The organism is Curtobacterium sp. SL109 (assembly GCF_026672405.1).
GTDB lineage: Bacteria > Actinomycetota > Actinomycetes > Actinomycetales > Microbacteriaceae > Curtobacterium.
In genome coordinates this window covers 2,786,995-2,843,412 of record NZ_JAPPRB010000002.1, presented here as the reverse complement: position 1 = coordinate 2,843,412, position 56,418 = coordinate 2,786,995, and the positions used below count along the sequence as shown (strand labels likewise).

At 72.0% G+C, this 56,418-nt stretch carries 53 protein-coding genes (1 of these 53 only partly in view); 23 read left to right on the top strand and 30 right to left on the bottom strand.

Going from position 1 to position 56,418, the window contains the following annotated elements; all coding sequences use genetic code 11:
* Positions 1 to 184 precede the first annotated feature (184 nt).
* The 5 genes from OVA28_RS14955 to aroA all read right to left on the bottom strand — a co-directional run bounded on the left by OVA28_RS14955 (position 185) and on the right by aroA (position 8,011).
* Positions 185 to 2,893 (bottom strand): helix-turn-helix transcriptional regulator, encoded by a 2,709-nt coding sequence (locus OVA28_RS14955; protein ID WP_268097509.1) that lies wholly within the window; start codon positions 2,891 to 2,893, stop codon positions 185 to 187.
* Between the two features lie 463 nt (positions 2,894 to 3,356).
* Positions 3,357 to 4,139 (bottom strand): inositol monophosphatase family protein, encoded by a 783-nt coding sequence (locus tag OVA28_RS14950; RefSeq protein WP_268097508.1) that lies wholly within the window; start codon positions 4,137 to 4,139, stop codon positions 3,357 to 3,359.
* An 18-nt stretch (positions 4,140 to 4,157) separates the two neighbouring features.
* Positions 4,158 to 5,264, bottom strand: a complete 1,107-nt coding sequence (locus OVA28_RS14945; protein ID WP_268097507.1) for a hypothetical protein — start codon at positions 5,262 to 5,264, stop codon at positions 4,158 to 4,160.
* Between the two features lie 306 nt (positions 5,265 to 5,570).
* Positions 5,571 to 6,626, bottom strand: coding sequence for a ribosome small subunit-dependent GTPase A (gene rsgA / locus OVA28_RS14940; protein ID WP_194660315.1), 1,056 nt, complete (start codon positions 6,624 to 6,626; stop codon positions 5,571 to 5,573).
* Positions 6,623 to 8,011 carry a 3-phosphoshikimate 1-carboxyvinyltransferase gene (gene aroA, locus OVA28_RS14935; protein WP_268097506.1) on the bottom strand — a complete coding sequence of 463 codons (1,389 nt, stop codon included), beginning with the start codon at positions 8,009 to 8,011 and terminating at the stop codon, positions 6,623 to 6,625. The genes rsgA and aroA overlap by 4 nt, the downstream gene beginning before the upstream one ends.
* A 111-nt stretch (positions 8,012 to 8,122) precedes the next feature.
* On the opposite strand from aroA, the gene OVA28_RS14930 reads away from it, so the two are divergent.
* Complete coding sequence (locus OVA28_RS14930; protein ID WP_442780828.1) at positions 8,123 to 8,878, top strand: sigma-70 family RNA polymerase sigma factor; 756 nt, start codon at positions 8,123 to 8,125, stop codon at positions 8,876 to 8,878.
* Positions 8,875 to 9,117: an alpha-ketoglutarate decarboxylase gene (locus OVA28_RS14925; protein ID WP_194660318.1), complete on the top strand. Its 243-nt coding sequence runs from the start codon at positions 8,875 to 8,877 to the stop codon at positions 9,115 to 9,117. The genes OVA28_RS14930 and OVA28_RS14925 overlap by 4 nt, the downstream gene beginning before the upstream one ends.
* A 16-nt stretch (positions 9,118 to 9,133) precedes the next feature.
* Here the strand turns inward: OVA28_RS14925 and OVA28_RS14920 are convergent, their stop codons facing one another.
* Together OVA28_RS14920 and OVA28_RS14915 are read right to left on the bottom strand one after the other, a co-directional pair.
* Positions 9,134 to 10,552 (bottom strand): LamG-like jellyroll fold domain-containing protein, encoded by a 1,419-nt coding sequence (locus OVA28_RS14920; RefSeq protein WP_268097504.1) that lies wholly within the window; start codon positions 10,550 to 10,552, stop codon positions 9,134 to 9,136.
* Positions 10,553 to 10,612: 60 nt separating this feature from the next.
* On the bottom strand, positions 10,613 to 11,197 hold the full coding sequence (locus OVA28_RS14915; protein ID WP_268097503.1) for a hypothetical protein: 585 nt from the start codon (positions 11,195 to 11,197) through the stop codon (positions 10,613 to 10,615).
* Between the two features lie 115 nt (positions 11,198 to 11,312).
* On the opposite strand from OVA28_RS14915, the gene OVA28_RS14910 reads away from it, so the two are divergent.
* Positions 11,313 to 11,753, top strand: coding sequence for a GNAT family N-acetyltransferase (locus OVA28_RS14910; protein ID WP_194660321.1), 441 nt, complete (start codon positions 11,313 to 11,315; stop codon positions 11,751 to 11,753).
* Between the two features lie 93 nt (positions 11,754 to 11,846).
* On the opposite strand, the gene OVA28_RS14905 is transcribed toward OVA28_RS14910, so the two are convergent.
* Positions 11,847 to 15,572, bottom strand: a complete 3,726-nt coding sequence (locus tag OVA28_RS14905; RefSeq protein WP_268097502.1) for a multifunctional oxoglutarate decarboxylase/oxoglutarate dehydrogenase thiamine pyrophosphate-binding subunit/dihydrolipoyllysine-residue succinyltransferase subunit — start codon at positions 15,570 to 15,572, stop codon at positions 11,847 to 11,849.
* Positions 15,573 to 15,716: 144 nt separating this feature from the next.
* Between OVA28_RS14905 and OVA28_RS14900 the strand changes: the two genes are divergently transcribed.
* The gene (locus OVA28_RS14900; RefSeq protein WP_268097501.1) at positions 15,717 to 17,156 is read left to right on the top strand and encodes a GuaB1 family IMP dehydrogenase-related protein; all 1,440 of its coding nucleotides are present in this window, start codon (positions 15,717 to 15,719) and stop codon (positions 17,154 to 17,156) included.
* Between the two features lie 169 nt (positions 17,157 to 17,325).
* Here OVA28_RS14900 and OVA28_RS14895 read toward each other — a convergent pair whose 3' ends face one another.
* The 4 genes from OVA28_RS14895 to OVA28_RS14880 form a co-directional block, all read right to left on the bottom strand.
* Positions 17,326 to 18,366, bottom strand: coding sequence for a hemolysin family protein (locus tag OVA28_RS14895; protein ID WP_268097500.1), 1,041 nt, complete (start codon positions 18,364 to 18,366; stop codon positions 17,326 to 17,328).
* Positions 18,363 to 19,739, bottom strand: a complete 1,377-nt coding sequence (locus OVA28_RS14890; protein ID WP_268097499.1) for a hemolysin family protein — start codon at positions 19,737 to 19,739, stop codon at positions 18,363 to 18,365. Before OVA28_RS14890 ends, OVA28_RS14895 begins: the two co-directional genes overlap by 4 nt.
* Before the next feature lie 169 nt (positions 19,740 to 19,908).
* Positions 19,909 to 20,991, bottom strand: coding sequence for an NADH:flavin oxidoreductase/NADH oxidase (locus OVA28_RS14885; RefSeq protein ID WP_268097498.1), 1,083 nt, complete (start codon positions 20,989 to 20,991; stop codon positions 19,909 to 19,911).
* Entirely contained in the window at positions 20,988 to 21,626 is a 639-nt protein-coding gene (locus tag OVA28_RS14880) for an HAD family hydrolase (RefSeq protein WP_268097497.1), read from the bottom strand. The genes OVA28_RS14885 and OVA28_RS14880 overlap by 4 nt, the downstream gene beginning before the upstream one ends.
* A 24-nt stretch (positions 21,627 to 21,650) precedes the next feature.
* Between OVA28_RS14880 and OVA28_RS14875 the strand changes: the two genes are divergently transcribed.
* The 6 genes from OVA28_RS14875 (at position 21,651) to OVA28_RS14850 (ending at position 25,576) form a co-directional block, all read left to right on the top strand.
* On the top strand, positions 21,651 to 22,496 hold the full coding sequence (locus OVA28_RS14875) for an ADP-dependent NAD(P)H-hydrate dehydratase (RefSeq protein ID WP_268097496.1): 846 nt from the start codon (positions 21,651 to 21,653) through the stop codon (positions 22,494 to 22,496).
* A gap of 224 nt (positions 22,497 to 22,720) precedes the next feature.
* The gene (locus OVA28_RS14870) at positions 22,721 to 23,587 is read left to right on the top strand and encodes an SDR family oxidoreductase (RefSeq protein WP_268097495.1); all 867 of its coding nucleotides are present in this window, start codon (positions 22,721 to 22,723) and stop codon (positions 23,585 to 23,587) included.
* 169 nt (positions 23,588 to 23,756) lie between these two features.
* On the top strand, positions 23,757 to 23,984 hold the full coding sequence (locus OVA28_RS14865) for a hypothetical protein (protein ID WP_268097494.1): 228 nt from the start codon (positions 23,757 to 23,759) through the stop codon (positions 23,982 to 23,984).
* A gap of 43 nt (positions 23,985 to 24,027) precedes the next feature.
* Positions 24,028 to 25,041, top strand: a complete 1,014-nt coding sequence (locus OVA28_RS14860) for a TerC family protein (protein ID WP_268097493.1) — start codon at positions 24,028 to 24,030, stop codon at positions 25,039 to 25,041.
* A 77-nt stretch (positions 25,042 to 25,118) separates the two neighbouring features.
* A complete protein-coding gene (locus OVA28_RS14855) occupies positions 25,119 to 25,352 on the top strand; it encodes a hypothetical protein (protein WP_268097492.1) in 234 nt (77 codons plus the stop codon).
* A complete protein-coding gene (locus OVA28_RS14850) occupies positions 25,352 to 25,576 on the top strand; it encodes a hypothetical protein (RefSeq protein WP_268097491.1) in 225 nt (74 codons plus the stop codon). The genes OVA28_RS14855 and OVA28_RS14850 overlap by 1 nt, the downstream gene beginning before the upstream one ends.
* A gap of 99 nt (positions 25,577 to 25,675) precedes the next feature.
* On the opposite strand, the gene OVA28_RS14845 is transcribed toward OVA28_RS14850, so the two are convergent.
* Positions 25,676 to 26,653, bottom strand: coding sequence for an SDR family NAD(P)-dependent oxidoreductase (locus tag OVA28_RS14845; protein ID WP_268097490.1), 978 nt, complete (start codon positions 26,651 to 26,653; stop codon positions 25,676 to 25,678).
* 106 nt (positions 26,654 to 26,759) lie between these two features.
* On the bottom strand, positions 26,760 to 27,338 hold the full coding sequence (locus OVA28_RS14840; protein WP_268097489.1) for a TetR/AcrR family transcriptional regulator: 579 nt from the start codon (positions 27,336 to 27,338) through the stop codon (positions 26,760 to 26,762).
* A 66-nt stretch (positions 27,339 to 27,404) separates the two neighbouring features.
* Here OVA28_RS14840 and OVA28_RS14835 point away from each other — a divergent pair, with 66 nt between their 5' ends.
* Positions 27,405 to 28,163, top strand: a complete 759-nt coding sequence (locus OVA28_RS14835) for an SDR family NAD(P)-dependent oxidoreductase (RefSeq protein WP_268097488.1) — start codon at positions 27,405 to 27,407, stop codon at positions 28,161 to 28,163.
* 71 nt (positions 28,164 to 28,234) lie between these two features.
* Here OVA28_RS14835 and OVA28_RS14830 read toward each other — a convergent pair whose 3' ends face one another.
* Complete coding sequence (locus tag OVA28_RS14830; protein WP_268097487.1) at positions 28,235 to 28,954, bottom strand: YceI family protein; 720 nt, start codon at positions 28,952 to 28,954, stop codon at positions 28,235 to 28,237.
* Between the two features lie 62 nt (positions 28,955 to 29,016).
* Here OVA28_RS14830 and OVA28_RS14825 point away from each other — a divergent pair, with 62 nt between their 5' ends.
* The 4 genes from OVA28_RS14825 (at position 29,017) to OVA28_RS14810 (ending at position 32,456) form a co-directional block, all read left to right on the top strand.
* Positions 29,017 to 30,306, top strand: coding sequence for a hypothetical protein (locus OVA28_RS14825; protein ID WP_268097486.1), 1,290 nt, complete (start codon positions 29,017 to 29,019; stop codon positions 30,304 to 30,306).
* On the top strand, positions 30,303 to 30,617 hold the full coding sequence (locus OVA28_RS14820; RefSeq protein ID WP_268097485.1) for a thiamine-binding protein: 315 nt from the start codon (positions 30,303 to 30,305) through the stop codon (positions 30,615 to 30,617). Before OVA28_RS14825 ends, OVA28_RS14820 begins: the two co-directional genes overlap by 4 nt.
* A 109-nt stretch (positions 30,618 to 30,726) precedes the next feature.
* Positions 30,727 to 30,918, top strand: a complete 192-nt coding sequence (locus OVA28_RS14815) for a hypothetical protein (protein WP_268097484.1) — start codon at positions 30,727 to 30,729, stop codon at positions 30,916 to 30,918.
* A gap of 269 nt (positions 30,919 to 31,187) precedes the next feature.
* Positions 31,188 to 32,456: an MFS transporter gene (locus OVA28_RS14810; protein WP_268097483.1), complete on the top strand. Its 1,269-nt coding sequence runs from the start codon at positions 31,188 to 31,190 to the stop codon at positions 32,454 to 32,456.
* Between the two features lie 660 nt (positions 32,457 to 33,116).
* Here OVA28_RS14810 and OVA28_RS14805 read toward each other — a convergent pair.
* The 6 genes from OVA28_RS14805 to OVA28_RS14780 form a co-directional block, all read right to left on the bottom strand.
* Positions 33,117 to 33,788, bottom strand: coding sequence for a response regulator transcription factor (locus OVA28_RS14805; protein ID WP_071271083.1), 672 nt, complete (start codon positions 33,786 to 33,788; stop codon positions 33,117 to 33,119).
* Positions 33,789 to 33,874: 86 nt separating this feature from the next.
* Positions 33,875 to 35,197 carry a hypothetical protein gene (locus OVA28_RS14800; RefSeq protein WP_268097482.1) on the bottom strand — a complete coding sequence of 441 codons (1,323 nt, stop codon included), beginning with the start codon at positions 35,195 to 35,197 and terminating at the stop codon, positions 33,875 to 33,877.
* A complete protein-coding gene (locus OVA28_RS14795) occupies positions 35,194 to 36,351 on the bottom strand; it encodes a sensor histidine kinase (protein WP_194660339.1) in 1,158 nt (385 codons plus the stop codon). Before OVA28_RS14795 ends, OVA28_RS14800 begins: the two co-directional genes overlap by 4 nt.
* A gap of 316 nt (positions 36,352 to 36,667) precedes the next feature.
* Entirely contained in the window at positions 36,668 to 37,867 is a 1,200-nt protein-coding gene (metX, locus tag OVA28_RS14790) for a homoserine O-acetyltransferase MetX (RefSeq protein WP_268097481.1), read from the bottom strand.
* Positions 37,868 to 38,193: 326 nt separating this feature from the next.
* On the bottom strand, positions 38,194 to 39,525 hold the full coding sequence (locus OVA28_RS14785) for a bifunctional o-acetylhomoserine/o-acetylserine sulfhydrylase (protein WP_268097479.1): 1,332 nt from the start codon (positions 39,523 to 39,525) through the stop codon (positions 38,194 to 38,196).
* Positions 39,526 to 39,774: 249 nt separating this feature from the next.
* A complete protein-coding gene (locus OVA28_RS14780) occupies positions 39,775 to 40,866 on the bottom strand; it encodes an acyltransferase family protein (protein ID WP_268097477.1) in 1,092 nt (363 codons plus the stop codon).
* A gap of 105 nt (positions 40,867 to 40,971) precedes the next feature.
* On the opposite strand from OVA28_RS14780, the gene OVA28_RS14775 reads away from it, so the two are divergent.
* The 7 genes from OVA28_RS14775 to OVA28_RS14745 all read left to right on the top strand — a co-directional run bounded on the left by OVA28_RS14775 (position 40,972) and on the right by OVA28_RS14745 (position 46,007).
* Entirely contained in the window at positions 40,972 to 41,745 is a 774-nt protein-coding gene (locus OVA28_RS14775) for an SDR family oxidoreductase (RefSeq protein WP_268097476.1), read from the top strand.
* 61 nt (positions 41,746 to 41,806) lie between these two features.
* Entirely contained in the window at positions 41,807 to 42,337 is a 531-nt protein-coding gene (locus OVA28_RS14770; protein WP_268097475.1) for a phosphoribosyltransferase, read from the top strand.
* Positions 42,334 to 42,840, top strand: a complete 507-nt coding sequence (locus OVA28_RS14765; protein ID WP_268097474.1) for a Type 1 glutamine amidotransferase-like domain-containing protein — start codon at positions 42,334 to 42,336, stop codon at positions 42,838 to 42,840. The genes OVA28_RS14770 and OVA28_RS14765 overlap by 4 nt, the downstream gene beginning before the upstream one ends.
* 8 nt (positions 42,841 to 42,848) lie before the next feature.
* On the top strand, positions 42,849 to 43,046 hold the full coding sequence (locus OVA28_RS14760; protein ID WP_268097473.1) for a hypothetical protein: 198 nt from the start codon (positions 42,849 to 42,851) through the stop codon (positions 43,044 to 43,046).
* 6 nt (positions 43,047 to 43,052) lie between these two features.
* Entirely contained in the window at positions 43,053 to 43,739 is a 687-nt protein-coding gene (locus OVA28_RS14755; protein WP_268097472.1) for a uracil-DNA glycosylase, read from the top strand.
* Positions 43,740 to 43,797: 58 nt separating this feature from the next.
* Positions 43,798 to 44,409 carry a GNAT family N-acetyltransferase gene (locus tag OVA28_RS14750; RefSeq protein WP_194660347.1) on the top strand — a complete coding sequence of 204 codons (612 nt, stop codon included), beginning with the start codon at positions 43,798 to 43,800 and terminating at the stop codon, positions 44,407 to 44,409.
* Positions 44,410 to 44,468: 59 nt separating this feature from the next.
* A complete protein-coding gene (locus OVA28_RS14745) occupies positions 44,469 to 46,007 on the top strand; it encodes a GntP family permease (RefSeq protein WP_268097471.1) in 1,539 nt (512 codons plus the stop codon).
* Positions 46,008 to 46,073: 66 nt separating this feature from the next.
* Here the strand turns inward: OVA28_RS14745 and OVA28_RS14740 are convergent, their stop codons facing one another.
* The 4 genes from OVA28_RS14740 to OVA28_RS14725 form a co-directional block, all read right to left on the bottom strand.
* Positions 46,074 to 46,988: a L,D-transpeptidase gene (locus OVA28_RS14740; protein ID WP_268097470.1), complete on the bottom strand. Its 915-nt coding sequence runs from the start codon at positions 46,986 to 46,988 to the stop codon at positions 46,074 to 46,076.
* 110 nt (positions 46,989 to 47,098) lie between these two features.
* Entirely contained in the window at positions 47,099 to 48,742 is a 1,644-nt protein-coding gene (locus OVA28_RS14735; protein WP_268097469.1) for an ABC-F family ATP-binding cassette domain-containing protein, read from the bottom strand.
* 113 nt (positions 48,743 to 48,855) lie between these two features.
* Positions 48,856 to 49,041, bottom strand: a complete 186-nt coding sequence (locus tag OVA28_RS14730) for a zinc transporter permease (RefSeq protein WP_268097468.1) — start codon at positions 49,039 to 49,041, stop codon at positions 48,856 to 48,858.
* 83 nt (positions 49,042 to 49,124) lie between these two features.
* Entirely contained in the window at positions 49,125 to 49,775 is a 651-nt protein-coding gene (locus tag OVA28_RS14725; protein ID WP_268097467.1) for an IMPACT family protein, read from the bottom strand.
* A gap of 129 nt (positions 49,776 to 49,904) precedes the next feature.
* Between OVA28_RS14725 and OVA28_RS14720 the strand changes: the two genes are divergently transcribed.
* Positions 49,905 to 51,344, top strand: coding sequence for an amidase (locus OVA28_RS14720; RefSeq protein WP_268097466.1), 1,440 nt, complete (start codon positions 49,905 to 49,907; stop codon positions 51,342 to 51,344).
* A 724-nt stretch (positions 51,345 to 52,068) separates the two neighbouring features.
* Here OVA28_RS14720 and OVA28_RS14715 read toward each other — a convergent pair.
* The 5 genes in view from OVA28_RS14715 to OVA28_RS14695 are tightly spaced (at most 9 nt apart) and all read right to left on the bottom strand, a layout consistent with a single transcriptional unit that may run on beyond the window.
* A complete protein-coding gene (locus OVA28_RS14715; protein WP_268097465.1) occupies positions 52,069 to 52,878 on the bottom strand; it encodes an ABC transporter ATP-binding protein in 810 nt (269 codons plus the stop codon).
* Entirely contained in the window at positions 52,875 to 53,657 is a 783-nt protein-coding gene (locus OVA28_RS14710; RefSeq protein ID WP_268097464.1) for an ABC transporter ATP-binding protein, read from the bottom strand. Before OVA28_RS14710 ends, OVA28_RS14715 begins: the two co-directional genes overlap by 4 nt.
* Entirely contained in the window at positions 53,654 to 54,541 is an 888-nt protein-coding gene (locus tag OVA28_RS14705) for an ABC transporter permease (RefSeq protein WP_268097463.1), read from the bottom strand. The genes OVA28_RS14710 and OVA28_RS14705 overlap by 4 nt, the downstream gene beginning before the upstream one ends.
* Complete coding sequence (locus OVA28_RS14700; protein ID WP_268097462.1) at positions 54,541 to 55,491, bottom strand: ABC transporter permease; 951 nt, start codon at positions 55,489 to 55,491, stop codon at positions 54,541 to 54,543. Before OVA28_RS14700 ends, OVA28_RS14705 begins: the two co-directional genes overlap by 1 nt.
* A gap of 9 nt (positions 55,492 to 55,500) precedes the next feature.
* Positions 55,501 to 56,418, bottom strand: the 3' portion of a protein-coding gene (locus OVA28_RS14695) for an ABC transporter substrate-binding protein (RefSeq protein ID WP_268097461.1). It continues 630 nt past the right edge of the window; the window shows 918 of its 1,548 coding nt (coding positions 631-1,548); its start codon lies beyond the right edge, outside the window — the gene reads right to left on this strand; it ends in the stop codon at positions 55,501 to 55,503.

Here is a 56,418-nt window from a genome sequence, read left to right as displayed (position 1 = left end):
GAGTCACCGGACAACGTTCGACCACGACTGTTGCGGTTCCCCGCGCGCCAGGTGCGAGAGTGCGGGTCCGGATGCGGAGTCACGCAACCGGTGGACCGAACGGTGCGTCCGCGACCAGCGGACACACTGGAGGCCCGGTGCCAGCTGGCACCGGGCCTCCAGTGTGTGGACGGTCGGGATCAGGTCACGTGAGCAGCGCGACCAGGTGGGAGCGCGACCGCGCCCCGACCTTGCGGTAGATCTGCGTCAGACGCAGCTCGACCGTGCGCTGGGACATGTACAGCGACGAGGCGATCTCGCGGTTGCGGTACCCCTCGGTCACCTTCTGCACCACGGCACGCTCCTCCGCGGTCAGCGAGGTGAGCACCGCCGACGCGTCCGGCGCGCTCCGCGGCGTCCCGGGCGTGCCCGGGGTGGTCGCGGAGAGGAGCACACCGGAGCGCACCGCACCGGAGAACGGACCGGAGCCGACGACGCCACCGAGGGTGGGCATCGCGACCGTCGGGGCCGGCGTCACGAGCGGACGTCGGAGACCCGCGGCCTCGTACGCAGCCGCAGCCGCTGCACCCAGGCGGGCACGGTCGGCGGGGGTGCCGACCGCGGCGAGGGCCGCGAACGTGCGGGCACGCTCGAACTGCGAGTCAGCCGGCTGGAAGACCTCGAGGGCACGTCGCTTGGACGCGTCCTTGGTCCCCTCGTCGGCGATGAGCGCGACGCTCCGTGCCAGCACCAGGGCCCCCCAGCGGGACGGCCGGGCGTGGTGGTCGGCGGCGAGGCGCGCGGTGATGTTCCGCGCGTCGTCGATCCGGTCGAGCCGGGCGTAGGCCTCGACCAGGTCCCCGAGGTGCCGGAGCACCGCCGGGTTCCGCAGCGAGCGACCGATGGCGTCGGCGGCCTCGAGGGAGGACGCCGCCTCCTCGAGCCGGCCGTCGAGCAGCAGCACACGGCCGCGCAGGGCGTACAGCTTCGCCGTCGCACCCCACAGCCGGCTCGTCGTGCGCTGGCGCAGGCAGTGGTCGATGACGTCGAGCGCGTCGGCCGAGCGGCCCTCCGCGAAGTGCCGCCAGGCGATGGCGATCGCCCGGGACGGCTCGCGGAGTCGTTCGACGACCGCGGAGCCGGACTCCCACACGTCGATCGCGCGGAGCGCCTGCCGGAAGTTCCCGGAGCGCACCTCGTTCTCGGCGGACAGGTACCGCGCCGCCTCGAGCCACACCGGAGCGGTGTCGTTGGCACGGGCGAGCACGAGGGCGAACACGCGTCGGGCGCTGCGGTAGCGCTCGGCGAGGCTCAGTGCGTGCGAGAGGAGCAGCAGTGCCGGGTCGGACATCGCGAGCAGCTTCTGGGCCGCGAGGCCCTCGTGCAGCTCGGCGTCCGGCGGCAGGGTGCCGTCGACGGCGGCCACGAGCTGTCGCGCCGTGGCGAGGATCTCCGCGGTGTGCTGGGAGGCACGGTCCTCGAAGAGCTCGGCGCGGTGCAGCAGGTCACGGGCCTGGTCGAGCTCCCACGCCTCGGCGCGGAAGGACGCGACCATCGCCAGCAGGCCGGCGAGGGCGTCGGACTCCTCGGCGTCGTCCGAGCGGACGGGCACCATCAGCTCGTCCGCGTGGACCGCGTCGCCGCTGAGGTACTGCACCGAGTACTGCAGGCGGAGACGGCGGACCTCGTCGCGGAGTTCCGCGAACGGCTTGATCGCCGCGAGGTACCGCGCCGCGTAGCTGAGCAGCCGGTGTCCGAGGAGGACCTCGGCGACGGACAGCAGTGCGGCGTGCTCGACCTCCGAGCCCGTCCCGACGTGCAGGGCACGTTCGGTCAGGGCGACGGCGGCGTGCGAGTCGCTCTCGGCCGCGTACGACTTCGCGGCGGTCAGCAGTGCGACGGCGTCGGGCGTGTGCTCGACGAAGCTGCTGTGCCAGACGGCCGACCGGTCGTCGTGCGCCGCGGCGTCCGCTGCCAGCTCGGTGTGCGCCTCGCGGCGGTCCTTCGCGGGCATGCTCCAGTACAGCGCGGAGCGGACGAGCGGGTCACGGACGGCGATGGACTGCCCGCGGAGCGTGGCCAGGCCGGCGCCGACGAGGTCGTCGACGGCGTCCCGGTCCCAGCCGGCGAGCCGAGCCGTGGGCACGAGTGCCAACCGCGCCAGGACGTCCAGATCGCGTCCTGCAGCGGCTTCGAGCACGAGTGCCGCGGCTGCGGCGGTCGTCGGGGTGGGGCGGAGCGGGAGCACGAGCGGCTCGGTGCCGACGAGCTGTTCACGGCGGAGTGCGCCGATCTGCTCGCGGAGGGCGCCGGGGTTGCCGCCGGTCTCGTGGGCGAGGACGGCGAGGACGCCGTCGTTCGCTTCTTCCGGGGCCATCTCACGGGCCAGCACCAGTGCCTCGTCCTGCGCCAGCGGTTCGAGCCGCAGCGTGGGGAGGGACGTGAGCGGACCGTTCGACGGCACACGGCGGACGGTCGCCACGAGGCGCAGTGCCGTGCCGGCGAGCCGTCCCGCGAGGAACGCGATGAGCTCCTGGCTCTCGGCGTCCATGCGGTCCAGGTCGTCGATGAGCACGAGCGTCGGCGGGAGCGTCAGCGCGTGCACGGCATCCAGGAAGTCGTGTGCTGCGGCCAGGCCCTCGTCGACGTTCCGGACCAGGCGCGCGATGTGCGCAGAGGCTCGGGGGTCGTCGAGGGCGGTGAACAGGGAGGTCACTCCCGACATGGGCCAACGGGCTTCGCTTCCGTTGACGCCCAGTCGGACGACGGGGATGGAGACACGGTGCGAGACCGCGTCGAGGACGCTGCTGCGTCCGGAGCCAGGGTCGCCGACCACGACCATCGCAGACTCCCGGGGGAGGACTGCGAGGGCTGCGATCCGGTCGACCTCAGTACGTCGACCGGTGAGTTCCATCAGGACTCACCGGCCTCCGGTACCAGAGGCGGACCAGCGGTCAGAGCGCACGGAGGCGGACCGAGCCAGGACGGGGGTGGTGACCCCGACGGAGCTCAGACGTGTGGCGGCCATCAGGGTGGCGCCGGGCAGATCGTGGTTGGCATGCGGTCGAGTGAGGGTGCACTCGATCTCGCTCGGGAACGATGAATTCATCGTCTTCTCACCCTTCGGGTTGGGTATCTGACGAACACGACGGGCTGTTGTCTGCTCCGGGACTAGGGATCCCGAGGCGTCGAACTGCCTGCCGTCTGTCCACGAACCTATCTCAGTCATCCGACGTGACAGCCGATGCGCGCAGTCCGATGTGACGAACGATCACCCCAGTACGGGGGGTGCGGCCCCCCTCGTGGGGGGCACGTGGAGCGTTCCAGGGGTCAGAACGGGGGACAGGTCTGTCCCCCTGGCGGCGGACCAGTCCGGCTCAGCGGCGGATGATCTCGACCACGGCGTCGTGCACCAGGCCGTTCGTGGCGAGCGCGCTGCCGTGCCAGGGGCCGGGATCGCCGTCGAGCGAGGTGAACCGCCCGCCCGCCTCTTCGACGATGGGCACGAGCGCCGCCATGTCCCACGGCTTCAGGTCCGGTTCGCCGGCGACGTCGAGGATGCCCTCGGCGACCATCATGTACGACCACATGTCGCCGTAGGCCCGTGTCCGCCACACCGCGCGGGACAGGGTGACGAGGGACTCGAGGCGGTCGTCCTCGTCCCACTGCTGGATGCTGTTGTAGCTGAGGCTGGCGTCTGCGAGGTCTGCGACACCCGAGACGTGCAGGGGGCCGTCGAACGCGTGCGCGCCGAGCCCCTCCGCTGCCCACCAGCGCTTGCCGAGGGCCGGGGCGCTGACCACGCCGAGGACCGGTCGGCCGTCGACGGCGAGGGCGATGAGCGTGGCCCAGACTGGGACGCCGCGGAGGTAGTTCGCGGTGCCGTCGATCGGGTCGACCACCCACTGGCGGTGTCCCTCGCTGAGGGCGTCGTCACCGGTGTCCGCGGTGGTCTCCTCGCCGAGGAAGGCGTCGTCGGGGCGCTCGGCGGCGATCCGCTCGCGCAGCGCCCGTTCGACCGCCTGGTCGGCGTCGGTGACGTGGGTGCTGTCGGCCTTCTTCGACACGTGCAGGTCGGCGGCCCGGAAGCGCTCGAGGCTGATCGCGTCCGCGGTGTCCGCGAGGGAACGGGCGAAGTCGAGGTCGGCGCTGAGGTCCACGGGACGAGCGTAGTGGGGCTAGGCCGCGACCACCTCTTCCTCCTCGAGCCGGCTGACCTCGCGCTCGCGGGCGATGCGGCTGCGTCGGGCGACGAGACCGTGCACGACGACGCAGAGCAGCACGGCCGCGGCGAGCCAGAGCGCCAGCACCAGGCTGCTCCGACCGAGGGACGCACCGGGGAAGTACTGCAGGTCCTGCGCGGCCTGCAACCAGGCGGCGCCGCTCCAGAACGTGTTGAGTGCGGCGAAGAACCCGGGCTGGAACGCCGGCTGGAAGATCCCGCCGGAGGACGTGAAGTTGAGCATCACGAACAACATCGTCAGCACCGGGGTCGTCCACCGCCCGAGCAGCGGGTGCAGCCCGATCCCCAGGCCGATGATGACCGCGTCGTACATCCACGCGAACAGGAACACCTGCCACGTGTGGGTCGTGATGACGCCGTAGACCGGACCGGCGACGACGGTGCCGATGCCCGCGACCACCCCGGCGGTGGCGAGCCCGACCACCGCCGTCCACACCGCACCGAGCCGCGTGGCGAAGGCCGCGACCGCGATGGCCGAGGCGTACCCGCCGACGCTCAGCGCCACGAGCAGGAAGAACAGGCCCTGCCCGGTGGTGTCCTGGTCACCGGTCGGCACGACGTCGACCACGCGGAGGGGGAGGTGCTGGTCGTACGCGATCGGCAGGAACACCTTCTGCGCCGCCGTGGCGGTGGTTTCGGACGCGGCGGTGCTCACGTACAGGGTGGCGCCCGTCGTGGTCGCGGCGTACACGGCTGCGAGGTCGCGGTCGCGCACCTGGCGTTCCGCGTTCGCCGTGGTCGGAACGACGTGGGCCACGAGGGCGCCGTCCGACTGGTCGGTGACCGTCTGCGCGAACACCTGCGTGGTGGGGCCCTGACCGACGATGCCGACGGGGAGGTCTCGCGGTGACGGGGCGTGGAAGGCCCCCAGGTAGGCCAGGCCCATGCCCGCTGCGAGGAACAGCGGCACCAGGATGTGCGTCGCGAAGGTCAGCAGCGTCCGGCCGAGGCCGGCGGGGCGCAGCACCCCCGGCGCGCGGTGGGGAGGCCGCGGTGCGGCATGGAGGCTTTTCGCGTAGTTGTACTTTGCAACTTCAGACACGTGTGCCGATGCTACGCCCGCTGCGGCCCGTTGTCGACGTGGGTCGAGTGGTCACGACACCCCGAGGGTCCGGCGCCGAGTGGCCACGAGTCGTCGGCGCCGACGCTGTGACACGACGGTCCGTGGCCACTCGGCCGACGTGAGCGGGGTGTCGTGACCGGTAGAGGGGAAGCGAGGCGCGCGACCGGCCCGGTGAGATCACACTTCGTGTCGGCTCGGGTCCCGCCGACCCGACACGAAGTGCGATCTCACGGGAGCCCAGGCCGGAGTCGGCGGACGAAGAGCGGCCAGCGCACGCCCGGGGCGCTAGTCGGAACCAGGGTCGTGCGCGCCCATGCCCGTCAGCAGCGCACGGAAGGAGTCGAGCCGCTCGATGCCCGTCGGCCCGAGCTCCCCGGCGGCGACCCGGTCGACGATCTCCCAGTCGTGGGCCTGCGGCAGCGGGATGTCGTCCCGCGGAGGCAGCACCGGGATCGCGTGGGAGGCGAAGGCCCGGAAGACGTTCTCGGGCTGCACGTGCCCGAGGCCGAACGACCGCACTCCCGGCGTGTCGATGATCCAGCCGCCGTCGTGCACGCGCAGCGCGACCGAGGACGACGACGTGTGCCGCCCGCGCCCGGTGACGGAGTTCACGACGCCGATTGCCCGCGTGGACCCGGTCAGGGCGTTCACGAGCGTGGACTTGCCGACGCCGGAGTGCCCCACGGTCACGGTGACCTTGCCGTCGAGCAGCTCGTGCAGGTCCTCGAGCGGGAAGTCGTCGGCACGGCTCGTCACGATCCGCAGGTCCAGGCACGCGAAGTGCGCCAGGAACGCCGTCGGGTCGGCGAGGTCGGTCTTCGTGATGCACAGGATCGGGTCGAGGCCCGCGTCGAACGCCGCCACGAGGTACCGGTCGATGAGCCGGGTGCGGGGCTCGGGGTCCGCCGCCGCGACGACGATGAGCATCTGGTCGGCGTTCGCCACGATGACGCGCTCGACCTCGTCCGAGTCGTCGGCACTGCGGCGCAGCAGCGTCGTCCGCTCGGCGACCCGCACGATGCGCGCCAGGGAGCCCTCGTCGCCGGAGACGTCCCCGGTGAGCGACACGTGGTCACCGGTGACGACGGACTTGCGCCCGAGTTCGCGGGCCTTCGTCGCCGTGATGACGTGTTCGCCGTCCTCGTCGGTCACGAGCACACCGAACCGACCGCGGTCGACGTTCGTCACCCAGCCGCTCGGCGCGTCCTCGTACGCCGGCCGCGTCTTCGTTCTCGGCCGGTTGCCCTTCGGGTTCGGGCGCACCCGCACGCTCGACTCGTCGTACTGGCCGTACGGCTCGTCCTCGTCGCCGTCCGACCCGGCGTCGTCCCACCAGCTCATCGGGACACCTCCGACGATGACGATGACGACGCCGACGCCGACGCCACCAGTTCAGCCCACAGCTCCGGGAACTGCGGCAGCGTCTTCGCCGTCGTCCCGATGTCGTCCACCGCGATGCCCGGCGTCACCAGCCCGACGATCGCGCCGGCGGTCGCCATCCGGTGGTCCTCGTACGCGGCCCAGCCACCGCCGTGGAGCCGCGCCGGTTCGATCCGCAGGCCGTCGTCGAGTTCGTGCACGGAGCCTCCCGTCCGGTTCACGTCCGCAGCCAGCGCCGCCAGGCGGTCCGTCTCGTGCCCCCGCAGGTGGCCGATGCCGGTGATGGTCGTCGGTCCGGCGGCCAGCGCCGCCAGCGCGACGAGTGCCGGTGCCAGCTCGCCGCCGCGGCTCAGGTCCAGGTCGAGACCCGGGACGGAGGCTCCTCCGCGGATCCCGACGCCGCCACCGAACACCAGGTCGTCGCCGTCACGGTCCACGGTCGCGCCCCACAGGGGCAGGAGCGTCTCGAGGTCCGCGCCGACCTGCGTCGTCGCGGTGGGCCAGGTGCGGATGCGGACGGTGCCGCCCGCGACCAGTGCGGCCACGGCGAAGGGCGCGGCGTTCGACAGGTCGGGTTCGATGGTGACGTCGACCGCGGCGATCGGCCCCGGGTGCACGACCCACTCACCGACCGCCGGTTCGTCGACGCGGACCCCGCGGGCACGGAGCGCGGCGACGGTCATCTCGATGTGGGGGAGGCTCGGCAGGCGCTCGCCGTCGTGGCGGAGGTGCAGGCCCTCGTCGAAGCGGGGCGCCGAGAGCAGCAGGCCGGAGACGAACTGCGACGAGGCCGAGGCGTCGATCGACAGCGGACCGCCCCGCACCGACCCGGTGCCGGTGAACGCGAAGGGCAGCGAGCCGTCGCCGTCGTCGGTGACGTCCACGCCGAGCTGCACCAGGGCGTCGATGACGGGGCGCATCGGGCGGCGGCGGGCTGCCTCGTCACCGTCGAAGACGACCGGGCCGACGGCGAGGGCGGCGACCGGTGGCAGGAAGCGCATCACGGTGCCGGCGAGCCCGCAGTCGACGCGGACGTCCCCGGTCATCGGCGCCGGCGTGACCCGGAGGTCGGGGCCGTAGGGGTTCGTGCCCGGCAGTTCCTCGATCCCCACGCCGAGCGCGCGGAGCCCCTCGACCATCAGGGCGGAGTCCCGCGAGTGCAGCGGCAGGTGGATCGTGGACGGGCCGTCGGCCAGCGCCGCGAGGACGAGCTCACGGTTCGTCAGCGACTTCGACCCGGGCAGCGAGACGTCACCGTGCAGGGGTCCGCTCGCGACGGGCGCGACCCACGGGGCCCGACCCGCTCCGCTGGGGGTCTGGCTCTGGGAATGCGTCGTGTCTGCCATCGGTTCACAAGACTACTGAAACGATGTGGAGGACCCGTGGCGACAGCACTCGCACCCACGCGGACGCGCCTGCCCGACGTGTCGACGACGCTCGCCCTAGACTGGCGGGCGATGACGACCGACGAGCCGCAGGCGACACCGAACGACCTGGTCGAGGAGACCGAGGCCCAGCTCGACGCTGTGGAGGACGAAGCCGACGTCGTCGACGCGAAGACCGTGTCGAGCCCCGAACTGCGTCGCCTCTTCGAGGACCAGGCGCTCCCGTTCATGGACCAGCTGTACGGCGCTGCGATGCGCATGACCCGGAACCCGGCCGACGCGTCGGACCTGGTGCAGGAGACCTTCGTCAAGGCGTTCGCCGCGTTCCGCCAGTTCAAGCAGGGCACGAACCTGAAGGCCTGGCTGTACCGGATCCTGACGAACACGTTCATCAACACGTACCGCAAGAACCAGCGGAACCCGTACCAGGGCACCATCGACGAGCTCGAGGACTGGCAGCTCGGCGGCGCGGAGAGCGTCACCCAGTCGGTCTCCGCCCGGTCCGCCGAGGCCGACGCGATCGACCACCTGCCGTCCTCCGCGGTGAAGGACGCCCTGCAGGCCATCCCCGAGGACTTCCGGATGGCCGTCTACTTCGCTGACGTCGAGGGCTTCTCCTACCAGGAGATCGCCGACATCATGAAGACCCCCGTGGGGACGGTCATGAGCCGCCTCCACCGTGGACGCCGACTCCTCCGGGGGCTCCTGGCGGACCATGCCCGTGAGACCGGTGTCGTTCCGGATGCAGCGTCGACGGCGACGATGCGCGGACGAGGCCGAGGAACTGCTGCGGCGTCGAGCCGCACGAACCGAGAGGGTGAGCGATGAGCGGCTGCGACTGCTCCAAGGCCAAGGCGGAGCTCGAGGAGTTCCTGCACGACGAGCTGCGGCACGAGGACGCCGCGGACATCCGCGAGCACATGGACGACTGCGTGGACTGCCAGACCGAGCACCGTGTCGGCGTGGTCCTGATGGAGACCGTCAAGCGCGCTTGCCGGGAGACCGCGCCGGAGCAGCTCCGGTCCGAGATCCTGACGCGCATCCGCGAGGAGCAGTCGACGCACTGACGTCCAGCGGGTTCGCTCAGCGGCCGGCTGCGTACTCGGCGGCGACCGTTGCCGGGTCGAGCACCCGGTCGTGGACACGGACGGTGTCGACGTCGCCGAGGAACGCCCAGGCACCGCTCCCAGCCCACCCGCTGAGCGACTGGCGCCCGACGCGCCAGAACCCGTCGTACTGGCGCAGGCTCCTGGCGTCTGTGCGGCTGCCCTGACGCTCGCCGTCGAGGTACAGCACCATCGACCCCGGCGTGAAGGTCGCGACGGCGTGGTGCCACTGCCCGTCGTCCACCCGGGTCGGTGTGGCGACCATGAACTTGAACTGCGACCCCGACTCCTCGGTCCCGAAGCGCAGTCGTCCGTCGGTGTCGACGAACAGGTGTCGGTCCCGGTAGGTCGAGGACGGGTTCTGGTCGGACCCGAACCCGAACACCCGCCCCCCGGCGACGTCGGTGCGGAACCAGGCCGAGATCGTGAACACGTTCGGGGCGGCGATCGCCGTGTCCGTGACCACGTAGCCCTCGACGCCGTCGGCCGTGAGGTGGACGGACGGGTTCGCCGCGCAGTCACCGTCGATCCGCGACGCACCGGGGTTGGCGAAGGAGCCGCCCGCACCGTGACCGCTGACGTCGGCGACCCGCGTGCCGTTCTTCTCCGCGAAGTCCCACGCGAGGACCGCGTCGGCCGGGTCGTGGTGGAAGCACCCGAACTCGCTCGAGCCGAGCGCGGCCCGGGTCGACGTGACGCCCGAGAACGTCGCGCCGGAGAACGCCGTGCTGAGGCCGATCAGCACCACCAGGGTGCCCGCGACGAGGGGGACCGCCGCGAAACCGGTCGTGGCTCCCACGGCACCGGGACGCAGGTGGGGCGTGTGGAGGTCCCAGCGCGGGGCACCGCACCGCCGGCAGGGGTCACCCGCGAGGATCGGCCGGTCGAGCCGCGCGAGCAGCAGCAGGGCCGCCGTCGCCGACGCGGCTGCGAGCAGGTGCGTCCAGGCGCCCTCCTGCACCCAGACGCGCGGCAGTCCGACGCCCGGGAACCGCAGGACACCGATGCCGAGCACCGCGTCGGGTGCCACCGCCGTCCGGTCGACGGCCGGGTTGGCGTCGCCCCGGAGTCGGAGCGACCCGTCCGGTTCCACGCGGCGCAGTCGGTGCAGCCGGAGCCGGTCGTCGTGGTCGGGGTCCTCGACGAGCAGGACACGGCCCGGTGTGACGGCGTCCGGACCGGTGGGCATCGCCGCGACGACGTCACCCGTCCGGATCGCCGGGGCCATCGAGCCCGAGACCACCGTCGTCACGTGCCAGCCGAGGAAGGCGGGCAGCGTCGACCAGAGCGCGAGGAGGAGGGCCGACCACAGCACGGTCCTCGCCGCGATCGCGAGGAGCAGCCGCGGGACGTCACCGACGCACCGGCGGTGCCAGGTGGTGATGGTGGTCGGCATCGGCTACTCCTCGTGCTCGGTGTCGGTCGTGGACGGGTCGGTCGTGGACGTGCCGGCGGGTCAGGAGGCCGTCTGGGCTTCCCACACGAACGTCGTGCCGGCGTCGGAGGACTGCGCGGTGTTCGGGGTGTCCGCGTCGAGGTCGTAGACGAACCGGTACGTGGTGCTCGCGGTGCCGACGGCCGGTGCCCAGTCGTCGAGTCCCTCGCCGAAGGAGTCGAGCGCCATCAGCCCGGCGAGGGTGCCGTCGTGCACCGTGGACGTCGCGGTGAACGAGCCGCAGTCCCCGGGGGTGCCGAGCGACCCGCGCTCCACCGTCAGGTTCAGGTGCTGCGCGAGGGTGTCCTCGTCCGCCTGGGCGGCGGTGTAGAGCTTCACGGTCGTCGGGTTCGTGGTGTTCGCGGTCACCGTGATGCAGTTGGAGCCGGTGGAACCGGGGACGAGGTCCGCGACGTCGAACAGGGCCGAGTCCTGGTCGTCGTCGGTCAGGGTGACGGCGCCCGTCCGCCAGCTGTTGCCGGCGTTCTCGGTGTCGGCGGAGAACGCGGCGTACGACGCGGTGGCGATGAGCGCGCCGCTGGCGACGACGGCGAGGGGGAGCGCGATCCAGGCGGCGGTGCGGCCGTGGCGGGAGGTGATGTGCATGGCTGTCCTGTCGGTCGGGTCACTCGGTCGGTGACATACCAGCAGCGTATATGAATATCAGTTGCGATGGAACCTGTGGCGCAACACGATCAGCGGCCCGGGTAGGGTCACGGACATGAGCCTCTCCGTCGAGTCGATCGCCAGCTGGTCCGACCCGGACGTCGACGACGTCACCACCCTCGTCCGCCTCCTCGGGCACGACGCCGACCCCGTGGGCATGCGGGAGCGCCTCGAGCGGCTCACGCCCGAGGCCGGCCACCGGACGTGGATCGTCCGGGACGACGCCGGCCGGGCCGTCGCCGTCGCGGGAGCGCAGGTCACGTGGGCGTACGCCTCGGACGAGCCGACGGCGCAGCTGCTCCTGCTGGTGGTCGACCCGTCAGCCAGGAGGCTCGGCACCGGTTCGCTGCTCATCGGTACGTTCGAGACGTGGGCCGCCGAGCAGGGTGCTCGACGGCTGTCCGCCGTCAGCGCCGCCGCCACCGACAGCGCGCACCGGTTCTACCAGAAGCGCGGGTACCACGACTCCGGGGTGCGGTACACGCGCATCGTCTGACGCGGGCGCGCCCCGCGCCCGCGCTTCGCGCCCCGGAACGGACAACGCGCCCCGACAGATCGGGGCGCGTTGTCCGTTGCGGGGCGCGGTCGGCTAGCCGAGCGCCTTCGTGATGACGTCGGAGGCCTCTTGCGACGAACGCTTCGACGACCCCGTGGCCGGTGCGGCACTGGCCGGACGGGACGCGACCGACAGCGGGCGGCCGTCGAGGTGCGGCGAGAGGTTCATGCACACGAACGGCCAGGCACCCTGGTTCTCGGGCTCTTCCTGTGCCCACACGACCTCGGCGTCCGGGTAGCCCGCCAGCACCTCGAGCAGACGCTCGAAGGGGAGCGGCGCGAGCTGCTCGAGCCGGACGAGGGCGACGTCGGTGATGCCACGCTTCTCGGCTTCGGCACGGAGGTCGTGGTGCACCTTGCCCGAGTGCAGCACGACGCGGCGCACGGCACCACGGTCGGCGATCGTGGCGTCGTCGATGACCTCCTCGAAGGTGCCGCTCGTGAACGCGTCCACCGGGCTCGTCGCCTGACGGAGTCGGAGCATCGCCTTCGGGCTGAACACCACGAGCGGCTTCTGCGGGCGCTCCCACGCCTGACGACGCAGCAGGTGGAAGTACGACGCCGGGGTCGACGGGCGTGCCACCACCATGTTGTCCTGGGCGCACAGCTGCAGGTAGCGCTCGATGCGGGCCGACGAGTGGTCGGGTCCCTGGCCCTCGTAGCCGTGCGGCAGCAGGAGCACCAGACCGGAGCGCTGGCCCCACTTCTGCTCGGCCGAGGAGATGAACTCGTCGATGACCGTCTGGGCGCCGTTCGCGAAGTCACCGAACTGCGCTTCCCAGAGCACGAGGGCGTCCGGGCGTTCCACCGAGTAGCCGTACTCGAACGCCATCGCCGCGTACTCGCTGAGCAGCGTGTCGTAGATGTAGAAGCGGGCCTGGTCCTCGGTCAGGTTCGACAGCGGCAGCCACTCCTGGCCGTTGGCGCGGTCGTGGAACACCGCCTGCCGCTGCACGAAGGTGCCGCGTCGGGCGTCCTGACCGGCGAGCCGGACGGGCTTGCCCTCGGTCAGCAGCGAGCCGATCGCCATCAGCTCGGCCATCGCCCAGTCGACACCGCCCTTGCGGGTCATCTCGGTGCGCTTCGTGAGCAGGGCCTGCAGCTTCGGGTGGACCTGGAACCCGGCGGGCGGGTTGCCGTGCGCGTCGCCGATGAGCTCGACGAGCTCCTGGGAGATCGCGGTGTCGCGGGCTTCGTGCTCGGAGTCGTCGCGCTGCGCTGCCGGTCGTTCGAGTCCCTGCACGGCACCGTCGTCGTCGGCCTCGATCACGGGGATCGTGCCGGTCTGGGCTTCGTGCGTCTCCGCGAAGGCCCGCTCGAGGCGGTCCTGGAAGTCGCGGTGGGCCTCGTCGTACTCCTCTTGCGTGATGTCGCCGCGACCGACGAGGGCCTCGGTGAACAGCGTGCGGACCGAGCGCTTGGCCTCGATGAGGTTGTACATGAGCGGCTGCGTCATCGAGGGGTCGTCGCCCTCGTTGTGGCCGCGGCGGCGGTAGCAGACGAGGTCGATGACGACGTCGCGGTGGAACTCCTCGCGGTACGCGAACGCCAGGTCGGCGACGCGCGCGACGGACTCGGGGTCGTCGCCGTTCACGTGGAAGATCGGTGCCTGGATCGTCTTGGCGACGTCGGTGGAGTACACCGAGGTGCGCGCCTGGTCCGGCGGGGTGGTGAAGCCGACCTGGTTGTTGATCACCAGGTGCACGGTGCCGCCGGTGCGGTAGCCGCGGAGCTGGGACATCTGCAGGGTCTCGACGACCACGCCCTGGCCCGCCATCGCGGCGTCGCCGTGGACGAGCACGGGGAGCACGCCGTAGACCCCGGCGGGGCCGCGGTCCTGCTTGGCGCGGACGATGCCCTCGAGCACGCCGTCGACGGCCTCGAGGTGGGACGGGTTCGCGGCGATCGTGACGGGGATCGTGGTGCCGCCCGACGCGCGGAAGACGCCCTCGGTGCCGACGTGGTACTTCACGTCACCGGAGCCCTGGCCCTGCACGGAGCCCGGGAGCGTGGTGCCCTCGAACTCACGGAAGATCTGGCCGTAGGTCTTGCCGGCGATGTTCGTCAGGACGTTCAGGCGACCGCGGTGGGCCATGCCGATCGCGACCTCGTCGAGCCCGGCGACTGCCGCGTGCTGGATGAGGGTGTCGAGGAAGGCGATGGTGGACTCGCCGCCCTCGAGCGAGAAGCGTTTCTGGCCGACGTACTTGGTCTGCAGGAAGGTCTCGAAGGCCTCGGCCTCGTTGAGCTTGCCGAGGACGCGGAGCTGCTCCTCCTTCGAGGGCTTGCTGTACGGGACCTCGATGCGGGCCTGGATCCAGCGGCGCTGCTCCGGGTCCTGGATGTGCATGTACTCGATGCCGACCGTGCGGCAGTAGGCGTCCCGGAGCACGCCGAGCACGTCACGGAGCGGCGCGTTCGTGGTGCCGGCGAGCCCACCGGTGACGAACTCGCGGTCGAGGTCCCAGAACGTCAGCCCGTGGCTCTCGATCTCGAGGTCGGGGTGCGTGCGCTGCCGGTACTCGAGCGGGTCGATGTCGGCCATCAGGTGTCCGCGGACCCGGAAGCTGTTGATGAGCTCCTGCACGCGGGCCGTCTTGTTGACGCGGTGCGCCAGGTCGACGTTGATGTCGTTCGCCCACTGGATCGGCTTGTACGGGATCCGGAGCGCCGAGAAGATGCCCTCGTAGAAGCCGTGCTCGCCGATGAGCCGCTCGTGCACCCGCTTGAGGTACTCGCCCGACCCGGCACCCTGGATGACGCGGTGGTCGTAGGTGCTGGTCAGCGTGATGGTCTTGCCGATGCCGAGCTCGACGAGGGTCTTGGCGGCCGAGCCCTGGAACTGCGCCGGGTACTCGAGCGCGCCCGCGCCGATGATCGACCCCTGGCCCTTCGTCAGGCGGGGGACCGAGTGCACGGTGCCGATGCCGCCCGGGTTCGTCAGGGAGATCGTCGTGCCCTGGAAGTCCGCCGGCGTGAGCTTGTTGTCGCGGGCGCGCTTGACCAGGTCCTCGTACGCGGAGAGGAACTGGCCGAACGTCAGCGACTCGGCGCGCTTGATGCTCGGGACGAGGAGGGAGCGGGTGCCGTCCTTCTTCGGGACGTCGATCGCGATGCCGAGGCCCACGTGCGCGGGCTGCACCACGAAGGGCTTGCCGTCGCGGTCCTCGTAGAACACGTTCTGGCTCGGGGTGTCCTTGAGCGCCTGCACCATGGCCCAGCCGATGAGGTGCGTGAACGAGATCTTGCCGCCGCGGGCACGGCGGAGGTGGTTGTTGATGACGATGCGGTTGTCGATCATCAGCTTCGCCGGGATCGTCCGCACGCTGGTCGCGGTGGGGACGGTCAGCGAGGCGTCCATGTTCGACGCCAGGGTCTTCGCCATGCCCCGGAGCGGCGTGGCCACGTCCTCGTGGGTCTCGTCGTGCTCGTCGGTCTGGTCGTTCGCCTCGGCCGGGATCGGCTGCGGGGACGGCTGCTTCGACGTGGTGCGGGCCTGGATCTGCCCGCCCTTGCCCTCGGCAGGAGCCGGCGGTGCCGCTGCGGTCGCCGGCTGCGCTGCGGCAGCGCCGGCGGCGTCACCGGCGGGAGCGGCGGCGCTGCCCTTCCCGCTCTGGTGGTAGCTCTCGAGGACCGGCCACCACGACTTGTCGACCGAGTCCTTGTCGGCGAGGAACTGCTCGTAGAGCTCGTCCACGAGCCACTCGTTCGCGCCGAATTCGCCCGCGGTCTCGTCAGTTCCGGTCAGATGGCTCGACACAGCCGATCGCCCACTCTCCGTCGATTGATGCTCGTGTGTGTCGTGCGACGCAACCCTGCCCCGCACGACGTCCAGCGTAGCCGTTCCCGCTTGACCGTCCGGTGTCAGGTCGAGGCATGTCGTTGGCGCAGTACGGTGGTCGGCATGAGGTTCTACGAGACCCGGCCGACGCACGACCTGACCTACTCCGACGTCTTCCTCGTGCCCAGTCGATCGGGTGTCACGAGCCGGTTCGACGTCGACCTCGCGTCGAACGACGGCACCGGCACCACGATCCCGATCGTCAGCGCGAACATGAACTCGGTCACGGGTCCACGTCTCGCCGCCACCCTCGCCCGACGCGGCGGGCTCGGGGTCCTGCCGCAGGACATGCACCTGCAGGACCTCGACGCCGCGATCCGCTGGGTCAAGGACCAGCCCGTCGACTTCGACACCGCGATCGACATGGGCGCCGACACCACGGTCGCCGAGACCCTCGAACAGCTGCTGCCGGTCGCCGGCCGCGGGGTCGTGGTGCGGGACGGCTCGGGGGAGTACCTCGGCTGCGTCCCCGCCACCCGCCTCGGCACCGCGGGCCCCGACGCCACGCTCCGCGACCTGCTGCACGGCGCCTCGACGGCCGTCGACGCCGACGACGCCGGCTCCTCGCGCCACGTCTACGACGTCCTCACCGCCGCCGACGTCGACTTCGCCCCGGTCATGCGGCACGGGCACGTCGTCGGCACCACCAGCCCGACGAGCGCCATCCGCTCGGACATCTACCGTCCGGCCGTCGACGCCTCCGGCCGGCTCCGGGTCGCCGCCGCGATCGGCATCAACGGCGACGTCGCCGCGAAGGCGAAGGCCCTCGCGAGCGCCGGCGTCGACGTCCTGGTGCTGGACACCGCGCACGGCCACCAGGAGGGCATGCTCCGTGCGCTCCGTGCCGTGTCTGAACTCCGTCTGGGCATCCCGCTCGTGGCGGGCAACGTCGTCACCGCCGACGCCGTCGCGCACCTCGTCGCCGCGGGTGCCGACATCGTCAAGGTCGGCGTCGGCCCCGGCGCCATGTGCACCACGCGCATGATGACCGCGGTCGGCCGTCCGCAGTTCTCCGCTGTGCTCGAGACCGCCGCTGCCGCCAGGTCCCTCGGCGCCCACGTCTGGGCCGACGGTGGCGTCCGCTACCCGCGCGACGTCGCACTCGCCCTCGCCGCGGGTGCCAGCTCGGTGATGATCGGCTCGTGGTTCGCCGGCACGCTCGAGGCCCCGGGCGTCCTGCGCCGCGACGCGAAGGGCGCCGCGTACAAGGAGAGCTGGGGGATGGCGTCCGCCAAGGCCGTCCGCGAGCGCTTCGAGCGGCTCGACCCGTACGAGCGGGCACGCAAGGCGCTGTTCGCCGAGGGGATCTCGTCCTCGACGATCTACCTCGACCCCGGGCGCCCGAGCGTCGAGGACCTGCTCGACATGATCACGACCGGCGTGCGCAGCTCCGCGACCTACGCGGGAGCGACCAGCCTGGCCGAGTTCTCGGAGCGCGCGCTCGTCGGCATCCAGTCCGCCGCCGGCTACGAAGAGGGCAAGCCGCTCCCGGTCAGCTGGTAGTCCCGGCGACGCCGAGACTCGGTCTGGCGGACAGCATCCGCCGTTCGGGAGGCGTGTTCTGTCCGCGTGGCCGAGTCTCGGGGTCCGGCCGCGCGGATCGCGTCCATCGGACGGACGGGAGGCTCGGTGCCAGCTGGCACCGAGCCTCCCGTCCGTCGTCCTGGTGCGTCTACCGGCGTCGGGTGGCGTCCTCGACGGTGCCCACGAGCTCCTCGAGGATGTCCTCCAGGAACAGCACGCCCGTCGTGCGGCCCTCCGCGTCGAACGCGCGGGCCACGTGGCGGCCGGCGGCGCGCATGGTGGCCAGGGCGTCCTCCAGGTCCATCTCCGTGTACAGCGAGATGAGCTGGCGGATGCGCTTCGGCGGCACCGGGTCGTCGAACTCGTCCGGCCGCAGGTCGATGACGTCCTTGACGTGGACGTAGCCGGTGGGCTCGCCCTCGTCGCCGACGAGCACGTAGCGGGAGAAGCCGCGCTGCGCGACCGCGCGCTCCACGTCACCGGGGGTGGCGACGTCGGGCAGGGTGACGAGCTCGGACATCGGCACCGCGATGTCCTTGACCTTCTTCTCGGTGAACTCGAACGCCATCCGGAGCGTGCCACCGTCGTCGGACAGGGTGCCCTCGCGACGGGACTGCTCGACGATCGTCTGGACCTCCTCCACCGTGTAGGCGCTCACGGCCTCGTCCTTCGGCTCGACCTTGAAGAGCCGGAGCACGGCGTTCGCGACCTCGTTCAGGCCGACGACGACCCAGTGCAGGCCGTGGCCGATGTACCAGAGCGTCGGCACGAGCAGCAGTGCGGCGCGGTCGGGCATCGAGAACGAGATGTTCTTCGGCACCATCTCGCCGAACACGACGTGCAGGAACGACACGAGCAGCAGCGTGAAGACGAACGCCACGATGCCGATGACCTCGACGCTCCACCCGGTCAGGTGCAGCGGGCCCTCGAGCAGGTGGTGGATCGCCGGTTCGGAGACGTTGAGGATGAGCAGCGAGCACACGGTGATGCCGAGCTGCGTGGTCGCGAGCATCCGGGTGGCGTGCTCCATCGCCCACAGGGTCATCTGTGCGGCGCGGGAGCCCTCCTCCGCCCGGGGCTCGATCTGCGAGCGGCGTGCGGAGATCACGGCGAACTCGGCCGCGACGAAGAACGCGTTGCCCATCAGCAGGACGACGAGCCAGAAGATCCCCCACCAGTCGGAGCTCATCGGGTGGCCTCCTTCTTCGTCTTGGTCGTGCCCTTGCCGGTCGTGGGGACGGTCACGCCGTCCGGCGGGGTGTCCACCGGGGTCGGGGTCCAGCGGATGCGGTCCACCCGGCGGCCGTCCAGACGTTCGACGCGGAAGACGCCGTCCGGCAGCGGGACCTCGTCGCCGACGATGGGCAGACGGCCGAGCGTCGACATGATGAAGCCGCCGACGGTCTCGTAGGGGCCGTCCTCGGGCACCTTGACGCCGGCGCGGTCCTCGAGCTCGTCCGGGCGGAGGAGCCCGGGGAACGTCAGCCAGTTGCGGGACCGGACGACGTCGATGCGGGCGCGGTCGTGTTCGTCGGAGACCTCGCCGACGAGTTCCTCGATCAGGTCCTCGAGCGTGACGACCCCGGCGGTCCCGCCGTACTCGTCGACGACGATGACCATCTGGTAGCCGCGACCGCGGACCTCGGTCAGCAGGGTGTCGCCGGGCATCGTCTCGGGGACCCGCTCGGCGTCGGTCATCAGCGCGCCGACCGGCACCTCGGGGCGTTTCTCCCGGGGGACCGCGACGGCCTGCTTGACGTGCACGAGGCCGACGACGTCGTCCGCGTCCTCCTCGATCACGGGGAAGCGGCTGAAGCCGGTACGGCGGGCGAGGGCGATGACGTCCTCGGCCGACTCGGACACGCGGATCGTGGAGAGCCGCGGGCGCGGGGTCATCACGTCGCTGGCGTCGAGCTCGGAGAAGGACAGCGTGCGCTGCAGGAGCGTCGCGGTGTCCTGTTCGAGCGACCCCTCGGACGCGGACCGCCGGAGCAGCGAGGTGAGCTCCTCGGCGCTGCGCGCACCGGACAGCTCTTCCTGCGGCTCGATGCCCATCGCGCGCAGCACCGCGTTCGCCGTGCCGTTCAGCACGGCGACGGCCGGCTTGAACACGGTGGTGAACGCGATCTGCAGCGGCACGACCAGGCGCGCCGTCTGCAGGGGGAGCGCGAGCGCGAAGTTCTTCGGCACGAGCTCGCCGAGGATCATCGAGAGCAGCGTCGCGATGACGAGCGCCACGATCGACCCCACCGTCTCGACGACGCCCTCGGGGAGGTCCATCGCCAGGAACGGGGCCTCGAGGAGCTTCGCGATCGAGGGCTCGAGCAGGTAGCCGGTGAGCAGCGTGGTCAGCGTGATGCCGAGCTGCGCGCTGGACAGGTGCGTCGAGGTGACCTTGAGCGCGCCGATGACCGGCGCCAGGCCGGCCTCGCCGCGGTCCCGTCGGGCCTCGACGTCGGCGCGGTCGAGGTTCACGAGGGAGAACTCGGACGCCACGAACACACCGGTGCCGAGGGTCAGCAGGATGCCGCCGACCAGCATCAGGACGTCGACGAGGCTCATCGTCGCCACCCCCGGTTGTCACGACGGACGGCGCGTCGGGCGCGCGATGAGTCAGGGCAGCTCACCGAGTGAGCGCCGGATGAGTGATGGGGCGAAGAAGGATTCGGAGGATCGTCCACAGTGAGTGTCATCGTACTGGGCGCTCAGTCGGCGGATGCCGAGAATGCGCTCACTTCGTGACGGATGCTCGGTGGTACTGCTGCGGCTCGTAGTCGATCTGCACGGTGAGCTCGCGAGCGGCTCGCAGCGCGAAGGACGGGTCGCGGAGGAACTCGCGCCCGACCATCACGACGTCGGCCTGCCCGGTCGCCACGATCTGCTCGGCCTGGAACGCCTCGGAGATCATGCCGACCGCGATCGTGCCGATGCCGGCGCCCTGCTTGATGCCGGCGGCGAAGGGCACCTGGTAGCCCGGGCCGACGGGGATCGGGGCCGAGGCCACGTTCCCGCCGGTCGAGACGTCGGCCAGGTCGGCACCGTGCTCGGCGGCCCAGCGTGCGACCTGGACGGTCTCCTCGAGCGTGACGCCGCCCTCGGTCCAGTCGGTGGCGGAGAAGCGGACGACGACCGGGAAGCCCTCGCCGACCTCGTTGAGCACGGCGTCGACCACGTCGGGCAGCGCGCGGGCGCGGTTCTCGAGCGACCCGCCGAACTCGTCGGTGCGGTGGTTGCTCAGCGGCGAGAGGAACTGGTGCAGCAGGTACCCGTGGGCGGCGTGCAGCTCGACGAGGTCGAACCCGGCCTCGACCGATCGACGCGCGGCGGCGGCGAACCCGAGGGCCACGAGGCGGATGTCCTCGGTGGTGAGCTCGCGCGGGACGTCGTAGCCGTCGAACGCGACGGCCGACGGGGCCACCGTGGTCCAGCCGCCCTCGGACGCGGGGACCGTGCCGTGGGTGGTGTCCCAGGGGCGGTACGTCGAGGCCTTGCGGCCGGCGTGCGCGAGCTGGATGCCCGCGGCGGCACCCTGCGAGTGGATGAAGTCGACGATCGGACGGTAGGCGTCACGCTGCTCGTCGTTCCAGAGGCCGAGGTCCTGCGGGGTGATGCGGCCCTCCGGCACGACACCGGTGGCCTCGAGCACGACCGCGCCCGCGCCGCCCTTGGCGAACCCGCCGAGGTGCACGAGGTGCCACGGCGTCGGGACGCCGTCCTGCTGGTCCACCGAGTACTGGCACATCGGCGAGACCCAGATGCGGTTGCGGACCGTCAGGTCGCGGATGGTGATCGGCTCGAACAGGGCGTGCGTCACGCGGTGGCTCCTTCGTCAGGTGCGTCGGCGAGCTGCTGCAGGAAGGTGCGCAGTGCTGCCGGCGAGGTGTAGTGGTGGCCGACCGCCCCGATCGCTTCCGCGCCGGTGGCGTTCTCGGCCCTGTTGTCCACGAACACCATCTGCGCCGGGTCGATTCCCAGTCGGGCACAGGTGTCGCGGTAGATGGACGCGTCGGGCTTCAGCACGTGCTCCTCGGCGCTCACCACGACGGTCTCGAACAGCGAGCCCATCGGGGACCGGCGGTAGGGGTCGCCGAAGTCGAACCCGGCGTTCGACAGCAGTGCCAGGCGGGTGCCGGCGTCGTGCAGCTCCTCGACCAGGTCGAGCACCTCGGGGTCGACCTCGAACCACCCGGTGTAGTCGAGCGCCCAGAGCCGGTGCACCTCGCTGACCGACCACGTGCGGCCCGTGCGCTGGCCGATCGCGCGCCAGTAGTCGAGCACCGAGAGGTCACCGCGGTCCAGGTCGTGCCGGAGCTCCTGGTGGACGGGGAACAGCTCGTCGGCGGTCAGGCCCGTCGCCGCGAGCAGGGCCTGGCGTGCCGCGTGCGGTGTCCGGCTGATCACCTCGCCGTAGTCGAAGACGACGACACGACCAGGCAGGGACAGGCTCATGCGCCCCACCGTAACGTGGGCACGATGAACGACTTCGTGCCCTTCTCCGTGTCCGATGCCGCCGCCTGGGTCACCGCGCCGAGCGGGGAGTCGACGAAGTACCGCCGCGGTGTGCTCGGCGTCGCGACGGGCTCGGACCGCTACCCGGGCGCCGCGGTCATGGGCGTCGACGCGGCCGTGCACACCGGCGTCGGCATGGTCCGGTACGTCGGACCGGACCGCGCCACCGACTTCGTGCTCGCCCGTCGCCCCGAGGTCGTCGCCGGCGTGGGCCGCGTGCAGGCCTGGCTCGTCGGCTCGGGGATCTCCGCAGCCTCGCTCGGTTCGCTCGACCCGGCGACCGCGGCCGCGTTCGAGCACGCGTCCGACGACGGCGTCCCGGTGGTGGTCGACGCCGGGGCCATCCCGCTCGTCGACCTCGGGCCGCTCGCGGTGCTGACGCCGCACGCGGGGGAGCTGGCCGCCCTGCTCGACGTCTCCCGCGAGTCCGTCGAGGCCGACCCGCGGGGCTCGGCGCTCCGGGCCGCCGAACGGACCGGCAGCGTCGTGCTCCTCAAGGGCGCGGACACGCACGTGGTCACACCCGACGGGTCCGTCCGGCTCGTGGCGTCGTCCGCCACGCCGTGGCTCGCGGCCGCCGGCGCCGGGGACGTCCTCGGCGGGGTGCTCGGCGCGCTCGTCGCCAGCCGCGCGGGGAGCAGCGACGTCGGCCCGTCGGACCTCGCGCACCTGGCCGCAGCCGCCGCGGTGGTGCACGGCACGGCCGCCCGGCGGGCGTCCGGCGGCGGCCCGTTCACGATGACCACGCTCATCGAGGCACTGCCCGGCGTCGTGCGCGACCTCGTCGTGGACGGCGACGCGCGGGCCTGACGCGGTCCGCTCGCTCGTCGAGTGCGTGCGTCCGCACGTCACGGACGGGAGGCTCGGTGGCGGACCGGTGGGCAGCCTCCCGTCCGGTGGGGTGCGCGCCGCGCTCGCCGACACCGGCGTTGCCAGCGTGGGCGGGACCCGGTAGCGTCCTGGCCATGCAGTGCCGCTGAACCGTCTCCGATCCCACCCACGCGCCCTCCTGCGGCGCCATCGAGAGGTTCACCATGTCCGCATCCCTGCCCCTGCACGGCCAGACCGCCCTCGTCACCGGCGTCTCACGACGCCGCGGCATCGGGTACGCCGTCGCCACGAAGCTCGCGTCCCTCGGCGCCGACGTCGTCATCCACCACCACCGGCCGCACGACCTCGACCTGCCGTGGGGCGGGGACGACCTCGACGCCGTCCGGGCCGGCGTACGGGAGCACCTGACCGACGGTGCCCGGTTCGCCGACGTCGGCGCCGACCTGTCTGATGCGGCGAGCATCACCGACGTCATCGCCGCGGCGGTCGGGCTCGCCGGGCGGCTCGACGTCCTGGTGTGCAACCACGCGAAGAGCGGCGACGACGGCAGCATCCTCGACATGACGCCCGAGCGGCTCGACGCCTTCTGGGACGTCAACGCCCGCTCCACCCTGCTGCTGACGGCCGAGTTCGCGCGGCTCCGGGCACCGCACCGCGACGAGCCGAGCCGGCCGGGCGACCGGATCGTCGGCAACGGGCCGTACGCCGAGGCGCAGGGGCACGTGTTCTGGATGACCTCCGGGCAGATCCACGGCGCCATGCGGGGCGAGGTGGCCTACGCCACGAGCAAGGCCGCACTCGCCGGGGTCACGCCGACCGTCGCCGCGGAGCTGCTCGAGCTCGGGATCGTGCTCAACACGGTCAACCCCGGGCCGGTGAACACGGGCTACATGGACCCGGAGTCGACGGACCGGTCGCTCGAGGACCTCGACGCCTACGTCGCGAGCACGCCGTTCGGTCGCGTCGGTGCGCCGCAGGACCCGGCCGAGCTCATCGGGTGGCTGTCGACCTCGGCCGGGAGCTGGGTCGTGGGGCAGGTCCTCACGACGGACGGCGGGTTCGGGTTGTGAGCTCGTCGGGTCGAGCGGGCGGGGTGCTCGACCCGGAACGACAGCGTCGAGGTCGTACGACGGCGACGTCGTCGCGGCGCGGTCCCTCGTGGCCGCGCGCGACAATGCGGAGGTCGTACGACAGCGAGGGTGTCGCGGTGAGCCGCGGTCCGACCAGCAGGATCAGCCGGTGACGACGACGGCTGCACAGACGGTGTTCGCCGTCACGCTGGTCCTGGTCCTGGGCGTGGCTTCGGCGCTCGCGGGATCGGTCCTCCAGCAGCGCCGCGCGCTCGAGCGCCGACGGACGGGCGTGACCGATCGCCTGCGGTCGACGCTGCTCGAGGGGGTGCTCGTCGCGCTCGGTGGCGTCCTGATCGTCGGAGCGCTCGCCGCGGCCCACGTCGCCTATCCTTGACGTCTGTTCAGCGAGTCCCACCAGCAGCAAGGACCACCACGCAATGCCCGAACTCCCCGTCGTGTTCGAAGTCGGCTCGATCGTCGCGCTCGTCGTGATCCTGCTCGCGGACCTGCTCATCGTGGCGCGGCGTCCGCACGTGCCGACGCTCAAGGAGTCGGCGGTGTGGGTCGGCGTCTACGTGGGGCTCGCGCTCGTGTTCGCCGTCGCGATGCTCGTCTTCGCGGGTGGTGAGCCGGCGGGGCAGTTCCTGGCCGGGTGGCTCACCGAGTACAGCCTGAGCATCGACAACCTGTTCGTCTTCGTCATCATCATGGCGCGGTTCTCGGTGCCGAAGAAGATCCAGCAAGAGGTGCTCATGCTGGGCATCATCATCGCGCTCGTCCTGCGCGGGATCTTCATCCTGGTCGGCGCGCAGCTCATCGAGAACTTCTCGTGGATCTTCTACATCTTCGGCGCCTGGCTCGTCTGGACCGCGATCCAGCAGCTGCGCGGCGAGGACGAGGACGAGGAGCAGAAGGACGGCTTCATCGTCCGCCTGCTGCGCCGTCGCGTGCGCCTGACGGACACGTTCGACGGGATGAAGTTCCGCACGCACAAGGACGGCGTCCGGCACTTCACACCCCTGCTCGTCGTGCTCATCGCGATCGGCACCACCGACCTGCTCTTCGCCCTCGATTCGATCCCGGCGATCTTCGGCATCACCGAGAGCCCGTTCATCGTCTTCACCTCGAACGTCTTCGCCCTGATGGGCCTGCGGCAGCTGTACTTCCTGCTCGGCGGCCTGCTGGAGCGGCTGGTCTACCTCAAGTACGGGATCGCGTTCATCCTCGCGTTCATCGGAGTGAAGCTCGTCCTGCACGCACTGCACGGCAACGAGCTGCCGTTCCTGAACGGCGGCGACCACATCGCGTGGGCGCCGGAGATCCCGACGTGGGTCTCGCTCGTGGTCATCCTCGCGGCGATGGGCGTCTCCACGATCGCCAGCGTCGTGCGCATCCGGCACGAGGAGTCGAAGACGCCGGACGACGTCGAGCCGGCTCGCGCGGCCGACTGATGCTGGGCGCTGCCGGACACCGTCGTCACCGCTGAGGCGCACTGAGCACCGCCTGCCCGGTCGATAGGATGTGAGGTATGCCCACACCCTGGATGCAGCGCACCGGTCGAACCCCGGGAGGCGTCATCGGAGCAGTCTTCAACGTCGTCGTGTGTGGGGTGCTCGTCGTGGCCTTGCCTGTCATCGCACTCACGTCCGGGCAGGATCCGGCCCACATCGCGTTCGCGGTGCTCGGGTTCGCGATCGCCGTCGGGCTCGAGGTCGTGTTCGTCCGCACTCTGCGCCAGCAGATCGCTCGGCGGCGGGGCTGATGAACCCGCAACTCGTCTTCGGGATCGGTGGTGCCGTAGCTGCCCTGTGGGGACTCACGATCGTGGTCTCCCCGCAGTGGGCGCGGAAGGTCGGCGGTGACCAGTTCGCCAATGGCAAACCGATCACGCTGGGCTTCATGCGGTTCATCGGCGTCTTCCTCGCCGTGATCGGAACGCTCTTCGTCGTCGCCGCGCTGACGGGCTTCCTGCCGTCCCACGGCTGACCGGGCCACGTCCGGACGGGGGCTCGGTGCCGGACCGGTGCCGAGCCTCCAGCGCGGTGCGCGGTGCGGAAGACCGTCGGACCGGCGGGACGGTCGCCGTCAGGCCAGCAGCTGCTCCGTGACCGCCCAGAGCCGCCGAGCATCCGCCTCGTCGAGCATCGCGGAGTTCGCGTCCGACGGGATGCTCGACGCGGTCAACGGCCGCACGGTGTCGTCGAGCACGGCGACGTCGCTGTCCTTGAGGTAGACGCCGCCCACGCCGTCGAGCACCGGGCTCACCGCGCCGAACACCAGGGTCGCCGCGCCCTGCTCGACGGTCTTCTTGCCGACGGCGGGGTCGATGACCGTCGCGCCGTCGGCGTCGATGAGGCCCTGCTCCCGGTGCGACGCCAGGCGCGACGGGTCGTGCGGGCCGGGGCCGATGACGACACCCGGGTGCGCGGCGAACGCACGGATGCCCTCGTCGGCCAGGCGCCGGTCGAGCTCCACCGTGAACAGGACGTTCGCCCGCTTGGACTGCCCGTAGGCCGCACCGGCGTCGTACCCGCGGGCGAAGGCGAGGTCGTCCCAGCGGATCTGCCCGAACCGTGCGGCTCCGGAGGTGACGGTGAGCACGCGGGCGCCGTCCGCGGCACGGAGCGCCGGCAGGAGTGCCCGCGTGAGCTGGAAGTGCCCGAGGTGCGTCGTCGAGAAGGACAGTTCGTTGCCGCGGTCGTCGAGTCGCCGCTCGGGGGAGAAGAGCATCGCGGCGTTGTTGACGAGCGCGTGCAGCGGGCGGCCGGTCGCCCTCCAGCGCTCGGCGAACGCGTCGATCGAGACCGGGTCGGTGAGGTCGAGCTGTTCCACCGTGACGCCGGGCAGGTCGGCGACGGCGGCGCTTGCCCGTTCGGTGTCCCGGGCGGCGACGGTGACCGAGGCCCCGGCGGCTGCGAGGGCCCGGGAGACCTCCCGTCCGAGCCGGCTGTGGCCGCCCGTGACGACCACCTGCCGTCCGGTGAGGTCGAGGCCGGCGAGGACGTCGGTCGCTGTGGACGCTGCGGTGAACCCGGAATCGGTCGGGTGTTGGTCGGTGATCACGGTGGCGGTGCCTCTCGTCGGACGGTCTGGCACCCGAAACGGAATGCCGTTCCGTCAATATACGGAACGCTGTTCCGTTTCGCAAGGGATGCCATCCGGAAGGTCGTCAGTCCCGGCTCACCGACCCACCGAGTGCTCGCGCGACCACGGCCTCCGGAGGTTCCGTGCCGTTCCGTGCCCACCACGTCAGCGCGGCCGTCGCCTCGGCGGCGCGAGCTGCGGCCCGGACCGTGACTCCGAGGTCCTCGTGGTCCATGCCGTCGCGGTCGGCGATGCCCTCGCGCAGCACCTGGGTCAGTGCGCTGTGCTGCGCCGCGCCCTCGCTCGCCAGGGACGGGTTCCGGTCGATCACCAGGAGTCGCCGTCGCGTGACGTCCTGGTCGTCGGACGGGAACGCCGACGCCTCCACCAGTGCCGCGCACACGGCGGTGTCCCCGTCGACGTCGGCGGGGAGGACGCGCAGGGCAGTGCCGACCCGGTCGATGAACTCGTCGAAGCCGCCCCACACCAGGGACCCCTTCGTCGGGAAGAGCCGGAACACCGATCGACGGCTCACCCCGGCGGCCGTGGCGACGTCGTCCATCGACACCGCGTCGAAGTCCCGGGCGGTGAACAGCTCGAGGGCGACGGCGGCGATGCGGTGCGGCGCGATCGTCCGTGGCCGACCGATGGGGGTGTCGGACATCAGGTTCCCTTTCAGCACTGAGTGCTACAAATGGTCACACGTGTTCGTGACTCACTGAGGAGAACCATGACAGACACCACCGCCGGCCGCTTCGCCGGCAAGACCATCGTCGTGACGGGCGCCGGCTCCGGCATCGGCCGTGCGACCGCGATCCGCCTCGCCGGCGAGGGCGGCCGCGTCATCGCGACCGACGTCGTCGCCGAGCGCCTCGACGCCCTGCGCGCCGACCTGCCCGACGCCGACCTGGAGACCGTCGTCGGCGACGTGTCGCAGGCCGAGACCATCCAGCAGGTCGTCGCCGCGGCGGGTGACCGCATCGACTCGCTCGCGAACGTCGCGGGGATCATGGACCGCTTCCTGCCGCCGTCCGAGGTCGACGACGCGACGTGGGAGCGGGTCTTCAGCGTGAACGTCACCGCACCGATGCGCCTGACGCGCGCCGTGCTCCCGCTGATGATCGCCGCCGGTTCCGGCACGATCGTGAACGTCGCGTCCGAGGCCGCGCTCCGTGGCTCCACCGCCGGAGCGGCCTACACGTCGTCGAAGCACGCCATCGCCGGCTTCACGAAGAGCATCGCGTTCTTCCACGGACCGCAGGGCATCCGCGCCAACGCGGTCGCACCGGGAGCGGTCGAGACGAACATCGAGGCCCCGATGGGCAGCGAGTACGCCGCCAGCCGCATCGGGCCCGTCGTCCAGGCGATCGTCCCGGCAGCCGCGCAGCCGGACCAGCTCGCCGCCGCCATCACCTGGCTGCTCAGCGACGACTCGTCGAACGTCAACGGCGTCGTGCTGCCGAGCGACGGCGGCTGGTCTGCCGTCTAGACCCGGCCACAGACGGACAGGAGGCTCGGTGCCGGTCCGGCACCGAGCCTCCTGTCCGGTGGGGTGTGTGCCTACTGCTGCGGCGTCGCGTGGACGAGGAACTCGACGCCTCCCGCGTCGTCGACCTTCACGAAGCCGAGGTTCGGCGCCTGCACGTTGAAGTCAGCGAAGGTGAGCGGGATCGTACCGGAGATGTCGACCCCGTCGCCGCTCAGACCGACCTCGAGCGCCGCGGTCACGGGCTTCGTCACGCCGTGCAGGGTGAGGTCACCGGTGGCCTCGACCTTCTTCGTGGCGGTGCCGGTCGGGACGGCGTCCTCGATCGGCTTCGTGAGGGTGAAGGTGGCCGTCGGGAACGCCGACGTGTCGAGCGCGGAGTCGCGGAAGTACGAGTCGCGCTGCTCGGAGTCGGTCGTGATGTCGCCGACCTGCACCTGGATCGTCGCGGCGGCGATCGCGGTGCCGTCGACCTTCGCGCTGCCGGAGACGCTCTTCGTGCGGCCCGTGACCGTGACGTCGGAGCCGTTGAGCACCTCGTGCAGGCGGTAGCCGGCCTCGGAGTCACCACCGACGGCCCAGTCCCCGGAGAGGGTCTGCGTCTCGAGCGTGGAGGGCTCCCGGGTCGCGGCGACGGTCGGCGTGGCCGAGGCCTTCGCGTTCTCGGTGTCCGAGTACACCGAGGTGCCGATGACGGTGCCCACGACGGCGAGCACGGCGACGCCGACGACGACGGAGATCCAGATGACGGCCTTGCGCCGGGGTGCGTTCCCGCGCGGGGATGAGGAGGTCACACGTCGAACGCTGACACGTCACCCTCGGGAACTCCTGGGGACCTGGCCGCTACGCTCGTCCGGTGCAGCAGTCCAGGTGGTTCGAACGTGCGGGCTTCGGAGCCGCGTTCGCGGGCGTGCACCTCGTGCTCTGGTGGCTGACGACGGTCACCGCGAACCTGCCGCTCGGGGACGTGACGATCACCTACCGGCGGTGGATCGAGACCGGGCTGAGCTCCCACTTCTGGGTCGGGATGGACTCGGACTGGGTGTACCCGATCCTGGCGATCGTGCCGATGGCCGCGGCGGCGATCGGCGGCGTGGCCTCGATCGGCACCGGCTGGCTCGTGCTGATGGTCGTGCTCGACGCGGTGGCCTGCGCGTTCCTCTGGCGGTTCCGGGCACTCGGCGTGCGGGTCGTCTGGTGGTGGCTCGTGTTCCTGCTCGCGCTCGGCCCGATCGGGCTCGGGCGGATCGACACCGTCGCGACCGCCGTGGCCCTGGTCGGGGTCTGCTTCGTGGCGTCGCGGCCGGCCGTGGCGTCCGCGGTGTTCACCGTCGCCGCCTGGGTCAAGGTGTGGCCGGCGGCGCTCGTCGGGGTGCTCCTGGTCCTCCGGCGCGGACACCGGGCCGGTGTGCTGACCGGGGCACTGACGGTGACCGCGCTCGTCGTGCTCGTCGACGTGCTCTTCGGCGGAGCGGCGCACCTGCTCTCGTTCATCGGCCAGCAGAGCGGCCGGGCGCTGCAGATCGAGGCACCGCTCGCGACGCCCTTCATGTGGGCCGCTGCCGCGCACGTGCCCGGCGCGGCCGTCTTCTACGACACCGAGATCCTGACGTTCGAGGTCTCCGGCACCGGCACGCACCTGGCGGCAGCCGTGTCGACGCCGCTGATGGCGCTCGTCGTCGTCGCGGGCGTCGTCCTCGCCGCGTGGGCCGTCGGCCGGGGCGCCCGCCGGGCCGAGGTGGCGCCGGTGCTCGCGCTGCTGCTCGTCGCGGCCCTCGTCGCGACGAACAAGGTGGGGTCGCCGCAGTACATCGGGTGGTTCGCCGTGCCCATCGTCTGGGGCCTGGTGGCAGGACGGGGGAGCGCCAGGCGGTTCCTGCCCGTGGCGGTCGCCGCACTGCCGATGGCCCTGCTGACACAGCTCGTCTACCCGGGGTGGTACGACCAGGTGCTCTCCGTGCAGCCGTGGATCCTCGTGGTGCTGACCGTGCGGAACGCGCTCGAAGTCGCGATCCTGGTGTGGGCCGTCGTGGCCGTGGTGCGGCTCGGGTTGCGCGGGGTGCGTCCGGTCACACAGCCAGGAGGCTCGGCTGACCTCCCCGGGTCTGGTCCGGACCGCGTGTCCCGGGGCAGGATGGGCGCATGATCGTCGCGTTCTCCGTCGCCCCGTCCGGTGGTCCCTCCGAGCAGCCGGACGGGTCCGTGCACGACGCCGCCGCTGCCGCCGTGCGGGTCGTCCGCGAGTCCGGACTGCCGAACCACACGTCCTCGATGTTCACCGAGGTCGAGGGGGAGTGGGACGAGGTGATGGCCGTCGTCAAGGCCGCGACCGAGGCCGTCGGCGCCTTCGGGACGCGGGTGTCGCTCGTGCTCAAGGCCGACATCCGACCCGGGTACACGGGCGAGCTCGAGGGCAAGGTCGCACGCCTGGAGACCGCGCTCGAGGGCGGTTCCTGAGTCCTCCACGACACGCCGCCCGGGTCCCGATGATGTCGGTGGTCGGGTGTGTCATGGCTTTCAGACGGACACACCGGGTGTCCTGTCCTGGACCCACGAGGAGACCGTGATGATGCACGACGGCTGGTGCCCCGACTGTGACCTGCGAACGGTCGTCATCGACTCGGACGAGTCCGGCTCCGGCAACGCCTGGGCGTCCTGCACCGAGTGCGGCGTCGGGTGGGTGCACCGTGATGAGCACCCGTCGGAGTCGTCGCGCCGCGCCGCTCGGCAGCCGTCCGAGGAGCGTCGCGCGGCCTGACCGTGCGGGATCGGCCGACCGGGGGCTCGAATCGATTCGGCCGAGGGCTTCCGGCGGCGCTTTGGAGCGGTCTACACTGAACCGACCGGGTCGCACTGCTGACCCGGTCGCTTCCGTTCACCGCCGAACGGGCCGGCCCAGACGCCGGTCGTGACGATGCGGTCCGGACGCCGGACCTCGGACGACCCCGTCGACGCCGCTCCACCAGCCGTGTGCCCGACCAGGGCTGCGGCCGGTCCTGCCCGCACCTCGTTCGAAGACCAGGCACCATGTCCCAGCTCACGCCGGCGCGACGCGCGCTCGCGATCACCGCCCTCGCCCTCGGTGGGTTCGCCATCGGGTCGACCGAGTTCGTCGCGATGGGGCTGTTGCCGAACATCGCCGCCGCACTCCTGCCGACCCAGTACTCGGCCGACCCGGACGCCGGGATCGCCCACGCCGGATGGCTCGTCAGCGCCTACGCGCTCGGTGTCGTCGTCGGTGCCCCGACCATCGCCGCGATGAGCGCCCGGTTCCCCCGCAAGGGGCTGCTCATGGTGCTGCTCGTCGGGTTCGTGGTCGCGACGGTGGCCAGCGCGGTGCTGCCCTCGTTCGGCCTCGTCCTGGTCGCACGCTTCGTCGCCGGGCTCCCGCACGGGGCGTACTTCGGCATCGCCTCGATCGTCGCCGGCGACATCATGGGTCCGGGCAAGCGCGGCAAGGGCATCGCGATGGTCCTGCTCGGCCTGTCCGTCGCGAACGTCGTCGGTGTGCCGGCGATCACCTGGATCGGGCAGACCTCCGGGTGGCGCGTGGCCTACGGCGTCGTCGCCGTCCTGTTCGCCGCGACGTTCCTCGCCGTGTCTGCCTTCGTCCCGCGGTCGGCTCGTGACGAGTCCGCGTCGATCCGTCGGGAGCTCAGTGCCTTCCGCGTGCCGCAGGTCTGGCTCGTGATGGGGCTCGGCGCCGTCGGCTTCGGCGGGTTCTTCGCCGTCTACTCGTACATCTCGCCGCTCGTCACGAACGTCACCGGGCTGCCCGAGGCCGCCGTGCCGCTGGTGCTCGTGGTGGTCGGACTCGGCATGGTCGTCGGCGGCGTGCTCGGCGGCCACCTGGCGGACCACAGCGTCAAGCGCACGATCTACGTCGGGATGTTCGCGCTCATCGCCTCGCTGCTGTTCATGGTGCTCACCGCGCAGTGGACCGTCGGCGTCTTCGTCGGGGCGTTCCTGCTCGGAGCGACCTCGTCCGCGATCCCGCCGGCGGTGCAGTCCCGCCTGATGGACATGGCCGGTGACGCCAGGACCATCGCGGCGGCGCTCAACCACTCGGCGTTCAACATCGGCAACTCGCTCGGTGCGGCCCTCGGTGGCGCGGTCATCGCGGCCGGCTTCGGGTTCGTCGCGCCGGGGTGGCTCGGCATCGGGCTCGCGCTGCTCGGTGTCGGCATGACGGCGATCAGCTACGGGGTCGAGCGTCGCACGAACCGCCGCGCTGCTGCTGCCGCCGCCGAGCGCACCTCGACGGGCCCGATCGAGGCGCCGGTCCCCGTCGGCTGACCCCGACTCGCAGCGCGCGTCCCGTGACTCGGACGTGCGCTCGGTGAGATCGGACTCCGCGTCGGGTCCGGCGGGACCGAGGCGACACGGAGTGCGATCTCACCGGGCCAGGGCGGTGCATGCCGAGTGGTCACGACACCCCGTCGGTGCGCCGTCGAGCGGTCACATCTCGTCGTGCGCGGCGTCGGGAAGCGACGAACCGAGGCCGCTCGGCGGACGTGAGCGGGGTGTCGTGACCGCTCGCGCGCGGGCGGGACCGCCGAGACGCAGCCTGCGACAGTGAGATCGCACTTCGCGTCGGGTCCGGCGGGACCGAGGCGACACGGAGCGCGATCTCACCAGGCCAGGCCAGGCTAGGCCAGGCCAGGACGGGGCATGCCGAGTGGTCACGACACCCCGTCGGTGCGCCGTCGAGCGGTCACATCTCGTCGTGCGCGGCGTCGGGGAGCGACGAACCGAGGCCGCTCGGCGGACGTGAGCGGGGTGTCGTGACCGCTCGCGCGCGGGCGGGACCGGCGAGACGCAGCCTGCGACAGTGAGATCGCACTCCGTGTCGGGTCCGGCGGGACCGACGCGACACGAAGTGCGATCTCAGCGGAATGGGCTCAGCGGCGCGGGAACGGCGGAACGGGTCCAGCGGCGCGGGTTCAGCGGCGCGGGCTACAGGCCGTGCGGGCTGCCGTCCTGCACGATGATGCCGTCGGTGATCGCCCGCTTCCGGAGCGCCACCTTCGTGCCCACGTCGAAGCCGGCCACGCGGTACTTCTCGCGGATGCGCTTGAGGTAGCTCTTGGCGGTCTCCTCGGAGATGCCGAGCTGGTACGCCACGCTCTTGACGGGTTCGCCACCGCCGTAGAGCGCCATGACGCGGCGCTCCTGGGCGCTGAGCTTCGGCACGCCACCGACGTCACCGGAGTTGATCGCGAGGTCGAGCTCCGCGGACACGTACTGCTCGCCGCGCTGGGCGGAGCGGATGGCCTCGACGATCATGTCGGCGTCCTCGCTCTTCACGAGGTAGCCGAGGGCGCCGGACCCGAGGGCCTCGCGCACGACGTTCGGCTCCGAGTACGTGCTCATCACGACGGTCTTCACGCCAGCGGTCTTCAGCGTCGAGATCTTCAGCGAGACCGGGATGGAGTCCTTGAGGTCGAGGTCGAGGAGCACCACGTCCACCGGGAACGCCGGGCTCGTGAGGAGCTCCGGCCAGGTCGTGACCGCTGCGACGAGCGTGATGTCGTCGGCGGCGCCCCGGATCCACTCGGTCAGCGCGCCGAGGAGCATCCTGTGGTCGTCGACGAGTGCGAGTCGGATCGGTTCCTCTGGAGTCGCCATGTCGGCGTCCTTTCTCGTGGTCTGCGTGGCCGAGCCTAGAGGTCGGCTGCACGCTGGAGGCGCAGGTGGTCAGGGTGTCCGGCAGGTCACATGTTGGGGTGACGACTGACGACGCAGTGGGCGACGATGTGCAGGACGCCCTCGCGGACGTTCTCGGTGTACGGCCCGATGCGCTGCAGGCCGCTCCACGCTGGCGGCCCGAGTCGCCGACGCGGTACGCCGCGGGACTCGATGACGATCGGGACGTCCATGGTCTCGTCGGAGACCGGGTGTCCCGCCGTGCCGACGGGCCCGAGCGTGACGGAGACCACCGGGACGCCGGGCTGGTGTCCGCGGCCGTCGCCGACCATCTGCCACAGCGCCTGCAGCAGCCCGTCGCGCTGCGCGGGCGTGAGGTGGCCGGCGAGGGAGCTCGGATCGGCGACGCTCACGGCGCGGCCGAGGTGGTCGGACTCCGTGATCGCGTGGTACAGCCAGGTCTCGCGGCGGCCCTCGATGAGGTGCAGGCGGAGTTCGGTGGCGAGGGAGGCGGCGACCGAGGACGACGCGTCGGACAACGGAAGCGGGTCGGTGCCGTTCGCCACGGCGTCGAGGAGCTTCTCGGCGGCGAGGTCCAGGCGGGCGAGCTCGTCCGAGGCCAGCATCCCGACGGCGAACTGCGGCGCGCCGACGTTCGACTGCACGAGCACCCGGTCGAGCTCGCGCTGCACGAGCTGCCGGAACCGGTGCGTCACGAAGATGGCGACCGACGGCGGGACGATCACGAGCGCCAGCAGGGAGAACAGCCCGGGGATCGTGTCGGTCGTGATCGGGGTCGACGCGAGCGACATCCCGACGAAGGCCAGCCCGAGGACGGCGATCGCGGCGGCGACCTCGCGTGCCGGCCGGAGCGTGGCGACGGGCAGCAGCGCGAACCCGGCGGCGACCGAGGCGCTGGCCGTGTGGGCCAGGTCGTGCTCGGGCCAGATGCCGATGAAGTCGAGCGTGACGACGCAGCCCAACACGACGCAGATGAGGGCGAACGCGACGCCGGTGAGTCGTTCGCCGTACGTCATGACGCTGAGGCCGACGCCGACCGCGGCGATGACGAACAGGATCCAGGCGGCGGCGGGGAGCCAGGGGTCCTGGTACTCGGACCAGCGCGACAGGAAGAACACGATGCCGGAGACCGCTTCGAGTGCCGTGAGCACTGCCGCGCCGAGGCCGAGGTGTCCGGCGCCGAGCGACGCTCCCGGCTTGGCGGCCTGTCGCAGCGAGCGCGCACCGGTGGAGGTGGAGGGGAGGCCGCGAGCCTGTCGACGTTCCGTGCCCCGGTACCGCTCACGAGCCTCCCGGCGGGTCCGCGGAGCGGGCTGTCGCGTCTCACCGGGCAGGCTGCGACCGATGGTGTCCTCGGGGGTGCGGGTCATCGGGGCGCCTCCAGGACGACGGTGGTGCCGGAGCCCGGCGCGGAGAACAGGCGGGCGTCGCCGCCGACCTCGCGGAGGCGGTTCACGACGCTCTCCTTGAAGCCGAGGCGTTCCTCGTCGATGGCGCCGAGTTCGAACCCGACGCCGGAGTCGGTGACCATCGCGCGGACCATGTCGTTGTCGTGGACGATCGTGACGTGGGCCTCGGCGACGCCGGCGTGGCGACGGACGTTCTCCAGGCACTCGGCGAGGGCGAGCAGGAAGGCGTCGAGCACCTGCGTCGGCAGGAGGACCTGCCCGGTGCCGTGCCAGCTGACCTCGAGGCCCATGCGACCGAAGCGCTGCTTGACCGACTCGAGGGTCTGCCCGAGCGGCGACTCCTCCGCCCGGGTGAGCGAGTAGTCGCCGGACTGCTGCGGCTGCGGGGTGGCACCGAGGCGCAGGTGGCGGAGCAGTCGGGCGTCCTCGGCGGCCTGCTCGCGCATGGCCTGCTCGGACACACCGACGCCGGAGTGGGCCAGGAGCGTCAGGGTGGCGAGGACGGTGTCGTGGAGCAGGCGGGCGCCCTGGCGGCGCTGGGCCTCGGTCTCGCTGGCCTGGCGTTCGGCGCGGTGCGCGGTGCCGATGCTGTAGATGCGGCGGGCGACGCGGGGGATGCTGCGCGAGATCCAGTAGGCGACGACCGCGGTGAGGACCCAGCCGAGGGCGGTGCCGCCGACGGGTGAGGAGAGCACCGAGCCGGTCGCGGTGGTCATGATGACGAGCGATGCCCCGCCGCCGAGGATCGTCAGTCCAAGGCCGACCAGGTGGCCGCGCTGGGCCATCAGCATCGAGGACAGCCCCCCGGCGGCGAGGGGGACCAGCGCGCTGGCGACGACCTGGCGCAGGTCGGGCTGGGCGTTCGCGAGCAGGACGACGAGCGCGGCGAGCCCGGAGACCTGCGTCAGCGCGGTCCACCACACGGCACCGTTCCAGCCGAAGGCGACGAGCGCCCCGAGCATCACGACGATGCACGCCACACCGATGGCGAGGGGACCGGCCGGCACGGCGAAGGCGCAGAGCACCCCGACCAGGCTGACCAGGGTGCACACGATGCCGACGACACGGGTCGTCGACCGGAGCAACCGGTCGCGTTCCTGAGCCAAGGGTTCCATCGGGGTCCTGAAGCGTCTGTCCTCGTCGGTGGAGCGAGGGTCGTACGGGAAGGCATCCGAAGTGGACGCTCAGTCATCATTCCACGAGCGGCACTCGTTGGGGGGTGTTCGGCACACCCGGTTGTTCGGTTTGGCAACGATGTCGTCACGACGGACGTGGACAGACCGTGCGCAACGGGTGTCGTGGGCGGATCGGGGACAGTGGAGCCGCAGGGCGGACCGCCGGGCGCGGCGTGGCGGGAACGCGGTGTGTGGACAACGCGGACGTGTCGCCGCGGCACGAGGGCGCGCGACGTGCGCGGTCACCGCCCGCGTCTCAGCCCAGCAGCCGTGTCAGGTGCGCGCTGACCGCCTCGTGCTCGATGAGGAAGCCGTCGTGCCCGAACTCGCTCTCGATGACCGCGGCCCGGTCGCCGTCGAGGGTGTCCGGCACGCCAGCGGCGATGCGGTGCTGGTCCTCGACCGGGAACAGCCGGTCGCTGGAGATCCCGACGACGAGCGTGCGCGCCGTGATCTGCCCGAGCGCCGCCTGCACGCCACCACGCCCGGCACCGAGGTCGTGCGAGTCCATCGCGTGCGTCAGGGTGACGTAGGTGGAGGCGTCGAAGCGCCGCGTGAACTTGTTGCCGTGGAAGTCGAGGTAGCTCTCCACCGAGAAGCGGCCGTCCTCGCCGAGCGGTGACACGTCGGACTGCCACGACCGGTCGAACCGCCCGTTCAGTTCGTCGGACGCCCGGTAGGTCATCATCGCCATCCGCCGCGCGAGCGACAGCCCCCGTGAGGGCCCCTCGCCGGGTTCGGCGTCGTGGTAGTCCCCGCCCGCGAAGCCCGGGTCCATCTGGATCGCGGCCCGCTGCAGCGAATTCGCGGCGATCTGGTCGGCGGTCGTCTGCGCGGTGGTGCTGAGGACGGCGAGCCGCACCACCCGCGACGGGTGCGTGGCCGCGAACTCGAGCGCGTGCATCCCGCCCATGGACCCGCCGACGACGGCGGCGAAGCGCTCGATGCCGAGCGTGTCGGCGAGCCCGACCTGCGCGGCGACCTGGTCGCGCACGGTCACGAAGGGGAACCGGGAGCCCCACTCTCGTCCGTCGGGGGAGACGGAGGACGGCCCGGTCGACCCCTGGCACCCGCCGAGCATGTTCGGCGCGACGACGAACCAGCGGTCGGTGTCGATCGCCCGGCCCGGCCCGACGACGTCGCCCCACCAGCCGGCGGTCCGGTGCCCGGGCCCGGCGTGACCGGTGACGTGGGAGTCCCCGGTGAGGGCGTGGAACACCATGACGGCGTTGTCCCGGGCGGCGTTGAGGGTGCCCCAGGTCTCGTGGGCGATGCGCACGCTCGGCAGTCGGCCGCCGCGCACCCACTGCTCGCCGAGGGACACGAAGTGCCGCGACCCGACCGGGTCGCCCGGGCGCCAGGCGCCGGTGACGGGCGGCTTGCCGAGGGTGCCGAGAGCGGTGCCGGGCACCAGGGTGGACGGCACGGAGTCCTCGGGCGTCGTCTGCCAGTCCATGGTCCGTCCATTCTCGCGGACCCCGGTGCGCGCCGCCGCCGTGTTACGGCGCGTGCCGACCCGGACGGGAGGCCCGGGTCGGCTCCGGCGGGCGTGCGCCGGTCGTCCGCCGCTCGCCTGGGTGGTACCGGCGCAACCCGCCGGCCCGCGCGACAACGTCGATGTCGTACGACATCGACCTTGTCGTCTCCATGGGGATGCGTGGGCGGTCGGCGGCTCGGACGACAAGACCGAGGTCGTACGACACCGACGTTGTCGTTCCGAGTCGGGAGGGGGCGGAGAGGCGGGCGCGGAAGGGGCGCGGGAGGGGCGAGCGTGGGCAGGCGCTACGCGCGGAGCCCCGCCTGCGCCACGGACCGCGCCGCGGCGAGCCCGGCCTCGAGGTCGGCCTTGAGGTCCTCGACGTTCTCGATCCCGACCGACAGCCGCACGAGCCCCGGCGTTACCCCGGTGGTCAGCTGCTGCTCGGGCGTGAGCTGCGAGTGCGTGGTCGACGCCGGGTGGATCACGAGCGAGCGGACGTCGCCGATGTTCGCCAGGTGCGAGAACAGCCGCAGGGTGTCCACGAGCGCCCGGCCCGCGTCCACGCCGCCCTTGAGCTCGAACGACAGCACCGCGCCGACGCCCTTCGGCGCGTACCGGTTGGCCGCGCCGTACCAGGGCGAGGTCGGCAGCCCGGCGTAGGCGACGGTGGCGACGTCGGGGTGCGAATCGAGGAACTCCGCGATCTCCTGCGCGTTCGACACGTGCCGCTCCATCCGGAGCGAGAGCGTCTCGATGCCCTGCAGCAGCGCGAAGGCCGTGTCGGGGGAGTTCGACGCACCGAGGTCACGGAGCAGCTGCACGCGGGCCTTGACGATGTAGGCGAGCGCGTTGCCCACGGCCTGCGCGAACACGACGCCGTGGTACGAGGGGTCGGGGGCGTTGAACTCGGGGAACTTCTCCGGGTGCTCGGACCACGGGAAGGTGCCGCCGTCGACGAGCAGCCCGCCGATGACCGTGCCGTGGCCACCGAGGAACTTCGTCGCCGAGTGCACGACGATGTCTGCTCCGTGCTCCAGCGGACGGATCAGGTACGGCGTCGCGATCGTGTTGTCGACGATGAGCGGCACGCCGGCTGTGTGCGCGACGTCGGCCACGGCCCGGATGTCGAGGACGTTGATCCGCGGGTTGCCGATCGTCTCCGCGAAGAACAGCTTCGTGTTCGGGCGGACCGCGCGGCGCCACTCCTCGGCGTCGTCCTGGTCCTCGACGAAGGTGGTCTCGATGCCGAGCCGCGCGAGCGTGTACTTGAACAGGTTGTACGTGCCGCCGTAGATTGAGGACGAGGACACGATGTGGTCCCCGGCCTGCGCGATGTTCAGCACCGCGTACGTCTCCGCCGCCTGGCCGCTGGACACCAGGAGGGCGCCGGTCCCGCCCTCGAGCGCCGCGATGCGCTGTTCGAGGACGTCGTTCGTCGGGTTCATGATCCGCGAGTAGATGTTGCCCGGCTTGGCCAGGGCGAACAGGTCACGCGCCTCGTCCGAGTTCGCGAACACGTAGGAGGTCGTCTTGTAGATCGGCGTCGCACGGGCACCCGTGGTCGGGTCCGGCTGTGCGCCGGCGTGGATCTGCGTGGTCTCGAACCGCCACTGCGCGGCGTCGTTCTCGGTCATCTCGTGCTCCTGTCCGTGCAGCTGGTCGTCGTTGGGCGGTGCGGTCGGGAGGCTCGGTGCGCCGTCGCGACGCTGGTCACGGTACGGACGTGGCCGCGCCCGCACCAGCGCACCCGTCTCCTGACGTAACGCGTGGGCGGTTCTGCGCGCCCGTCCGCCGGCGGTGACCACGGGGGATCGGTCGCAGCCTGCCGCGACGTCGCGCGCTGCCGACTGAGCGCAGCGAAGACGACCGCCTGCGCGGGGATGTCACTGGGGGTCGCGGCGGAACAGCCAGCCGACGTTCGGTTCGAGCAGCCACCGCATGCCGCGGCGGACGAACGGCTGCGCCAGGAACAGGCTCACGACGCAGGCGATGCCGACCATGAGGAGCACGTACGGCCAGGCCGAGTGCTCCCCGGCGAGGATGCCGGACTCCCGGATCGGGTAGAGCAGGAACGTGTGCAGCAGGTACACGTACATCGTCGCCGCGCCGAACTGCGTCAGCCAGACCGTCCGCCGCGGGACGAGCAGCAGGAACGACGCCGTCAACAGAGTCGCGAGCAGCATCAGCCCGAACCGCACGGCACCCGCCCACCAGGCGTCCTCGCCGAGGCCCGAGTACGAGTCGTCGTAGAAGAACCAGTGGTGCAGGTCGAACTCCTTGAACTGCGGGATCCACAGCGCGCAGGACACCGCCCACGCCAGGAACACGACCCCGGCAGCGATGCGCACCCGGACGACCGTCCGCCGCGACGCCTCGTACCAGCGGTCGAACACGCCCCACTGCTTCACCTGCCAGCCGAGCAGGAAGAACGGCAGCAGGCTGATCGCCCGGGACAGGGAGAGCGTCGAGTCGACGTTGTCGAAGTACCCGACGCCGATGCTGAACACCACGGCCCAGAACAGCGGCCACCGCAGCTGCGCGAGGTACGGCAGGATCAGCCGGAAGATCCCGAGCGCCAACAGGAACCACAGCGTCCAGGTCGGCTGCGTCGGGTTGAACTTCTTGCCGCCCTCCACCAGGGCCTGCACCACGGTCCAGATCGTCTGCATGATGATGTACGGCACGACGATGTCGGTGATCGTCCGTCGCATGCGCTTGCCCGTCGGGGTGTCCGCGGAGGAGAAGTACCCGCTGATCACGCCGAACGCCGGCATGTGGAACGCGTAGATGAACGTGTACAGGGCCAGGGCGTGCTCGCTCGCCGGCGTCTGCCGCTGGATCGCGTGGCCGATCACCACGAGGGTGACGGCGAGGAACCGCGCGGTGTCCCACATCGGGATGCGCCGCGGTGTCCGCCCCGGCTCGAGGTTCGTGGCCGGGGCTTCGGGGGCCGGCGGCGCTGCGTCCGTGGTCATCGGTGGTCACGGTACCGGAACGGGACCGCGCCGGGTCGGTACGGTGGTCGGGACCGCTGGACCGCGCCACCACCGGCACGGTCGGCACCACCTGGAGGAACCCACATGGCACGTCGCGTCGTCGTCACCGGAGCGAGCTCGGGGATCGGGGCAGCCACCGTCCGGCTGTTCCGCCAGCGTGGATGGGACGTCGTGGCCGTCGCCCGTCGAGCGGACCGACTGGCGGCGCTCGCCGAGGAGACCGGCGCCGACACCGTCGTGGCCGACGTCACCTCCGCCGACGCCGTGGCCGCGCTCGCCGCCCGGGTCGAGGAGCTCGGCGGCGCCGACGTGCTGGTCAACAACGCCGGCGGCGCGTTCGGGTCCGCCACGGTCGAGGCCTCGGACGTCGAGGACTGGCGGGCGATGTTCGAGGTGAACGTCATCGGCACCAAGCGGGTGACCGCCGCGCTCCTGCCGTCCCTGCGTCGTCGAGCGGCGGCGACCGGCGGCGCGGACGTCGTCACCGTGACGAGCACCGCCGGGTTCGTGTCGTACGAGAACGGCGGCGGCTACAACGCCGCGAAGGCCGGTCAGCACGCGCTGCTCGGTGCGCTCCGCCTCGAGCTCAACGGCGAACCGATCCGCGTGGTCGAGATCGCGCCGGGCATGGTGAAGACCGACGAGTTCGCCCTGGTCCGCTTCGGCGGGGACACGTCGAAGGCCGCAGCGGTCTACGACGGCGTCGAGGACCCGCTGTCGGCGGACGACGTGGCCGAGGCGATCGTGCACGCGGTCGAACTGCCGGCACACGTCAACCTCGACCTGGTGACGATCCGGCCGGTGGCGCAGTCGGCGCAGCACAAGCTGGCACGCGGGCCGCTCTCACCCAAGGCCTAGCACGCGCCCGGGCTGCGACTGCGGGTCGCGGCGGCGGGGTCCCTGCCGGTAGCGTGGACGGATGCCGATCAGCAGCGAGCCCGCCGAACCCTCCTCGTCGGGTGTCGTGACCGTGACGAGTGGTCCAGAGGTCCTCGGGTGGCTGGAGTTCGGTGACGCGGCACGGCTGCTCGCCAAGGACGTCCTGTCCGGGGGCTTCGAGCCCGAGGTCGTCGTGGCCGTGGCCCGCGGTGGCCTCATCGTCGCCGGTGCCGTCGCCTACGCGCTCGGCACGAAGGAGTGCGGCTCGATCAACGTCGAGTTCTACACCGACGTCGAGCAGCGGCTGGAGGAGCCCGTCGTGCTCGCCCCCGCACTCGACGCCCCGAGCCTGGCCGGCAAGCGCGTCCTGGTCGTCGACGACGTGTCCGACTCCGGGCGCACGCTGGCCCTCGTCGTGGACATCATCACCTCGGCGGGTGCCGACGTCCGGAGCGCCTGCCTGTACTCCAAGCCCGGCACCGTGCTCGAGCCCGACCACGTGTGGCGTCGGGTCGACGGCTGGATCACGTTCCCGTGGAGCGCCCTCGCACCCGTGACGGCCGAGTCATGAGCATCCACCTGGTCGGGGGCGGGCTCCTCGCCGCGTCGGACGCCGCCGCGTCCTTCCTCGCCGAGGCCACGGCCCGCTCCGCTGCGGTCGGTCGGAGTGCCCCGCGCATCGGACTGCTCTCGGTCGCCGACGAGTCGGGGGCGTCGCCGTCCTCGACCGCCGACATCGCGTCCGTCCTCGGTGACGCCGCCGAGGTCCTGGTGACCGAGGTCCAGCCCGGGCAGCCGTTCGACACCTCCGTGCTCAGCGACATCGACGCCCTCGTGGTCGGCGGCGGCCGCACGCCGGACTACCTCGACGCCGTGCTCCCGCTCGTCGACCAGATCCGTCTGCTCGTCTCCGACGGCCTGCCCTACCTCGGCTACTCGGCCGGCGCGATGATCGCGGCCGACCGTGCCCTGGTCGGCGGCTGGCGCGTCGGCGGCGTGGAGGTCTGCCGACAGGACGCGTCGGAGGGCCTCGACGAGGTCGAGCTCCGCGAGGGCTCGGGCTCGTCGACCTGACCATCGACGTGCACGCGGTGCAGGCCGGCACGATCAGCCGGCTCATCGCCAGCGCCGAGGCCGAGTTCGTCACCGCGGGGCTCGCCATCGACGAGGACACCGTGCTCGTCGTCGGCGAGGGCGCCCTCGAGGTCCGCGGGGCCGGCAGCGTCTGGCGTGTGGTCAGCGGCGACGACTCCGTCTCCGTCGCCACCATGGGCGCGTAGCCACCCGTGCAGCCACGACCGCTCGCCGACCTCGTCGACCCCGGGTGGGCCGAGGCGCTCGCCCCGGTGGAGGACGACGTCCACCGGATCGGGGAGTGGCTCCGTGAGGAGACCGCCGCCGGGCGACCGTACCTGCCCGCGGGCGCAGCCGTCCTCCGGGCCTTCGAGGACCCCTTCGACGCCGTCAAGGTGCTCGTCATCGGGCAGGACCCCTACCCGACGCCCGGACACCCGATCGGGCTGTCGTTCGCGGTCGACCCCGGCGTGCGTCCGGTGCCCAGGAGCCTGGCGAACATCTACCGCGAGCTCCACGACGACCTCGGCGTGACGCCCCCGCAGCACGGGGACCTGCGCCCGTGGTCCGAGCGTGGCGTGCTGCTCCTCAACCGTGTCCTCACGGTCGCCCCGGGTGACGCCGGCAGCCACCGCGGCAAGGGCTGGGAGCGGGTCACCGAGCAGGCCGTCCGGGCGCTCGTGGCACGGGACCGGCCCCTCGTCGCCGTGCTCTGGGGGGCGCAGGCGGGGTCCGGGAAGCCCCTCCTCGGGGACACCCCGGTCGTCGCGTCGGCACACCCCAGTCCGCTGAGTGCCTCGCGCGGGTTCTTCGGCAGCCGTCCCTTCTCCCAGGTGAACGCGATGCTCGCCGACCAGGGCGCCGACCCCGTCGACTGGACGCTGCCCGCCCAGTCCTGACGAGCCTCCCGGCCGTCCCCGTGACCGCCTGCCGGGGGTGACCCCTAGGCTCTGGGGCGTGCTCGAGGAGGAATACCGCCAGCGGCGGGTGCTGCCGCGCCATCTCCGTGCGCCCGCGCCGACGGAGACCGCGTTCGCGTGGTCGATCCGGGCGGCGGAGCCCACGGACCTGCCGGACATCCGCGAGGTCCACGCGCACTACGTGCGGAACTCCTCGGTGACCTTCGACGGCGCCGTGCTCTCGTTCGCGGCGTGGAAGCAGCGCTACGACCAGATCCGTCGGCGCGGGTTGCCGTTCCTGGTGGCCGTGAACCCGTCCGGGCAGCTGCTCGGCTACGCGCTGGTCGACCCGTGGAACCCGCGTGACCGGTCGGACCGCGTCGTGGAGAACTCGATCTACCTCGGGCCGGCCTCCGGCGGCAAGGGGCTCGGTCGCGCGCTCATGGAGGCCCTGCTCGACGAGTGCCGCGCCGCGGGCGTCCGGGAGGTCGTGGCCGTGATCGCGGACCGGTCCGCCGACGCGTCGATCCGGCTGCACCAGCGGCTCGGGTTCCAGGAGGTCGGCCGGATGGGCAAGGTGGGCTACAAGTACGACCGGTGGCTCGGCACGGTGACGATGAGCCTGCGGCTGCGTGGGCCGCGGACGCGCCGGGGCGCGACGCGGGGGTAGGGTCGTTCGGTCGACGACGGATCGGGACCGCGGAGCAGCGGTCCGAGGAAGGGGCACCGATGTCGCATCTGATGGACACGAGCGGGCACGGTGGGGGCAGCGTCCTCGCCGCCGGCACGCCGACGATCGACCCCGCGGGTCCCGTCCCGCAGCTGGTCATCGCGGCCCTGGTCGGCGTGGTCGTCATCATCGCGCTGATCACCTGGCTGAAGGTGCACCCGTTCATCGCGCTGACGATCGGCGCGCTCGGGGTCGGCATCGGCGCGGGACTCGCCCCTGACAAGGCGGTCACGAGCTTCGGCACCGGGTTCGGCGACACCATGACGAGCGTCGGGATCCTGGTCGGGCTCGGGTCGATGTTCGGCAAGCTGCTCGTCGACTCCGGCGCTGCCGACCGGGTCGTCGACACCCTGGTCCGGCGGTCGTCGAAGGCGGCGCTGCCGTGGACGATGGCGCTCATCGGGGCGTTGATCGGCCTGCCGATGTTCTTCGAGGTCGGACTCGTGCTCCTGATCCCGATCATCGTGCTCGTCGCCAAGCGGAGCGACGTGCCGGTGATGCGCATCGCCGTGCCGGCGCTCGCGGGGCTGTCGACCATGCACGCGTTCGTGCCGCCGCACCCGGGGCCGCTCGTGGCGATCTCGACGGTCGGGGCGAACCTCGGGACGACGCTGGCGTTCGGCATCGTGCTCGCGATCCCCGTGGTGATCCTGGCCGGGCCGCTGTTCGCCGGGTTCGCCGCGCGGTGGGTGGACGTGCCGGCACCGGACCTGTTCGGCGCGCGGGGCGGTGCCGGTGCCGGTGCTGGTGGCGGTTCGGACCCGGCGCACGAGGGGCGTCAGGCCCGCCGTGGCCGCGCGACCCAGGTCACCCCGTCGCCGCCGAACGGCAAGAGCGACTTCACGCGGGTCATCAGCGAGCCGCGCAGCCCGTCGTTCGCCGTGGCGCTGGTCGGCATCCTGCTGCCCGTGGTGCTCATGCTCGCGCAGGCGGTCCGCGAGGCCACCTCGCCCGACGCCGCCGGCACCTGGGTCGGCGTGCTCGACTTCCTCGGGACGCCGATGATCGCGATCGGCCTCGCCGCCGTGTACGCGATGGTGTTCTTCGCGATCGGCGGGGGCATGGACCGCTCAGCCGTGTCGAAGTCGCTCGAGAGCGCCCTGCCGCCGGTCGCCGGCGTGCTGCTCATCGTCGGCGCCGGTGGTGGGTTCAAGCAGGTGCTCATCGACACGGGCATCGGTGGCGTGATCGCCGACGCCGTCAAGGACTCGGGCATCTCGGTGCTGCTGGTCGCGTGGGTCGTGTCGGCGCTGGTCCGGGTGGCGACGGGCTCGGCCACGGTCGCCACGGTCACGGCTGCCGGGATCATGGCGCCGATCGCGCAGGACCTGTCCTCGCCGGTGGTGTCGCTCCTGGTGCTCGCGATCGGTGCCGGGTCGGTGTTCCTGTCGCACGTCAACGACGCCGGGTTCTGGCTGGTGAAGAGCTACTTCAACACCACCGTGGGGCAGACCTTCAAGACCTGGACCGTGCTCGAGTGCCTGATCTCCGTGTCCGGGCTGCTCGGGGTGCTGCTGGCCGGGGTGTTCATCCACTGACGTCTGCTGGCGCTGGTGCTGGCGCTGGTGCTTGTGCTGGCGTTGGCGTTGGCGCTGGCGTCGGCGTCAGCTGAAGCGGATCGGCGTGCCGACGGGCAACGCCGACAGCGTCCGCGTCATCGCCGCCGAGATCCGCACGCACCCGTGCGAGCTGCCGGTGGGGTCGGGGTAGTAGTGCAGCGCAGTGAGGGCCGCGTTGCCGCCGTAGTCGGCTATGCGTGACGAGTGCGCGCCCGTGAGGATGATCGGGTTCCCCTGCGTGTACGTCACCCGCGGGTCGACGTAGGCGGCCTCGATGTACGTCGCGGTCGCCGTGGGGGTCGGGTCGTCCGGGGTCCCGAGGCGCGCGGCCTCGGTCGCCGCGACGGAGCCGTCCTTGGTCACGACCGAGACGGTGCCGGCAGCGACGTCGACGCTGATCATCCGGTCGGTGTCGACCACCGAGAAGTCGGACGCCCGGGCCCACGCGAACGTGGAGCTCGGCGCGTCCTGCTGCCCGCCGTCGCCGGGCGTGCGGTTCCGGGCCGGGGTCGACACGAGCAGCATCCCGCCGTCCTGGCCCGCTGAGCGACCCCAGACCGCGGTCGCTGCCGGGGTCTCGATGGTCGACACCGTGGCCGAGAGGGTCGCGACCGGGCGGGCATCGGCCGAGGGAGCGGCGTACAGCGCCACGAGCTGCGCGGTCGGGGTGGCGATCTGCCAGGAGTCCTCGGGGTGGGCGCTCGAACCGTCGAGGAGCTCGGGCACCACCGCGTCGTGGAAGGCCAGGGGCAGGGCTGCGAGCTCGGCGGCGGATGGTGCTGCCGGGACCGCGGCGAGCGTCGGCGTGGGCGTCGGCGTCGGGGTGGGTCGGGAGGGTGTCACGCTCGGAGTCGCAGCCGCGCGCGGGGTGTCGGGAGTGTCCACGACGCTCACCGTGATGCCGATGCCGATCACGGCTGCGGCGGCGATGCCCACCACGAGCCAGGTCCTCCGACGCATGTCGACCCCCTCAGTCCGGTCCAGTCCACCAGAGGACGGTGAAGGTGCGCTGCGCGCCACCGGACGGGAGGCTCCGCGCACCACCGGCACTGAGCCTCCTGTCCGGCGGGTCAGCGCTCCGTGAGGTGCCCCGCCTCGACCCGCCACTGGCGGTCGAGCTGCACGGTGTCGAGCATGCGGCGGTCGTGGGTGACGAGGAGCAGGGTGCCGTCGTAGGAGTCGAGGGCCTGCTCGAGCTGCTCGATGGCCGCGAGGTCGAGGTGGTTCGTCGGCTCGTCGAGCACCAGCACGTTGACGCCGCGCGCCTGCAGGAGCGCCAGGCCCGCACGGGTCCGCTCGCCGGGCGAGAGCTCGCCGGCGGCACGGGCGACGTGGTCGGCCTTCAGCCCGAACTTCGCGAGCAGGGTGCGGACCTCGGCCGTGGCGATCTCGGTGACGAGCTGTTCGAACACCTCGCCGAGCGCCGTCGTCCCGGTGAAGACGGCGCGGGCCTGGTCGACCTCGCCCACGGCGACGTTCGTGCCGAGCGAGGCCGTGCCGGTCGTGGGGGACTGCTTGCCGAGGAGGGCGCGGAGGAGCGTGGACTTGCCGGCGCCGTTCGGGCCGGTGATGCCGATGCGGTCGCCGCCGTCGATCTGCAGGGACACCGGTCCGAGCGTGAAGTCGCCCTGGGTGAAGGTGGCATCGGACAGGGTGGCGACGACGGCGGAGGACCGCGGTGCCCTGCCGATGGTGAACTCGAGCTGCCACTCCTTGCGGGGCTCGTCGACCTCGTCCAGCCGGGCGATGCGCGACTCCATCTGGCGGACCTTCTGCGCCTGCTTCTCGCTCGACTCGGAGGCGGCCTTGCGGCGGATCTTGTCGTTGTCGGGCGCCTTCTTCATGGCGTTCCGGACACCCTGGCTGGACCACTCGCGCTGCGTCCGGGCTCGGGAGACCAGGTCGGCCTTGGTCGAGGCGAACTCGTCGTAGGCGTCGCGCTTGTGCTGCCGGGCGATGGCGCGCTCCTCGAGGAAGGAGTCGTACCCGCCGCCGAACAGCCGGTTGGAGGACTGCGCCAGGTCGAGCTCGAGGACGCTCGTGACCGCTCGGGCCAGGAACTCGCGGTCGTGGCTGACGAGCACGACGCCGCCGCGGAGGCCGCGCACGAAGTCCTCCAGTCGGGCGAGGCCGTCGAGGTCGAGGTCGTTCGTCGGCTCGTCCAGCAGGACGATGTCGAACCGGGAGAGCAGCAGTGCGGCGAGCCCGACGCGGGCGGCCTGCCCACCGGAGAGCGAGGTCATCAGCGAGTCCGTGTCGACGGTCAGCCCGAGGTCGGCGAGGACGGCGGGCACCCGCTCGTCGAGGTCGGCCGCTCCCGACGCGAGCCATCGGTCGAGCGCCACGGAGTAGCGATCGCCGGCGTCGGCACCGGCGTCGGGGTCCCCGAGCGCGGCGGCGGTGGCGTCCATCTCCGTGGTGGCGGCGGCGCACCCGGTGCGGCGGGCGAGGTACTGGGCGACGGTCTCGCCCTCGAGGCGTTCGTGCTCCTGCGGCAGCCAGCCGACGAAGGCGTCGGTGGGGGCCAGCGAGACGGTGCCCGCGAGCGGCTCGTCGACGCCGGCGAGCAGGCGGAGGAGCGTGGACTTGCCGGCGCCGTTCACGCCGACGACGCCGATGACGTCCCCGGGGGCGACCGTCAGGTCGAGGGAGTCGAACAGCGTGCGGGCGGCGTACCCACCGGCGAGGCCCTTGGCGACGAGCGTGGCGGTCATGCCCCCATCGTCCCATCCCGGCGGGAGTCGGCAGGACGGCCGGCATGACGCTGGTGGCAGGGCGAGCGCTGCCGCGGGCCTGGGAAGCCCGGACCCACGGCAGCGGTCAGTGCCTAGTGCTCGTCGTAGTGGTCGTCGTGGAGCGCGTGCTTGTGGCCGTCGTGGACGTAGTCCACGTGGTCGCCGTGCTGGACGGCCTCGTGCTCGTCGTCCTGCTGGCCGTGCTCGTGCTCGTGCACGCCGTGCTCCGCGATGCGGTGCTCGTCGTCTCCGGTGGGGGTTGCGCTGGTGTCGGTCATGGGCATCCTTTCTGAGATCGGTTCTCACGAATGCTACGACCAGCGGGGCGATCGCGTCACCCCTGGCTCGATCGCAGGCGGACTCAGGGCGCGGGGACGTCCACGACCGTCTCGGCGCCGACGACGGGGACGAGGGCGCCGGCGGACGCGGCGGCGAGGTCAGCGCGGAGGGCGTCCAGGTCCCCGGCGGACACGGCGAGCGCGAAGGTCGCCGACTGGCCGTAGCTCGTCGTGCCGAGGGTGGCGTCGTGGTGGCGGACCCAGTCACGCAGGACGTTGTCGACGCGGCCGGCATCGGCGTGCTCGACGTCGATCGTGACCTCGGTGAGGGCTGCGCGTCGGACGGTCGTCGCCCGGTCGAGGGCTTCGGACGCCGAGGTCGAGTACGCCCGCACCAGTCCGCCGGCGCCGAGCTTCACACCGCCGAACCAGCGCGAGACCACGACCACGACGTCGGTGAGGTCGCGGCGGCGCAGGACCTCGAGCATCGGGACCCCGGCGGTGCCCGACGGTTCGCCGTCGTCGGAGGACCTGGCCTGGTCGCCCAGCACACCGGTGACCATCGCGACGCAGTGGTGGCGGGCGTCCCAGGCCTCGCGACGGATGCCGGCGATGACGCGCTCGGCGTCTGCGGGGCCGGTGACCGGGACGGCGTGGGCGACGAAGCGGGACTTCGTGATGACGATCTCGTGCTCGACCCCGCTGGCGATCGTGGACGGGTACCGGCGGGTCACTCCACGAGCGTAGTCGCGCTCGGGTCGGCGGCTGCGGCTTAGGGCAGCGCTGGTCGCGCGCCGCCCCGGCGGCTGAGGCTCGGGGCAGCGCTGGTCGCGCGCCGCCCCGGCGGCTTAGGCTCGGGGACCGTGTTCGAACTCCACCACCTCTCCGCGCAGGACCTCTGGGACTGGATCCGTCGCGGCGACACGACGGCCCGCGAAGCGACCGAGCACTACCTCGCCCGGATCGAGCGGTTGGACCCGGGTCTCGGGGCCTTCGTGACGGTCACGGCGGACGCCGCTCGTGAGCGGGCCGACCGTCTCGGACACCTGGTGCCGACGTCGAGACCGCTGTGGGGCCTCCCGTCCGCGGACAAGGACCTGTACGACCGTGCCGGGGTCCCCACGCGCTCCGGCACCACCTCGTTGCCGGAGCGGCCGGCGGCGGCGGACCACCCCGTCGTCGCGGCCCTGGACGCAGCGGGAGCGGTCAGCCTCGGCAAGACCACGACGCCGGAGTTCGGGATGTCGTCGTCGTCCGAGACGCGGTTCGGCGTGACGCGGAACCCCTACGGGACGGACCTGGCGCCGGGCGGGTCGTCGAGCGGGGCCGCGGTCGCAGTGGCCGCCGGACTCCTGCCAGCTGCAGTCGGGTCGGACGGCGGGGGATCGGTGCGGATCCCGGCTGCGGCGACCGGACTCGTCGGCCTGAAGCCGAGCCGGGGTCGGGTGCCGTCGATGCCCGGGCGGTCGGGTGTCGGCGGACTGTCCGTCGCCGGCCCTCTGACCCGGTCGTTGGCGGACGCCGGGATGTTGCTCGATGCGCTCGTGGCACCGACCGGGCTCGACGAACCGGTGCCGTACGCGCTCGTCACGCCCGACGTCGGCGAGGTGCCCTTCACCGCGGCGGCCGTGCGGGGCGAGGGGCGCTTCGTGCTCGGGGTGCTCGAGGGATCGCCGTGGGACGACACGATCGACGTCGTCGTGGACCCGGCAGCGCGGGCAGCGGTCGCGACGGCGGTCCGGGAGTTCGACGCGCTCGGGCACGGGGTCGAGGACGTCCGGATGCCCTCGGTGCCGTACGGCGCGGCGTTCCGGGTGGCGTGGGAGACCTCGGCGGCGCGGCTGCCCGCGGTGCCCGGGATCGACCTGTCCGCGCTGACGCCGCTGGTGTCGTGGCTCGTCGCCCGGGGGCAGGCGTTGACCGGGACGCAGGTGCTCGACGCGATGACGGCGCTCGACCTGTTCTCGGCCACGCTCATCCGGGCGTTCGACCGGTTCGACGCGGTGCTCTCCCCGACGCTGGCACTGACGCCGCGGCCGCTCGGGTGGTACGGCGACGACCCCGAGGAGGACTTCCGTCGCCAGTGCGCGTACTCGCCGTGGACCTCGATGGCGAACGTGGCCGGGCTGCCCGCGATCACGCTGCCGGTCGGGGTCACGCCCGCGGACCACCCCGACGGCGCCGGGCTGCCGATGGGCGTGCAGCTCATCGGGCGGCCGGGTGGGGAGCGCACGCTGCTCGCGCTGGGGGCGCAGCTCGAGCGCCGGGTGCGGTGGCAGCGGAGGCACCCGCCCGGGTGGTGAGGGCAGGCGGCGTGCTGGTGCGGGTACGGGTGCGGGGCGGTCGACGTGGAACGACATCGTCGGTGTCGTACGACGTCGACAGTGTCGCGTGGGTGGCCTGCGGACGCTCGGGCTCTGGTGCGCACGACTCGGAACGACATCGTCGGTGTCGTACGACCTCGACGGTGTCGGAAGATGCGGACGCAGGGACGCGCGGCATACGTCCGCATCGAGCGACATCGCGGGCGTCGAACGACTCGTGCGGTGTCGGAACTTGCGGACGCACGAGATGCATGCGTATGAAGCGACATCGTGGGCGTCGAACGACTTGTGCGGTGTCGGAACATGCGGACGCACGAGATGCATGCGTATGAAGCGACATCGCGGGTGTCGAACGACTCGTGCGGTGTCGGTACCTGCGGGCGCGCGGGATGCGTGCGTATGAAGCGACATCGCGGGCGTCGAACGACTCGTGCGGTGTCGGAACTTGCGGACGCACGAGATGCATGCGTATGAAGCGACATCGTGGGCGTCGAACGACTCGTGCGGTGTCGGAACCTCCGCACGCACGACCTGGCCCGTACGACGACATCGCTGTCGTACGACCTCGACGGTGTCGCGCGAGTGGCCTGCGGACGCCCGGGCTCGGGCGCGCCTGACTCGGAACGACGACATCGCTGTCGTACGACCTCGGCGGTGTCGCATTGAGTCGGAGCGGCGCCACGACAGCACCCACGCCCGCGCCCTACGGCAGCGTCGGCGCCGCCTCGACCAGCGCCCGCGTGACGGGGTGCGTCGGCGCATCGAGGAGGGACACCGGCCCGTGCTCGACGATGCGCCCGGCCGACATCACCGCGATGGTGTCGCACAGCCGCTGCACCACCCCGATGTCGTGCGACACGAGCACGATCGTCAGCCCGAGCTCCGCCGCCAGCGAGTGGAACAACTCGATCACCCGTGCTCGGACGACCACGTCGAGGGCGCTCATCGGCTCGTCCCCGAACAGGATCCGCGGGCCGTGGACGATCGCCCGCGCGATCGCGATGCGCTGTCGCTGCCCGCCGGAGAACTCGTGCGGGTACCGGTCCACCGCGTCCGAGGGCAGGTCGACGCGCTCGAGCGCCGACGCGACCATCCCCGCGTGCGACGAACCAGAACCAGAACCAGAACCCGACACCGGCACCCGCATCGCCCGCAGCGGCTCCGCGACGATCTGCCCGACGCGCATCCTCGGGTCGAGCGACGCGTAGGGATCCTGGAACACCACCCCGGTCTCCCGCCGGAACCACCGCATCGCGGCAGCGGAGGCGGACGCGACCACCGGACGACCGGAGGCGGTCACGGTGCCGGCGGTAGGGGCCTCCAGGCCGGCGAGGAGCCGGACGAGGGTCGATTTGCCGGACCCGGACTCCCCGACGATCCCGAGCCGGGCACCGGCCGGGACGACCAGGTCGACGCCGTCGACGGCGGTGCGGATCGGTCCGGGCTCGAAGGGCCCTCGGCGGGGCAGTCGGTACGTCCGGTGCAGGCCGACGGCGGTGAGGGCGTCGGTCACGGGGTCCTCCTGGCGGTGGCACGGGCTGCCGCGACGAGCGCCCGTGTCGTGGGGTGCTGCGGCCGGGCGAGCAGGTCGGCGACGGAACCCGTCTCGACGACACGACCGGCGTCGAGCACGACGACGGAGTCGGCGATCTGGGCGAGCACCGCCAGGTCGTGCGTGACGAACAGCAGCGACACGTCCAGGCCGCGCAGCAGGTCGAGGATCCGCGCCTCGGTCGTGACGTCGAGCGCGGTGGTGGGTTCGTCCGCCACGAGGAGCTGCGGCGACCCGGCCAGCGCCATCGCGATGCAGATCCGCTGCCGCTGCCCACCGGAGAGCTGGTGCGGCCACTGGCGCAGCAGGGACTCGGGGTCGGGCAACCCGACCGCGACGGCGAGCTCCAGCGCCGCCGCGTCCGCCGCGCGCCGGTCGAGCCCGCGGTGCAGCCGGAGCGGCTCCGCGATCTGCTTCCCGACGCGCCGCAGGGGATCGAGGGCCGTGCCCGGCTCCTGGAACACCATCCCGATGCGCGCCCCGCGGTACGCCGCGCGCGCCCGGTCCGGCAGTCCGAGCAGCTCCTCGCCGTCGAGCCGCACCGACCCCGTCACGTCCGCACCGGTCGGTTCCAGCCCCATCAGGGCCAGGGAGGTCATGGACTTCCCTGAACCGGACGCGCCGATCACGCCGACGCGACCGCCGGGAGGCACGGTGAACGTCACGTCGTCGAGCACCGTCCGCCCCGCGATCCGGACCGACAGGCCCCGGACCTCGAGTCCGGTCGCTGCGGCGTTCACACGGTCACCCCCGGCACGGCGGTGGCGCGCTCGGTGTCGCTCGCGCGGTCCCCGGTGGTGAGCCGCGGGTCGGAGGCGTCGCGGACGGCGTCCCCGAGCAACGAGAGCGCCATCACGACGAGGGCGATGGCGGCGCCCGGCCAGGTCGCGCTCCACGGGTGCACGCCGATGTAGGTCTGCAGGTCGGACAGCAGGGTGCCCCACGACGCCGTTCCCGATCCTGCGCCGTAGCCGAGGTAGGAGAGCCCGGCCTCGGCGAGGACCGCCGTGGCCATCGCGAGCGACAGCTGCACGGTGAACAGCGGCGCCGCGTTCGGCACCAGGTGGCGCAGCAGCACCCCGCCGGGTCCGACGCCCGAGGCCCTGGCCGCCGTGACGTAGTCGCTCCTGGCGATGCGGCGGATCTCCCCGCGGGCGACCCGGGCGATCGTCACGCCGAACGCCAGCCCGACGGACACGATCACCACGCCGAGCGAGCCGCCGAACACCGCGGTGAGGAGCATCGCCGTCAGGAGCGTGGGGAACGCGACGAGGATGTCGAGGAGCACGGCCGTGCCCTCGCGGACCCAGCGAACGGTGAGGGAGCCGATCGCGGTGAGCACGATGCCGACGACGCTGGCGATGACCCCGGAGCCGACCGCGACGAGCACCGTCGTCCTGGTGCCTGCGAGCAGGTAGCTGGCGATGTCGCGACCGATGCCGTCGGTGCCGAACCAGTGCGCGGCACTCGGCGGGTCCCACTGGTGGAACGGGTCGGCGCGGAACGGGTCCTGCGGCGTCCACACGAGCGACACGGCGGCGAGCACCACGAGGAGCCCGAGGACGACCACGGCGAAGACCCCGGTCGGGCGGTGGAGGAGTCGGCGGATGCCGGATCCGGTCATCAGGTGGCCTCCCGCTGCCGGGGGTCGAGTGCGCGGTGCACGACGTCGACCGCGAAGCCGACGACCAGCACGAGCCCGGTGAGCACGAGCAGCTCCGACTGCACCTTCGTGACGTCACGGCGGCCGACGTCGGTGACGAGCATCCGGCCGACCCCGGGGAGCGAGAACAGCTGCTCGACGACGACCGCGCCGACCAGGAGGCCGGCGATCTGCACGCCGAGGACCGCGAGCACGGTCAGCGCGACCGACCCGAGCCCGTGCCGGAGCAGCGCCTGCGTGCGGGTGAGCCCCACGGCCGCGGCGGTGCGGAGGTGGTCGGCGTCGAGCACGGAGAGCGTCGCGGAGCGCGTGAAGCGGAGGATGACGGCACCCTCGACGGCGCCGATCGTCAGCGCGGGCAGCACGAGCGACGAGAACGCCCGCCCGGGTTCCGACCAGCCGTCGAGCGGGAAGCCCTGCGTCGGCAGCCAGTGCAGCGTCACGGCGAACAGCGCGACGAGGAGCATGCCGGCCCAGACGACGGGGACCGCGGCGACGGCCTGGGCCACGAACGCGATGACCGCCCCACCGGCACGCCGACGCAGCACCGCGGCGAGGACCCCGAGCGGGACCCCGAGCACGAGCGCCGCGGCGAGGGACATCCCCGCCAGCGGCAGCGTCACGCCGAGCTTCGCGGCGATCTCCGGACCGACCGCGCCGTTCGTCACGAGGGACTTCCCGAGGTCCCCGGTGACGACGCCGCCGATCCAGTCGAGGTACTGCAGCACCACGGGTCGGTCGAGACCGAGCTGGCGGCGGAGCTCCTCGACCTGCGCGGGCGTCGACTGGGTGCCCGCGACGACCTGGGCGACGTCACCGGGCAGCACGCGGAGCGTGGCGAAGATGATGACGCTCGCCACGAGCAGGCCGACGACGAGCAGGAGCACCCGCCCGATGAGGAACCGGGTCACGGGACGATGCTAGTTGCCCTGCGCGACCGCGAGCCCCGACAGGTCGAGCCGCGAGTTCCCGCCGTCGACCGGGAACCCGGTGACGCCCTTCCGGATCGCCGTGATCTCCGTGGCCGTGTACAGCCACTCGCCGGCCGCGTCCTCGCTGACGATCCGCGCGGCCTTCTTCAGCGCGGCGGCCTTCTCGGACGCGGACGTCGTCGCGACGGACTCGGCGTAGAGCGCCTGCACCCGTGCGTTGTCGTAGCCGAAGTAGTAGTCCGGGTTCGCCCAGTTGCCGAAGTCCCGGGCCTCGACGTGGTCGACCATCGACAGGTCGAAGTCACGGACGCCGGACTTCGGCGCCTGGAACACCGACGACAGCCACGTGGCGAAGTCGACGCGCTTGACGGTCAGGGTGATGCCGACGTCGGCGAGCTGGGACGTCAGCACGTCCCCGATGGTCGCCGGGTAGACGTTGGCGTAGGTCAGGGTGAGCTTCAGGTCCCGCGCCCCGGCCGCGGCGAGGAGCTCCTTCGCGTTCGACGGGTCATACGCGTCGACGTCGGTGAGGTCCTCGTACCCGGGGTCGAGCTCGGGGATCGGGCCGCCCTGCTCGACGCCCGTGCCGCCGATGGCCTTGATGAGCGCCTTCGGGTCGATGGCCTGCCGGATCGCCTGGCGGACCCGCTTGTCGGTGAAGGGCGCCTTGGCGTCGTTGAACGCGAGCGTGTACTTGTCGGTCGTCTTGCCGGAGTGCAGCGCGATGTCGGAGTTGCCCTGCAGCTGGCTCTTCAGCGTGCCGTCGACGGGGTTCAGCACGTCCACGTCCCCGTTCGCCATCGCGTTCACGGCCGTCGACGGGTCGGTGATGTACCGGAAGACGATCGACTTGACCTTCGCCTTCGTGCCCCAGTAGTCCGCGTTCCGGGTGAAGGTCAGCGAGTC

Excerpts from the sequence above, each read along its gene's own strand:
- OVA28_RS14955 (WP_268097509.1), bottom strand. The coding sequence starts at position 2,893 with ATGGAACTCACCGGTCGACGTACTGAGGTCGACCGGATCGCAGCCCTC.
- rsgA (WP_194660315.1), bottom strand. The coding sequence starts at position 6,626 with ATGAGCTGGTGGGACGACGCCGGGTCGGACGGCGACGAGGACGAGCCG.
- aroA (WP_268097506.1), bottom strand. The coding sequence starts at position 8,011 with ATGGCAGACACGACGCATTCCCAGAGCCAGACCCCCAGCGGAGCGGGT.
- OVA28_RS14930 (WP_442780828.1), top strand. The coding sequence starts at position 8,123 with ATGACGACCGACGAGCCGCAGGCGACACCGAACGACCTGGTCGAGGAG.
- OVA28_RS14925 (WP_194660318.1), top strand. The coding sequence starts at position 8,875 with ATGAGCGGCTGCGACTGCTCCAAGGCCAAGGCGGAGCTCGAGGAGTTC.
- OVA28_RS14920 (WP_268097504.1), bottom strand. The coding sequence starts at position 10,552 with ATGCCGACCACCATCACCACCTGGCACCGCCGGTGCGTCGGTGACGTC.
- OVA28_RS14915 (WP_268097503.1), bottom strand. The coding sequence starts at position 11,197 with ATGCACATCACCTCCCGCCACGGCCGCACCGCCGCCTGGATCGCGCTC.
- OVA28_RS14910 (WP_194660321.1), top strand. The coding sequence starts at position 11,313 with ATGAGCCTCTCCGTCGAGTCGATCGCCAGCTGGTCCGACCCGGACGTC.
- OVA28_RS14900 (WP_268097501.1), top strand. The coding sequence starts at position 15,717 with ATGAGGTTCTACGAGACCCGGCCGACGCACGACCTGACCTACTCCGAC.
- OVA28_RS14895 (WP_268097500.1), bottom strand. The coding sequence starts at position 18,366 with ATGAGCTCCGACTGGTGGGGGATCTTCTGGCTCGTCGTCCTGCTGATG.
- OVA28_RS14890 (WP_268097499.1), bottom strand. The coding sequence starts at position 19,739 with ATGAGCCTCGTCGACGTCCTGATGCTGGTCGGCGGCATCCTGCTGACC.
- OVA28_RS14880 (WP_268097497.1), bottom strand. The coding sequence starts at position 21,626 with ATGAGCCTGTCCCTGCCTGGTCGTGTCGTCGTCTTCGACTACGGCGAG.
- OVA28_RS14875 (WP_268097496.1), top strand. The coding sequence starts at position 21,651 with ATGAACGACTTCGTGCCCTTCTCCGTGTCCGATGCCGCCGCCTGGGTC.
- OVA28_RS14870 (WP_268097495.1), top strand. The coding sequence starts at position 22,721 with ATGTCCGCATCCCTGCCCCTGCACGGCCAGACCGCCCTCGTCACCGGC.
- OVA28_RS14860 (WP_268097493.1), top strand. The coding sequence starts at position 24,028 with ATGCCCGAACTCCCCGTCGTGTTCGAAGTCGGCTCGATCGTCGCGCTC.
- OVA28_RS14855 (WP_268097492.1), top strand. The coding sequence starts at position 25,119 with ATGCCCACACCCTGGATGCAGCGCACCGGTCGAACCCCGGGAGGCGTC.
- OVA28_RS14850 (WP_268097491.1), top strand. The coding sequence starts at position 25,352 with ATGAACCCGCAACTCGTCTTCGGGATCGGTGGTGCCGTAGCTGCCCTG.
- OVA28_RS14840 (WP_268097489.1), bottom strand. The coding sequence starts at position 27,338 with ATGTCCGACACCCCCATCGGTCGGCCACGGACGATCGCGCCGCACCGC.
- OVA28_RS14835 (WP_268097488.1), top strand. The coding sequence starts at position 27,405 with ATGACAGACACCACCGCCGGCCGCTTCGCCGGCAAGACCATCGTCGTG.
- OVA28_RS14820 (WP_268097485.1), top strand. The coding sequence starts at position 30,303 with ATGATCGTCGCGTTCTCCGTCGCCCCGTCCGGTGGTCCCTCCGAGCAG.
- OVA28_RS14815 (WP_268097484.1), top strand. The coding sequence starts at position 30,727 with ATGATGCACGACGGCTGGTGCCCCGACTGTGACCTGCGAACGGTCGTC.
- OVA28_RS14810 (WP_268097483.1), top strand. The coding sequence starts at position 31,188 with ATGTCCCAGCTCACGCCGGCGCGACGCGCGCTCGCGATCACCGCCCTC.
- OVA28_RS14805 (WP_071271083.1), bottom strand. The coding sequence starts at position 33,788 with ATGGCGACTCCAGAGGAACCGATCCGACTCGCACTCGTCGACGACCAC.
- OVA28_RS14800 (WP_268097482.1), bottom strand. The coding sequence starts at position 35,197 with ATGACCCGCACCCCCGAGGACACCATCGGTCGCAGCCTGCCCGGTGAG.
- OVA28_RS14795 (WP_194660339.1), bottom strand. The coding sequence starts at position 36,351 with ATGGAACCCTTGGCTCAGGAACGCGACCGGTTGCTCCGGTCGACGACC.
- metX (WP_268097481.1), bottom strand. The coding sequence starts at position 37,867 with ATGGACTGGCAGACGACGCCCGAGGACTCCGTGCCGTCCACCCTGGTG.
- OVA28_RS14785 (WP_268097479.1), bottom strand. The coding sequence starts at position 39,525 with ATGACCGAGAACGACGCCGCGCAGTGGCGGTTCGAGACCACGCAGATC.
- OVA28_RS14780 (WP_268097477.1), bottom strand. The coding sequence starts at position 40,866 with ATGACCACGGACGCAGCGCCGCCGGCCCCCGAAGCCCCGGCCACGAAC.
- OVA28_RS14775 (WP_268097476.1), top strand. The coding sequence starts at position 40,972 with ATGGCACGTCGCGTCGTCGTCACCGGAGCGAGCTCGGGGATCGGGGCA.
- OVA28_RS14770 (WP_268097475.1), top strand. The coding sequence starts at position 41,807 with ATGCCGATCAGCAGCGAGCCCGCCGAACCCTCCTCGTCGGGTGTCGTG.
- OVA28_RS14765 (WP_268097474.1), top strand. The coding sequence starts at position 42,334 with ATGAGCATCCACCTGGTCGGGGGCGGGCTCCTCGCCGCGTCGGACGCC.
- OVA28_RS14745 (WP_268097471.1), top strand. The coding sequence starts at position 44,469 with ATGTCGCATCTGATGGACACGAGCGGGCACGGTGGGGGCAGCGTCCTC.
- OVA28_RS14740 (WP_268097470.1), bottom strand. The coding sequence starts at position 46,988 with ATGCGTCGGAGGACCTGGCTCGTGGTGGGCATCGCCGCCGCAGCCGTG.
- OVA28_RS14735 (WP_268097469.1), bottom strand. The coding sequence starts at position 48,742 with ATGACCGCCACGCTCGTCGCCAAGGGCCTCGCCGGTGGGTACGCCGCC.
- OVA28_RS14730 (WP_268097468.1), bottom strand. The coding sequence starts at position 49,041 with ATGACCGACACCAGCGCAACCCCCACCGGAGACGACGAGCACCGCATC.
- OVA28_RS14705 (WP_268097463.1), bottom strand. The coding sequence starts at position 54,541 with ATGACCGGATCCGGCATCCGCCGACTCCTCCACCGCCCGACCGGGGTC.